Genomic DNA, 57,671 nt, shown 5'->3' on the forward strand with positions numbered 1-57,671 from the left:
GCTTATTGAATAAAGCGAGAATTTTGATAAACATGAGATTGGTTTAAAAAAGATTAATCCTAAAACATATTTTTTAGAGATATAAAAAAGGCTCAAGCACTTTCGTGATTAAGCCTTTTTAACTATTACAAAGTTTTAAGAGAGAAACTCGACTTTACCTGTCTTAACATCGTAAATCGCCCCTACAATGCCAATCTCATTACGCTCAATCATGCCACGTAATACATCACTATTTTTGACAATATAAGCAATGTTATTGCGTACATTCATACGCGTTACATCTTCTACAAAATTAGTTGTCAATTGATAGTCACTCATCTGCGCTTTCACGCCTTCAATAGCAGCTACAATTGGCTTAATAATATGTTGAATATGAGGCATCTCTTTGGATTGAGAAATATCTATGCCTTGCTGATGGATATGACAGGCTGATGTAATTGCACCACAGTCAGTATGTCCTAACACCACAATCAGTTTTGAACCTTTTTCTTGGCAAGCAAACTCTAACGAACCTAGAACTTTTTGCCCCGCAATATTACCTGCAATACGCAAACTAAATAAATCACCCACACCTACATCAAACAACATCTCAACAGGCGCACGAGAATCCATACAACCTAATACAGCAGCAATCGGATGTTGCCCTTCTTGTGAAGTGACTTGAATTTGACGCCCAATGTTATGATGCAAACGCTCATGATTTGCAAAGCGACTATTGCCCTCTTTCAGTTTTTCTAATACAGCCTCAGGTGTAAGTTGGGCTTGTAAATCCTTAGTACTCACATCAATATCAAGCTCTTCATCCTCTAGTTCAGGATAATGTGCTTTAAAGCCAACCAGCTTCACATTAATTTGATGTTTTTTTGCGGTTTCTTGCTGAAATTCTTCAATTACTGCATATAAGTCAGGGTCAATATAATAAGTTTGGGAAGCATCAATCACTACCGTTTCACCATCTTTGATTTTTGCCAAAGCAGACACCAAAGCAGCGCGGTTTAAAAAACTCACATTTTGCGATAATTCAATACGGTTGATCGTACCATGTACATGTTTTTCATGGACAGTGCGTACACCACGATGCAAATTGTTATATAAAATGAACAGTGCGCTTAGCGTTAAACCGATTAAAATACCAATCAATAAATCTGTGGCAATAATGGCAATCACTGTCACAATAAATGGTAAAAATTGCTTCCAACCTTTTTTATAAAAATGTACAAATAAAGTTGGTTTTGCAAGCTTATAACCTGTTAAAAGCAAAATTGCAGCTAAAGCAGATAACGGTACATAATTAATCAGTGGCGTTAAAAACAACACCGCAATAATGAGTAAAATACCATGAAAAATTGCAGAAAATTTTGTTTTTGCACCGCTTGTTGCATTAACTGAGCTACGTACAATAACAGAAGTCAATGGCATACCACCCACTAAGCCCGATACCGTATTTCCCACACCTTGAGCAACAAGCTCACGGTTAGGTGGCGAAGTACGTTTTTGCGGATCCATTTTATCTGCAGCTTCTAGGTTGAGTAAGGTCTCTAGCGATGCCACAATCGCAACCGTTACTGCACCAATATAAATTTGGCTATTACTTAAAAAACTAAAATCTGGGAAAAAGAAGATCTTCTCGTTTCCGCCTAAAATTTGAGGTAACTGAATTAAATTTTGTGTGGTCACTGCAAAATTAGAATTCATTTTAACTAAAATAAAATTAAACACACCTGCTAATACCACAGCTAACAATGCTGAAGGAATAGGCAAAGTTTTGGGTTTAAATTTGTCCCACCCTAAAATAATCACAATACTCAACACGCCAATAATAGCAGCACCTTGGTCTAACCCTGACCATAAAGCCATTGGGTCATGCCATGTGTTTGCAATTGTTGACGTATCCGTACCAAATAATCGCGGTGTTTGACCAATAATTAAAATTAAACCAATCGCTGCAAGTAGACCTAAAATTACATTATTAGGTACAAAATTGGCAAATGAACCAAGTTTCAATGTACCAAAAATAACTTGCAAAATACCTGCTAAAACAACAGATACCAAGAATGCTTGGTAATTGCCATTAAGTAATTCAAGTTGGGCGATAATTATTGCGGTTAGACCTGCTGCTGGTCCAGAAACACTGATATGTGAGCCACTTAAAGCACCCACAATAATGCCACCAATCACTCCAGAGATAATACCTGCAAGTAATGGTGCACCTGACGCTAAGGCAATTCCCAAACAAAGTGGTAATGCCACTAAAAATACAACTAATCCCGACATAAAGTCGTCAGTTGCAAAGTTTTCCCTAAAATTTTGAAAAACCATCACTTTTAATCACTTTTTTTACTGAGCGATTAAATGTTATATAATAAAAATTCTCATTTGCTTATTGTTTTTTTGTATTAATAAAAATACTCTTAAATGCTAAAATTTCTTCTTTAGCCTAGCTAAAAAAAACCCATCATTTATTAAGAAATATGGGTCCATAAATTAAGGTTGTTTTAGATACGGCCAAGCGGCTCTTAGATAAATAATCATTGACCAAAGTGTTAAAAACACAGCCATATACAATAAAATATATGCCAAAATATTAAGCGGTTGCCAATTAAGTAAGAAAACACTAATCGCAATCATCTGAAATGCCGTTTTGTACTTACCGACAGTAGATACTGCCACGTTAGTTCTTGCACCTAACTCTGCCATCCATTCACGCAAAGCAGATACTGTAATTTCACGAGAAATAATGACAATTCCTGCAAATGCCATTGTAATGGTGGGCTTCCATTGCACTAACACAACAAGCGCTGCAGCGACCATCAATTTATCTGCCACTGGGTCTAAGAAACGCCCAAATGCAGAAGTTTGGTTAAGCGCACGCGCCAAAAAGCCATCAAACCAATCTGTTACTGCTGCTAAAATAAAAATTGCCGTTAAAAGTGCATGACGAAACGTAATATCAGCTTGTACATCCGTCACCCCCAACGCAGGTGGCCAATAAGCAATGATCAAAAACACAGGGATAAGGATGATCCGTGCAATCGTTAAGATGTTGGGAATATTCAGGATTCGCCCTGTGGTCATATACATCCACCAATAAAGAATTTGTAACACTTTTTTATTGGGTTCACTTTATACGAAATCCTACACAGTGTCGACCATTGCTACTCATGTAATACTTTATAAATTGTACGTGCCATTGTATCGCCAATACCACTGACATAAGTCAATTCTTTTTCTGAGGCTTTAAGTACACCTTGAATGCCCCCAAAATGTGTCAGTAAGTCACGACGGCGTTTTGCACCTAATCCCGGAATGACTTCTAATACAGAGCCTGCACGGCGTTTGTCTCGTTTTGCACGATGTTTTGTAATTGCAAATCGATGTGCTTCATCACGTACTTGCTGAATTAAATGCAACGCTTTGTGGTCTTCGGGTAATTGAATTTTTGTGCCATCCGTAAAATGAAGTGTTTCTAGCCCGGGCTTTCTGCCCTCACCTTTCGAAACACCAATCATAAATGGATCTAAGCCTAACGTTTGCATCACCTCCATTGCCATATGAAGCTGTCCTTTACCCCCATCAATCAACAGTAAATCAGGGAGCATGGCTTTTTTATAACGGCGAGTAAGTGCTTGTCGCATAGCTGCATAATCATCACCTGCTTGAATATCTTCAATCGAAAACTGACGATAATCACGTTTGCGCGCACCCCCTTGGTCAAACACCACACAAGAGGCTATCGTCGCCTCCCCCATGGTATGACTAATGTCAAAACATTCAATACGGTCTATACTACGCCCTGTTACTTCTGCTAGCTGATGAAAACGTTCATTCAGTTCTAAATGGTTACTTAATTGTCCTTTAATGGCATGTTCTACATTCATTTGAGCCAATTGCAACCATTCAGCACGTACCTCTCGTACGTTATGTTTAATTTGAATTTTCTTTTCAAACGCTTGTGTAAAAGCAGTTTCTAACTGTTTTTGGTTAGGTAAATCAATATTAATAATCAGTTCTTGTGGGATTTCATCCGCCACTTGGAAGTAAAAGTTTGCCATAAAATCACTGAGCATCTGCCCAAGATCATCACCTAACATATCAGGGAAATAGCTTTTACCTCCCAACATGCGCCCGTTACGTACATGCATAATCTGCACACACGTCACACCTGCTAAATACGAAATGGCTAAAATATCCGCTTCACCTTTAACTTTATAGACCGCTTGTTGTGCGGCAACATCACGCAATAACCCAAGTCGGTCTCTAAAAAATACTGCTTTTTCAAACTCTAAGTTTTCTGCCGCCGTTTCCATTTTTCCAATGAGTTCTTGATTAAGTGCTTTGGTATCACCTTGTAAAAAACGAATTGAACTTTCGACATCATTTTTATAATCTTCGGGCGAAATTAAACCCACACAAGGTGCCGTACAACGCTTAATTTGATACTGCAAACATGGACGTTTACGCTGCGAGAAATAACTATTTTCACATTGGCGTACATTAAAAAGCTTTTGTAAAGTAAGTAGCATATCTTTGGCACTGTAAGCACTTGGATAAGGTCCAAAAAACTTACCTGCTTGATGTCTGCCTTTACCACGCCCACTGGCAATACGTGGATAAGGCTTATCTGCCGATACAAAAATGTAAACGTAAGATTTATCATCACGCAACATAATGTTATACGGCGGACGATGGAGCTTAATTAAATTTTGTTCAAGTAATAAGGCTTCTGTTTCTGAGCGTACGATCAACGTTTCAATATCATAAATACGCGCAACCAATGCCTGTGTTTTAGGATGCTCAATGGTTTTTACAAAGTAACTCGACACACGGTTTTTTAAGTTTTTTGCTTTGCCCACATATAACAACTCACCCTCTTTTCCAAGCATTTTATAAACACCGGGCAGTTGGGTCATATTTGCCAATATTTTTTCGATATGCGGACGCGCGTTTGGGTTCACAGTGTGCCTTTGCTTTGTTGTTGTACGTATTAAATGACGCTCAAACTTCAATTTTCAAGTGCACTAAAAAATTGGAGATACAAGCAGTTACATTCTTTTTTATTTAAAATATCGTAAAATTAAATTTTTGCAGATTAAAAGGGGTTAAGCATGGTTTATTCGGGCAATGCCATCACGGTTCAAATGCTATCAGATGGAATTGCAGAATTTCGCTTTAATCTGCAAACGGACTATCTCCAAGATTTTGAAGGCGCTTTGAATGCCATTAAAGCCACACCTCATATTCAAGGCATTTGGCTATCTGTTCCATCGCTATTTGGTCTTAATTTTGATTGTAATGCATCACATGCACAACAGCTTATCACCTCTTTTGCTCAGCTTCCTATTCCTAAAGTTGCCACATTAGAACATCAAGCCATTGGTGGTGGTGCTGAGATTTTACTTGCCTGTGATTATCGTATTTTAACACCGCATGCCAAAATTGCTTTTCCCGACCTCACTTATGGTATGACGCCTTTTTTGGGCGGTACAGTGCGCTTGCCACATCTTGTTGGTCTACAAACAGCGATAGATTGGTTCATCTCTTCAAAGATTATTGATGCCAATACTGCCTTTAAAAACCATTTTTCTGACAGTATTGTCACATCAGCCCAACTTAAAAATGCTGCGCTCCATACTTTAAAACTTGCGATTACAGGCAGACTGAATGGGCAATCTCAACGCCAACAATACTCAAATGCCCAAAAGATATTGCAATTTCATCAAGCCAAACAAAGTACACTTGAGCAATTTCCGTTACAGCATTATCCAAGCTATAAATATTTAATTGATCATCTTAAACATAGCTTTGATTTATCTGCTTATGATGCTTTAAAACAAGAACTTGCCATATATGAACAGGTCAAAGACTTACCACAAACACAGGCAACACTGCATCATTGGCATAATTTGCAACAACTAAAAAAAGAAGAAAAACAAAATAAACGTTATGAACATCCTATTCAAAAAGTGGCATTATTTGGTGAAATTACGTTTGCACCATCCATTGTCCAACAAGGTATGACTTGCTATATCCAAGACATCAATGCCTTACAAAATGCTTATCAAGCCACACCTGTTCAAAATTGGAATTTTTTACAACCAAAAACCACAGATTTAAAACAAGTGGATATTATTTTTGAATGTTCTAATACCGATATCAAACAGCGTAAATATCAACTTGAAAATATTGAACACGACTGCCATCGCAACACAATATTGGTGGTACAACTTAAAGATTACAGCCTAGAAAAGGTAAGCATACACCTACAACATAAACATAATTTAGTTGGGTTACACGCACTTGATGACAATACGATTGAGCTGGTAAGGACCTCACAAACCTCCGATATTTGTATTGCAACTGTGAGTGCATTCTTACAGCGCCTTGGCAAAAAAGTCTTTGTAGTAAAAGATGCTCAAGGCTTTTTTATACGCCGTGTTGCTAAAGCCTATTTAGATGCCTATAGCCATTTGCTTCAACAAGGCATTACGACAGAACAAATTTATCAGCAGTTAAATCAATTTGGTTGGGATACTACTCCTGAGCAATGGGCAACACGTTTTGAGCTGTATACCACTATTACGCCATATCAATTACATACACATATTAAGCAAAACGATATAAATGACATGATGATGGTTTCGCTTTGCAATGAAGCCATCCGTTGCCTTGAAAAAGGCATTGTACAAAGCCATGCACAGCTTGATGTGATGACCATTGAAATTTTAGGATTTCCAATCTTTAAAGGCGGGGTTTATCATTATATCCAATCTATTGGTATTGCAGAATATTTAGCACTTTGCGACAAGTACAGTGACTTAGGTGAGCAATATAAAGCACCTGCTTCTTTGCTTGAGCAACAACAGGAGGTTGTTTAAATGAAGCGTTTAAATCCGCGTGATATTGTGATTGTAGATGCTGTACGAACTGCCATCACCAAAGCAAATAATGGATTTTTCCAACATTTAAGTACAACCGACTTAGCAACTGCCGTCATTAACCACTTAATAAAACGGGATGAAATAGCATCTTTAGATGGGGTGATTTTCAATTCGGCACATTCCGAATTAGCACGTAAAGCCATTTTACAAGTAGGTCTTGCACCACAAACCCTAGGGCAAACAACAGGTTTACAGGCATTACAATCTGCCATTTTGCAAATTGCCACACAACAAGGTCAGAGCTTTATTGTGGGTGATGTGAGCCAAGCACAGACGCTTAACTATCAATCGGCTGATTTGTTAGCACGTATGCATCAGATTAGCCGTCTTGAACAAGATGAGTTTAGTGTGCAATCTCATCAACGTGCATGGCAAGCCACACAAAGCGGGTTATTTTCTTCGCATATTGTGCCTGTAACGGGACATCTACCTAATGGCTTTTTACACGTTGCAGAGCAAGACGAACTTATTCAAGCCAATGCAAGTTTAGAAGCATTTTCAAAAAGTGCTGTTTTGCATTATGGAACAGCAACACATACCAATACTGCATCATCTGCAGTAGGTGCATCTGCCATGTTAGTGATGTCTGCCGAGCATGCCAAGACACTTAATCTAAAACCTAGAGCCGTCATTAGAGCCATTGCATGTACGGCGCATGACCCTGCACTTGCAGGCTATGCGATGGTGACAAGCACACAAAAAGCCTTACAACTTGCCAATCTAAAAATAAAACAGATTCAGCAGTTTGATTTTTTTGAAAGTAGTGCCAGTGATGTGCTATCCACATTAAACGTTTTAAGTTTAAAACCTGACCAAGTCAATTTATATGGCGGTGCATTGGCACTTGGGCATACACAAGCACCAACTCAATCCTTAAATACATTAATCAGTACACTTGAACAACAAAATAATAATATGGGTTTAATGGCTATGGCAACACCATTAGGAGAAGGCTTAAGCGTTATTATTGAACGAGTGTAGGCATCTACCCCTGCCTTTTGTTACATTAGCACTTATCGAGTGAATGAAAAAATAGAGAATTTTATGCGTGTTGATATTTGGTCAGATGTGGTATGTCCTTTTTGCTATATTGCAAAAAAACGCCTAGAACGTGTGGCGAAAGAAGCCAATGTAGAACTTGAAGTTTACTGGCATAGTTTTCAGTTAGACCCTGAGGCACCTGCTTCACATACCATGTCTAACACCGAGCGTTTGGCACAAAAGTATGGACGTAGTGTAGAAGAAACTGAAGCCCTACAGCAACAAATTGCAGATATGGCACGTCAAGAAGGTATTGACTTTCAATGGCAAAAAGCGAACTCAGGTAATACGCTGAATGCTCATCGTATTATTCATTTAGCCCAAAGTAAAAACTTAGGCGAGCAAGCAAAAGAAGCATTTTTCCATGCTGCATTAACCGAAGGCTTACCTGTAGGCGAACGTGAAACAGTTGAAGAAATTGCATCTCGTATTGGCTTAGATCATGGCGAAGTAGAAGACTTACTCAATTCTAATGAATTTAAAGAGTTTGTTGAATATGATGAAAAAGTGGCACGCGAACAGCTTGAAGTAAAAGGAGTACCATTTTTTGTCTTTGAGCAAAAGGTGGCACTTGCTGGGGCACAGCCTGATCATGTACTTTTAGATGTAATAAAAAAGGTACAAGATAAACAGCAACAAGCTACTGAATAAGACAAATAGACAATAGAACGCATTGTTCTATTGTCTTCAATGAGTATTAAATGTATGCAACAAATTGAAGACTTTTTACAAGAAAAAATTTCTTTTCGCGACCTAGATGTTGATCAGCTTGTGGAACTTACCTTACAGCACCAAAATCCACATAGTCACGAATATACCTTGTTAGAACTCACTTTGAATCAACTTTTGTCTAAATATCTCGAAGTTGCCAAAACCTATGTTGAAAAACTATGAACTTAAATGACAAAGCACGTCTTATTCAAGACATACAACGTACACTTAAAACCATAGATAACAAAACATTACCACTCATTGAGCAAGCAAAAGCCGCACATCATTTAAAAAATATACTTACAGATTGTAAAAAAGATATTGCGCAGCAAGAATACATCAACCAAAGTGTAGAGCAAGACTTTCAAAAAGACGTTGTACAATGCTTACATCTCTCAAAATTTAAAAAAACCTATCGAGGTGTTTTTCATGAGCGCTCTTTTTTATTACAAGGGCTTAATGAAGATGCTGAGCAGGGTTGGGCAATTTTGTATGATCAAACCCTAAAACAATGGCAAATTTGGGTTATTCCACAAGCATTAAAAGGCGCAATACATTGTAGTTGGAAAAGCTCATTGGTCGATGCCTATCGCTGGTTACTGCAACAGCAACAATTGTTAAATTGTCTAATAAACGATGTCGAGTATAGTCAAAAAACATTACAACAAGAATCCTACACCGTTATTCATTTATTTGACCAAGAAGGGTTACTTACCCATCTGCATATACAACCAACCCTGTACCGTATTGACTTTATGGAGACTAATCCTCAACAACCTTACGTAGAATGGTTTACGCAAACTAAAAACTTATCGCAAATCCAAAACTGTCATGTATATATTGCAGAGAAACTCAGCCAAAACTTTGAGTTCTTAGGTTATATGGTTTTAATTGGTACACCAGACCGTGAAAAAATGGTTGATTTAGTTTCAAGCTATTGCAAAAAATTTGCTGTTAAAATAAATTCGGTTAAAACACTCACACTTGATAGACTTTTATCATGTATTCATCAATTAGACCGCCTATTTGAATGTTACAAGACAGCACGCCCTATTATTCCTAGTCGTTATAATGTTGAGTTTATTCCTAAAGCCCTACTTTCTAAACTTAACTTAGTCACAATCCAAGAAGCACCTGCAACCAAACAAACACCTGTTATTTTACTTAAAGAACAACAATCTTATCGAATTATGCATGGGAAAAATCGCTTACAACTTGCAACTCAAGAAGATTTTTTACCCTATAAACTTTTTACTCGTCAACAAGGTATGTCTTGGCAAAAATTTCAAGATATTCTTCATACACTTCCTGAACCAGTTTCAGCAGATACCCTGCAAAAGGTATTGAGTCAACAATAATGAAATACGGTTTTTTTCTTCTTTTGATTCCTTGCACACTCTATGCTCATGAACCAACAGCTGATGAGCTCATGGCTGTATTTGGTCCTGATTCTCTTGAAAATCGTATGCTGGTAGCGGAACAAAAAACTAAGAAACCAAAACAGTTGGGCTTTAAGCATTCGAATAAGAAAAAAACGAAAGTGGTAAAAGAACCTCTGTGGCTACAACAAATTTTCAATAGTATATTTGGGATTTTTCCATTTCAAAGTGATGTAAATTTGGGGTCAAATTCAAATAGCGATGTGTATGTAGAATTCAATGCACAAAAGCTATGGAAGATTACACCTGATTTTAATATGGGTGCAGAACAGGTTTTTAGGTATGGTGCTGAAAGTAAGACCTATTCAGAAACACATTTTAACTTTACGCAACAACAGTCATCTAAAGCATTTGCTTCTAATAATTTTTCTATTGTCAAAACCTACGAAACCCAAATTACATGGGATGATAAACTTTACCGCCAACAAGAATTTGAAAATAATAACCGCCTAAGCTATGGTGTCTATTCAAGTGGCACATATGATAAAGAAAAAAAAGATATAGAAATTGATAACTGGGGACCTTATTTTGCATGGCGTTTGCCTATTTGGCGTGATTGGGTCTATTTAGAAAATGAATTGTCTTATTACAAAGATGCAACTGCCGTAGAAGGCTACTCATTTAATGTTGGTATTAAATTAGAGGCAACCTTCTAAAAAAAGTGCCTCTATTGAGGCACTTTTTAGTTTATTTCAACAATAAACTATTAATACGTTTGACGTATTCAGCTGGGTCTTCAGGTAGACCACCTTCAGCAATCACCGCTTGATCAAAAATAACATTTGCTAAGTCGTCAAACTGTGCAGAACCTTCTAATTTTTTCACTAAAGGATGCTCAGGGTTAATCTCAAGCGTTGGCTTCACATCAGGTACAGCTTGCCCTGCTTGTTTAAGCATACGTACCAATTGTGGTGAAAGTTCACCTTCACTTGTCACTAAACATGCAGGAGAATCAACTAAACGTGACGTTAAGCGTACTTCTTTGGTTTTGTCTTTAAGTGCATCGGTCAGTTTATCTACCACAGGTTTAAACTGCGCTTGTGCTTCTTCAAGTGCCTTTTTCTCTTCGGCATCTTGTAAGTCACCTAAATCTACCGCACCTTTAGCAATACTTTGCATTGGTGTACCGTCAAACTCATGCACAAAATTCATTGCCCACTCATCTACACGGTCAGCCATTAGTAAAACTTCAATACCTTTTTTCTTAAATAGCTCAAGCTGTGGCGAGTTTTTAGCTGCCGTTAAGCTGTCAGCCGTTACATAGTAAATTGCTTTTTGCCCGTCTTTCATACGTGCTTTATAGTCTACTAAAGACGTACTCACTTCATCATTGGTTGATGTTGCAAAACGTAAGATTTTTAAGATACGTTCACGGTTTGCCGTATCTTCGCCTAATCCTTCTTTTAGAACAGAACCAAACTCAGCATAGAACTGCTTAAATTTCTCTTGGTCTTTTTCATCTTCCGATTTTGCTAAACCATCAAGCATTGTGAGTACACGGCGTGCATTACCTTCACGGATCAGTTTCACATCACGGCTTTCTTGTAATAGCTCACGGCTCACATTAAGCGGTAGGTCTGCGCTATCCACCACACCTTGTACAAAACGTAAGTAGTTTGGAATCAGGTTATCCGCATCATCCATAATAAAGACACGTTTTACGTATAGCTTGATGCCTGCTTTTGCTTCACGTGTAAATAAATCTTGAGATGCTTTACTTGGAATATAGAGGAGTTGTGTATATTCCGTATTCCCTTCTACACGATTGTGCGACCATGTAATCGGTGCTTCAAAGTCATGTGTTAAGTTTTTATAAAACTCAACGTACTGCTCTTCTGTAATGTCATTTTTACTGCGTGTCCATAACGCACTTGCAGAGTTAATGGCTTCCCACTCGTCAGTTTTAACCATCTGACCGCCTTTAGGTTCTTCACCCTCAGCCACTTCCTCTTCTTGCCACACTTCTTTTTGCATTTCAATTGGCAAGCTAATGTGGTCAGAATATTTATTAATAATCTGTTTTGCTTTATAAGACTCTAAATAATCTAACGCATCATCACGTAAATGTAGAATGATATCTGTACCGCGAGGTGCTTTATCAATTTGCTGAACTTCAAACTCGCCTGTACCACCACTAATCCAACGTACACCCTCAGTTTCAGGTAAACCTGCACGGCGTGACTCTACTGTAATCTTATCAGCTACAATAAAACCTGAATAAAAACCTACACCAAACTGACCAATCAATTGAGCATCAGATTTCTGATCGCCCGTCAGTTTAGACATAAAGTCTTTAGTACCTGATTTTGCAATGGTACCTAAATTATCAATGGCTTCTTGTTGATTTAAGCCAATACCATTATCCGAAATAATAATTTTTTTATTTTCTTTATCTAGCGTTACACGTACATGCAAATCAGGGTCATTTTCGTATAAATCAGGTTGATTAATGCCTTCAAAACGTAATTTATCACACGCATCTGACGCATTTGAGATCAATTCACGTAAAAAGATTTCAGGGTTTGAATAAAGTGAATGCGTTACTAAATGCAGTAGCTGTGCAACTTCTGTCTGAAACGTATAATTTTTTGAAGCATTTTGCTCACTCATGAATCACTCCTTCAACATTTATTGTATTCAATGCTTTAAAAATGGAGTGACTCTACTCATTTTCAAGTTTAATTTTAATGTTTTTTACTCAAAAAGGTCCTTGAGTAAGCACACGGTTATTAATAATACTGTCTAAGTGCTGTTGGCGTATAGAATAAGCATTGGCAATACACTGCCCATCTGCCCCGCAGGTATTCCGTTTTTTTAGCCATTGGTACTGTGCGCTTTTTTCATCATCACGCCCTCCCATAGGTACAGCATGCAATACAATATTATAAATAGTCACCAACTTTACATCGGCATCATTGAGGCTTCTTGTATTACAAATCGTCTTTTCTGTTGAAGTTTTTGCTTGAGTACATGGAAAGCTTGCTGCATGCCCTAAGCTCATTGTACCAAATAATAATAATCCCAATAATTTTTTCATGCTCAATCCTCCTTGGAGTTCTATTTATTAGCATAGATTTTTTAGACATAAAGTTGCGTTTATTTTTGTATAAAAAAACCTCACCACAAGGTGAGGTTAATTACTCTAAACTCAATTAGAAACGGTATGCAAAACCAGCAGTGTAAACCCATGGATTAATTTTTAATGTGCCAATTTTCTGACCATCTAATTTTAAGTCAGATTCTACGCGTGCATAACGGGTATCAACAAATACAGACCAGTTTTTTGCATCAGCAGGAGCAAATGTAAAACCAACTTGTCCAGCTGCACCGTATGCCGTTTCTGCTTTTAATTTTTTACCTTCAATTGCACCCGCAGTATGTTCTTGGAAAGGAATCGCAACAGTTAAACCTGCACCAATGTACGGTGTAAACCCTGTAGAGTTTTTAAAGTTATATTTAGCTGTTAATGTTGGTGGCAAATGCTTAAAGTCAGCAATTTTTTGGTTCTGACCATTAACTTTAGCAGTTACATCATGTTTAAACGGAGTAGCTAATAATAATTCAGCAGATAAACCTGTGTCGTTAAAGAAATATTCGATAGAAGGTGTAAAGCTATATCCATTGTCTACTTTAGCATCAGTGACTGTACCATTTGCCAATGTATTGTGGTTTTCTGTTGGTGCAAGTACGCTACCGCCTACTTTAACTTGCCAGTTACTTGCAAAAGATGCAGAAGATGCAGCTAATAACGCTAATACCAATGTTTTTTTCAACATTTTGTTTACCCCTGTAATTATTAAGCGAATATTAAAATTTGATTTTAATTTGTGCAAGATTTATTTTTACTTATTTTGTTCATAATATTAATAAGATACTGATTATTTTAAATATTTATTTATTAATCCGATTAAATAAATCAAGTTTAATTTTCACCCAATTAATAGTTTTTATTTGATTAAAATTCCAACTAAAAAGGTTGGTTATATTATTTTAAAAATTAAAGTTTGAGCAAAAAATAAACAAAGAAAAATAATTAGGTAATATTTTGTGACCTGTTCTAGGAGCTTCTATACAATATATGCTAAGGATTGGAGTAAATAATGTCACAGACCTCGTCTTTAAAGCGTGGACTCAATACACGCCACATACGATTTTTAGCCTTGGGCTCAGCAATTGGCACAGGGCTTTTTTATGGTTCAGCTTCTGCAATTAAACTTGCAGGTCCCTCCGTACTTTTAGCATATATGATTGCAGGTTTAGCCATCTATATTGTGATGCGTGCTTTGGGCGAAATGGCTGTTCATCATCCCGTTTCAGACTCTTTTAGCCATTATGCTTCTGAATATATTACACCTTTTGCAGGTTTCACAGCAGGTTGGACTTATGTGTTTGAGATGGTCATTGTGGCTATTGCAGACGTCACTGCTTTTGGTATTTATATGGGATTTTGGTTTCCCAATGTAGCGCGTTGGATCTGGATTTTATCACTCATTTTTTTCTTAGGTGCCATTAACCTCATTCACGTTAAAGTTTATGGTGAACTTGAGTTTTGGCTCTCTATTATCAAAGTCAGTGCTATTGTTGCCATGATTTTAGGTGGCTTAGGCATTATTTTTTATGGTTTTCATGTACCTCATGCAGAATTTACACCAGGTATTGCTAACCTTTGGCAACATGGTGGTTTTATGCCAAATGGTATTGCAGGCTTTATTGCTTGTTTTTCTGTGGTTGTGTTTGCATTTGGTGGTATCGAAATTATTGGCATTACCGCAGGCGAAACTGAAGACCCTAAAAAAGCCATTCCAAGCGCCATCAATGCTGTCCCTATCCGTATTATTTTATTTTATGTGCTTACCATCTTTGTGTTGATGTCTATTTATCCTTGGAATGAGATTGGTAGTCAGGGTAGCCCATTTGTTCAAATTTTTGAAAGTTTAGGTATTAAATCTGCCGCAGCTGTATTAAATATTGTCGTTATTACGGCTGCTATTTCTGCAATCAATGGTGATGTTTTTGGTGCAGGACGTATGATGTACGGCATGTCTAAAAAAGGACAAGCACCTGCTGTTTTTGGTAAAACATCAAAACGTGGTGTGCCATGGATGACAGTAATTGTGATGGCAGGTGTATTGTTAATTGGTGTTGTACTAAATTACTTAATCCCTGAAAATGTGTTTGAAATCATTGCATCAATTGCAACATTTGCTACAGTTTATGTGTGGCTGATGATTTTACTTTCACATTTAGGTATGCGTAAAAAACTCAGTAAAGAAGAGATTAAAGCCCTTGATTTTCCAATGATTGGCTTTCCAATTGCCCCAATTTTAGCAACCTTATTTATGGTATTTGTGATTGGTATGATTGGCTATTTCCCTGATACACGCCCTGCTTTGTATGTGGGTGCAGTTTGGCTTATTCTCCTTGGAATTGCCTATAAATTTTGGATCAAACCTAAAGCCTAATCTTTAAGCCCCGTTTATACGGGGCTTTTTTATAACAATTATTTTGTTGATACTTTTTCTTTACCACTCAACAAAGCTTTAGATGGTATTTATTTTGAATTAACAATGCATCTTTCTCTATACGTCATTCATTTAATATACGAACCCAAGTATGATCTTATCTATAATTCAGGTTATACTCATCAAAACACAAAATAATAGGCAAACAATGTCAGAACAGAATGAGAATAAACTTGTAGTTTATATTGCCCTATTAGGCAACCTTGTGATTGCCATTGCAAAATTTGTTGCCGCTTTTATTACTTCAAGCTCTGCCATGCTCAGCGAAGCCGTACACTCCGTAGTAGATACAGTAAACGAAATTTTATTACTCTACGGTTTAAAAAAATCAAAACAAGCTCCTGATGCTTCACATCCTTTTGGTTATGGTCGTGAGCTTTACTTTTGGGCATTTATTGTGTCATTGCTTGTTTTTTCTTTAGGCTCGTTAGTGTCTTTATACGAAGGAATTTCGCATATTTTACATCCCGAACCCCTGCAATCTGCCACCATCAATTATATTATTTTAGGCATATCTTTTATTTGTGAAGGTATTTCTTGGTTTGCTGCGCTCAAAGGCTTTAAAAAATATAAAAAAAATATGGGTTATTTTGAAGCTTTTAGAAAAAGTAAAGATCCGACTACCTTTACCGTTTTATTTGAAGATAGTGCTGCATTACTCGGTCTTGTTGTAGCATTTTTAGGAGTATACTTTTCACATACGTTAGCACTCCCTATATTAGATGGTATTGCATCAGTCATTATTGCTGTCATTTTAGCAGTAGCTGCTTTTTTAATGGCACGAGAAACCAAAGGTTTGCTGATGGGAGAAGTTGCCGATCCTGCGCTTAGACAAAGTATTATCAATATTGCTCAATATGATGAAGCGGTATTATCTGCTAATGGTGTACTTACCCAACAAATGGGCGCACAGCAAGTAATTGCATCGCTCAGTTTAGAATTTAAAGATGGACTAACCTCAGACGAAATTGAGACAGTTGTTAATCGCATTGAAGCAACAATAAAAAAACAGCATTCTGAGATTATTGCATTGTTTGTAAAACCGCAAAGCCAAGAAGTATGGCAACAGCGCATGCACTCAAAGTTTTAACTCAAAAAAGGTTAAATCGAGCCATTGGTTAAATTTAAATCCAACTTGTTTAAATGTACCCACCTCTTTAAAGCCAAGTTTTTGATGAAGTTTAACCGATCCTAAATTTTGCGCTTCTATACCTGCCACCATGATATGTTTGTTTAACTTTTTGGCTTCTAATATTAAAGCTTCCAAAAGCTTTAATCCTAAGCCTTTTTTATGATGCTGTGGATGCACATAAACTGAGTGTTCAACCGTAAATTTATAGCCATCGAAATCACGCCAATTACCAAACGTAGCATAACCCATTACCTGTTCATCATCACAAATCACTAAAACAGGATAACCAAGCTGTTGCTTTGCCAATAGCCATTGTTCACGGTTTTTGACAGTTACTTCTTCGTCATTCCAGATAGCAGTCGTATGTACCACCGCATGGTTATAAATTTCTGTGATTGTTGGAATATCTTGTAGAGTCGCTTGGCGGATTTGCATATTTAATACCCATTAAATAAATAAAACAATAAGCTAAGTTATAACACTATATCTTTAAAGGAGTTGGAATATGGATATTATTAGAAGTAAAAATTTTACAGGGAAAAAAGCGTGGGATGGGTTAGATATTGCCACAATTGAAGGAGCTAGTGTACGTTTACATTGGACGGATCAACCTTATATTTGGCATATCAATGATGGTTCGGAAGTTTTTGTCGTTATTGATGGTTGTGTAAAAATGTATTACAAAGAAAATAACGCGGTTAAAAATACAATACTGTATGAGGGTGATATATTTTATGCCAATACTGGTATAGAACATGTGGCTCACCCCAAAGGAGTTGCTAGAATCTTAGTTATTGAAAAAGCAGACTCTATATAAAAAAAGGCACCCGAAGGTGCCTTTTTTCTAAACATTAAACTTAAAGTTCTTCGTTTAATGCTTGGCTGAATGCTTGATCAACATCACTAAAGTCATTCGCTAGTTCAAATTCAGCAGCTTCTGCTTCTTGACGACGACGCTCTAAATGATGCGCTAAACCAGTACCTGCAGGAATCAGACGACCAACAACTACGTTTTCTTTAAGACCACGTAAATCATCTTCTTTACCTGTTACAGCAGCTTCAGTTAACACACGCGTTGTTTCTTGGAAAGACGCCGCAGAGATAAATGAGTCTGTAGAAAGCGATGCTTTCGTAATACCCATTAATTGACGATCAAATTTCGCAGGGAATTTGTTTTGCGCCAATACTGCTTGGTTTTCTTGAACAACACGGATGTAGTCGATTTGCTCACCTTTGATGAAGCTTGTATCACCACCATCCAACACATCAACTTTACGAAGCATTTGACGTACGATTACTTCAATATGCTTATCGTTGATTTTTACACCTTGGAGACGGTAAACGTCTTGTACTTCATTTACGATGTAGTTAGTTAATGCAACTTCACCTTTTAAGCGCAAGATGTCATGTGGGTTTTGAGGACCATCAGAAACGACCTCACCACGGTTTACATGCTCGCCCTCAAACACGTTGATTTGACGCCATTTTGGAATCAATTCTTCGTAAATTTCAGAACCATCATCTGGTGTAATCACTAAACGGTTTTTACCTTTAGTCTCTTTACCAAAGCTCACAACACCTGAAATTTCTGCAAGGATTGCGTGTTCTTTTGGCTTACGTGCTTCGAACAAATCGGCAACACGTGGTAGACCACCGGTAATATCACGCGTACGTGACGTTTCTTGTGGTACACGACCAATTACATCACCCACACCAATTGTTTCGCCATCACGAACAGTCACAATTGTGTTTTGTGGTAAGAAGTAGAATTGCTCTTCGCCTTCTGGTGTATCTAATACAATCGCAGGACGCATATCTTTACCAGATGCCGGACGAGCCGTTACAGGTAAGATTTCAACCGTTGTCATACCAGTTGCATCATCTGTTTTAGATGTTGCTGTTGCACCGTCCACAATTTGTGAGAAACGTGCTTTACCAGATACTTCTGTAACAAGTGGATGTGTATGCGGATCCCAAGTGGCAACAATACCGCCAGCCTCTACAGCTTCACCATCTTTAAGTAAGATGCTTGCACCATATGGAAGTTTATAACGCTCGCGCTCACGACCTAGCTCATCTGCAATACCGACTTCACCTGAACGTGAAACTGATACCAAGTGACCTTTGTTGTGCTGTACTGTTTTCACGTTGTGGAAACGTACTGTACCTTTGTTACGTACTTGTACACTGTTTGCAGCAGATGTACGGCTTGCAGCACCACCTACGTGGAATGTACGCATCGTTAACTGTGTACCTGGCTCACCAATTGATTGAGCAGCCATTACACCCACAGATTCACCTGGATTTACCAAGTGACCACGTGCAAGGTCACGACCATAACACTTCGCACAAACACCAAATGCAGATTCACAGTTTACAACTGAACGAACCTTCACTTCATCCACACCAGCTTCTTCTAGATACGCTGCAATCTTCTCGTCGATTAAAGTGCCTTTTGCAAGAACGACTTCATCGTCTGCTGCACGTTTCACGTCTTCAGCCGTTACACGACCCAATACGCGATCACGTAATGCTTCGATTACATCGCCACCTTGAATGAGAGGTGTCATTACAAGACCGCCTGTAGTACCACAGTCTGGTTCTGTAATTACTAAATCTTGTGCAACGTCTACTAAACGACGTGTCAAGTAACCCGAGTTCGCTGTCTTCAATGCTGTATCGGCAAGACCTTTACGTGCACCGTGTGTTGAAATAAAGTACTGAAGTACTGTTAGACCTTCACGGAAGTTCGCTTTAATTGGCGTTTCAATAATCGAGCCATCTGGTTTTGCCATCAAGCCACGCATACCTGCAAGCTGACGAATCTGTGCAGCACTACCACGCGCACCAGAGTCAGACATCATGTAGATACTGTTGAACGATTTCTGCTTTTCAACTTCACCTTGTTTATTTACCACATCGGTAAATGACAAGTTATCCATCATCGCTTTAGCAACTTGGTCGTTTGTACGCGCCCAAATATCGACAACTTTGTTATAACGCTCACCAGCTGTGACAAAGCCTTGCTCAAACTGATCTTCAATTTCACGAACTTCAGCTTCAGCTTTATCAATAATGCTTTGTTTTGCAGGTGGAATGACCATGTCTTCCATACCAACAGACACACCTGAGCGTGTTGCTTGACGGAAACCAAGGTACATTAATTGATCTGCAAAAATAACAGAGTCTTTTAAACCAAGCTTACGGTAGCAAGTGTTAATTAACTTAGAGATGTTCTTTTTAGTCATCTCAATGTTAACCATCTCAAAGCTTAAACCTTGAGGTACAACTTCCCAAAGTAGGCAACGACCTGGCGTTGTATCAACGATAATTGTTTGCTGTTCACGCTCACCATTTTCGTTAATAACCGTTTGATGTACACGTACTTTTACGCGTGCATGCATTGCCACTTGACCTGTTGCTAACGCACGGTTTACTTCGTGAGTATCAGCAAACATCATGCCTTCGCCTTTTGCATTTACCGCATCACGCGTGATGTAATAAAGACCTAAGACAACGTCCTGAGAAGGAACGATAATCGGCTCACCATTTGCAGGTGATAAGATGTTGTTCGTCGACATCATTAATGCACGTGCTTCTAGCTGTGCTTCTAATGTCAATGGAACGTGTACCGCCATTTGGTCACCATCGAAGTCGGCGTTAAACGCAGCACATACGAGTGGGTGTAAACGGATTGCTTTACCTTCAATTAGCGTCGGTTCAAATGCTTGTAAACCTAAACGGTGAAGTGTTGGCGCACGGTTCAACATTACAGGATGTTGACGAATTACGTTTGCAAGTACGTCCCAAACCTCTGGTGTTTCACGTTCAACCATTTTCTTCGCAGCTTTAATGGTTGTTGCTTGACCTGATGCTTGTAGTTTCGCAAAAATAAATGGTTTGAATAATTCAAGTGCCATTTTCTTTGGAAGACCACATTGGTGAAGACGTAAAGTAGGACCTACTGTAATTACAGAACGACCTGAATAGTCAACACGCTTACCAAGTAAGTTTTGACGGAAACGACCTTGCTTACCTTTGATCATATCTGCCAAAGACTTAAGCGGACGTTTGTTAGAACCTGTAATTGCACGACCACGACGACCGTTATCAAGCAATGCATCAACAGATTCTTGTAACATACGTTTTTCGTTACGTACGATAATATCTGGTGCTGCAAGGTCTAAAAGACGCTTCAAACGGTTGTTACGGTTAATCACACGACGATACAAATCGTTTAAGTCAGATGTCGCGAAACGACCACCTTCAAGTGGTACAAGCGGACGTAAATCTGGTGGAAGTACAGGAAGTACGTTCATCACCATCCATTCTGGCTTGTTGTTTGAATCGTTAAAAGCTTCCATTAACTTCAAACGTTTAGATGCTTTTTTAAGCTTCGTTTCTGAAGTTGTTTGTGGAATTTCTTCACGTAAACGTGCAATTTCCGCTTCAAGATCGATATCTTTTAATAAATCTTGTACTGCTTCTGCACCCATTTTTGCAGAGAATTCATCACCGTGCTCTTCAAGTGCGGTAAAGTATTCTTCATCGTTAAGAAGTTGGTACTTCTCAAGCGGTGTCATGCCTGGGTCTGTTACCACGTAAGATTCAAAATACAATACACGCTCGATATCACGTAATGTCATATCAAGAAGTAAACCAATACGGCTTGGTAATGATTTTAAAAACCAAATATGTGCAACAGGAGATGCAAGGTCGATATGACCCATACGGTCACGACGAACTTTTGCAGTTGTTACTTCAACGCCACATTTTTCACAAATGACGCCTTTATACTTCATACGCTTGTATTTACCACACAAGCATTCGTAATCTTTTACTGGACCAAAGATTTTGGCACAGAATAAACCATCACGTTCTGGTTTGAACGTACGATAGTTAATTGTCTCAGGCTTTTTAACTTCACCATGAGACCATGACTTAATCATTTCTGGTGACGCAAGACCAATACGGATACGATCAAACTCTAATGGAGCATGACCTTCAGAGTCCGTTTTTTTGCGCATGATATCGAGCAAGTCTTTCAATTCTTTTCTCCGTGAGCCGAGGAGCATTACTCACTCGGCAGGGTCACAAATATTGTTTTGTCTGAAAATTAGCGAGCTGAACGCTTAGTCACCATTTTTCAGTTCAATGTTGATACCTAAAGAACGGATCTCTTTGGTCAATACGTTGAACGATTCAGGCATACCCGGATCCATGTAGTGATTGTTATCTACAATGTTCTTATAGATACGCGTACGACCTTCTACATCATCCGATTTAACGGTTAGCATTTCTTGAAGCGTATATGCTGCACCGTATGCCTCTAACGCCCAAACTTCCATCTCACCAAAACGCTGACCACCAAACTGTGCTTTACCACCAAGCGGTTGTTGCGTTACTAATGAGTAAGAACCTGTAGAACGTGCATGCATTTTGTCATCAACCAAGTGGTTAAGTTTAAGCATGTACATGTAACCTACTGTTACAGGGCGATCGAATTGTTCACCTGTACGTCCGTCAAACAATGTTTGCTGACCAGTACGTGGCACTTGAGATAATTCTAACAATTCTTTGATTTGCTCTTCTTCAGCACCATCAAATACAGGTGTTGCAAGCGGTACACCTTTTTTCAGGTTACCTGCAAGTACAAGAACTTCATCATCAGTTAAACTGTTGAGATCTTCTTGCTCACCACCTACTTTGTTGTAGATCTTATCTAAGAATTCGCGCAATTCTGCAATTGTACGTTGCTGTTGGAGCATCTTATCAATTTGCTCACCCAAGCCTTTTGCCGCTAAACCTAAATGGGTTTCTAGAATCTGCCCCACGTTCATACGTGAAGGTACACCTAGCGGGTTAAGCACAACATCAACAGGTACACCGTTTGCATCATGTGGCATGTCTTCTACTGGCAAGATGTTAGATACAACACCTTTGTTACCATGACGACCCGCCATCTTATCACCCGGTTGGATGCGACGTTTTACAGCCAAGTAAACTTTAACAACTTTAAGAACACCTGTTGTTAATTCGTCACCTGTTGCAAGTTTGCGTTTCTTCTCAGCAAATTTCTCATCAATCTCTAAGCCTTTCTCTTTCAAGTACACTTGAATTTGAGTTAAACGCTCAGCGATTGCTTCGTCTACTGGTTGAATTTCTAAAAGATCAACCATCTCTAAACGAGACAATACATCTTCAGTTAGCTTGTCACCACGTTTTGTTGTACCACCACCATTTGATGGTTGGTCTTTCAATAAACGTAAGATACGCTCGCGTGCAGCTTCTTCGAAGATTTTGTATTCTTCTTTTAAGTCTTTACGGTAAGCATCAAGCTGTGCTTTTTCAATTGCAAGCGCACGCTCATCTTTTTCTAAACCATCACGTGTAAAGACTTGAACGTCAATTACAGTACCTTTAGTACCCGATGGCACGCGTAAAGATGAATCTTTTACGTCTGCTGCTTTTTCACCAAAGATTGCACGAAGTAGCTTTTCTTCAGGTGTTAATTGCGTTTCACCTTTTGGCGTTACTTTACCAACAAGGATATCGCCTGCTGTTACTTCTGCACCGATGTAAACAATACCTGCTTCATCAAGTTTAGAAAGTGCAGCTTCGCCCACGTTTGGAATATCGGCTGTAATTTCTTCAGCACCCAATTTCGTATCACGTGCCACACAAGATAATTCTTGAATGTGGATTGACGTTAAGCGGTCTTCTTGTAGAACTCGTTCAGATAAAAGAATCGAATCCTCATAGTTGTAACCATTCCACGTCATGAACGCAACGCGCATGTTTTGACCAAGTGCAAGCTCACCGCCATCTGTTGATGGACCATCAGCAAGAACATCACCAGCACCAACTTTATCACCCATGTTTACCAATACTTTTTGGTTAATACATGTGTTTTGGTTAGAACGTGTGTACTTAATGAGGTTGTAGATATCTACACCAGCTTCACCCGCAACCATTTCTTCTTCGTTTACACGAATTACAACACGTGAAGCATCAACGTACTCAATCACACCACCACGATTTGCAATTACACAAACACCAGAGTCGCGTGCTACGTTTGCTTCCATGCCTGTACCTACTAACGGTTTGTCCGCAAGTAATGTTGGTACAGCCTGACGTTGCATGTTTGAACCCATCAATGCACGGTTGGCATCATCGTGTTCAAGGAATGGAATAAGTGATGCTGCAACAGATACAACCTGTTGAGCTGATACATCCATGTGCGTTACACGCTCAGGAGGCATACGTACTGTTTCACCTTGATGACGTACAGTAACCATTTCATCAAGTAAATTACCGCCAGCATCTACTGCTGCATCGGCTTGTGCAATAACAGTACCCACTTCTTCAATAGCAGATAGGTATTCTGTTTCTTCAGTTACACGACCTTCAACAACTTTACGGTATGGCGTTTCTAAGAAACCAAAGTGGTTTGCTTTTGCATATACAGATAAAGAGTTGATCAGACCAATGTTTGGACCTTCAGGTGTTTCAATCGGGCAAACACGACCATAGTGTGTATGGTGTACGTCACGTACCTCAAAGCCTGCACGTTCACGGGTTAAACCACCTGGACCAAGAGCCGATACACGACGCTTATGCGTAATCTCAGACAATGGGTTATTTTGATCCATGAACTGAGATAATTGGCTTGAACCAAAGAATTCTTTGATTGCAGCAGCAACAGGTTTTGCGTTGATTAAATCTTGCGGAGATAGGTTATCTGTCTCAGCTTGGCTTAAACGCTCTTTAACTGCACGCTCTACACGCACTAAACCTACACGGAATTGGTTTTCTGTCATTTCACCAACAGAACGTACACGACGGTTACCTAAATGGTCAATATCGTCTACTTCACCTTTACCATTACGGATTTCAACTAACGTGCGCATTACATCAATAATGTCATCGTTAGATAAAATACCTTCAATTGCACGTGATTTTTGATCTGTACCAACTTCGTATGGACGTCCTAAACGACGGTTAAACTTCATACGACCAACAGGCGATAGATCATAACGCTCTGAAGCAAAGAACAGATTTGAGAATAAGTTTTCAGCTGCTTCTTTTGTTGGTGGCTCGCCCGGACGCATTACTTTGTAGATTTCTACAAGTGCTTCATCACGGTCGCGTGTTACGTCTGCACGTAAAGAATCAGCAATATAAGAACCACGGTCGATGTCATTTGTGAATAGGATATTAAATTGCTTAATACCACCTTCAGCTAACTTCACCATAATTTCGTGGCTAAGCAATGTATTTGCTGGAATTACTTCGCCATCACGTAATGTAATATCTTCAGCTGTAATACGCTCATATAAATATTCATCTGGTACAGCAAGTTTATCTAACCCAACTGATTCCATTTGACGAACGTGACGTGCGTTAATACGCTTGCCTTGTTCAACAATTACTTTACCATTTGCATCTACAATATCAAATTGTGCCATTTCACCACGTAGGCGATCTGGAACAAGTTCAATTTGATAGCTACCCATATCTACATATACAGGTACTTTTTCGTAGAACAAGTTCAGAATTTGTTCATCTGTATAGTTCAACGCACGTAAAATTACTGTTGCAAGTAATTTACGACGACGGTCGATACGTACATAAACTAAATCTTTTGCATCAAATTCAAAATCTAACCATGAACCACGGTAAGGAATAATTCGTGCAGAATACAATGTTTTGTTTGCGTGTGTTTTGCCTTTATCGCTGTCGAAGAACACACCCGGAGAACGATGTAATTGAGATACGATTACACGCTCAGTACCATTAATAACAAACGTACCGTTTTCGGTCATGAGTGGCATTTCACCCATGTAAACTTCTTGTTCACGTACGTCTTTAATTGATTTTGTTTCGCGATCTTTAATGATCAGACGAATCTTTACGCGCATTGGTGCAGCATAAGTTGAACCACGAAGAATACATTCGCGGACATCAAACTCAGGCTTACCAAGGCTATACTCAACAAATTCTAAAGCAGCATTGCCAGAATAACTTTCGATAGGGAAAACTGAACGAAATGCGGCTTGGAGACCGAGATCTTCGCGATTTTTTGGCGCCTTACCATCTTGCAAAAATGTTCTGTACGAGTCGACTTGAATCGACAATAAGTACGGAACATCCATTACTTGGGGCAATTTACCAAAATTCTTACGGATCCGTTTTTTTTCGGTATATGAGTATGCCATCTGGAGTCCTCGGAAAGTACATACTAAATCCGCCTGCAGTTCGGATTTAGAAGGAATTACGCAGGCCGATATGGCCACCACTACTTACAAATGCTGCAAATGAGAGTGGTAATAAAACGCTTAACAATATTTTTTAGAGGGCAAAAATATTGTTAAGCGTTTGATTTGATGCGCTTTTTTTTAAAAAATTCTACTTTTGCTGTATTTGCACAAAAATCGAGCCGATTATTATAACGCAAAAAGGCTGATGCCCCAAGAGCCACCAGCCAATTTTTGGAACCAATTTTAAAAATTGGCTCCATAAGTAAATTACTTAAGAGTAACTGTAGCACCAGCTTCTTCAAGACTCTTCTTAAGTTCTTCACCTTCTTCTTTGCTCACGCCTTCTTTAAGAATTTGTGGAGCACCTTCAACTAAATCTTTAGCTTCTTTAAGACCAAGGCCTGTTGCGCCACGAACTGCTTTAATTACAGCTACTTTGTTTGCGCCAAAGCTAGTCAATTCAACATTGAATTCAGATTGCTCTTCTTCTGCAGCAGCAGCGCCACCAGCAGCAGCTACAGCAACAGCCGCAGCAGATACGTTGAATTTCTCTTCAAAAGCAGAAATTAATTCAACAAGTTCAAGAACAGTTTTTTCTGAAACTGCGTTTAGGATTTCTTCGTTAGTTAAAGCCATGAGAATAACTCCAAATGGATATTAAATGGTGTGGAAAATGGATTATGCTGCTTCTTGCTCGTTTTTCTCTTTGAGCGCTGTAATAAGACGACCCAATTTCGAAATAGGAGCTTGAAGAACATTTGCAAGCATAGTAAGCGCTTTTTCTTGGTTTGGAAGATTTGCAATAACGCTAATCTCTTCACCTTGATAAACTTTACCGTCAAACGCAGCTGCTTTTAATTCAAACGCTTTGTTTGTTTTCGCAAATTCTTCGAACAAGCGTGCTGCTGCACCCATGTCGTCTTCAGAAGTTGAAAAAGCAAGAATTGTTGGGCCAACAAGGTTGTCGCTCAAGATATCAAATTGAGTACCTTCAAGCGCACGTTTTGCTAGAGTGTTACGTACGATACGCGTACTTACACCTAACTTACGAGCTTCAACACGTAATTGTGTTAATTGCTCAACGTTTAAACCTTGGTAGTCAGCAACAACAGCAGAGAAAGCATTGCTTGCAGTTTCGTTAACTTGAGCAACGATTTCTTTTTTGTTCTCTAATAGTAGAGCCACTGTAGAACCTCCTAAGGTGATTTATGTATTCAAAGCGAATACACTCCCAATTCGTAAGCCCAAAGGACTTACACGCGGAGGAGGAAAAAATCACACCACCGCGTCTACGCAGGCTAGTTTATTAAGAGAAAGTTTCCCTTCTCGCCTGAGGTCTTTGACGCTAATAGGCTTCAACCTATCAATTCAAAGTCCACTCCAAAGTAGATAAATATCTAATCTTTGGAGATTTAAGAATTCTTTACTAAGATCAAACTTAGTTAGAAACGCTTGCTACATCAATTGCAAGACCTGGGCCCATAGTTGAGCTTAAAGTGATCTTTTTGATGTATACACCTTTAGAAGTTGCAGGTTTCGCTTTTTTCAAATCAGCTACTAATGCTTCAACGTTTTGGCGGATTGCAGTTGCTTCAAAACCTACTTGACCAATTGCAGCGTGGATAATACCCGCTTTGTCTACACGGTAACGTGCTTGACCAGACTTAGCATTTTTAACTGCGCCTGCAACGTCAGGAGTTACTGTACCTACTTTAGGGTTTGGCATTAAACCACGTGGTCCTAAAATTGTACCTAACTTACCTACAACGCGCATTGCATCAGGAGCTGCAATTACAACATCAAAGTCAAGATTACCCTTTTGGATGCTTTCAGCAAGGTCATCAAAACCAACAATATCTGCACCAGCAGCAGTTGCAGCTTCAGCAGCAGCACCTTGAGCAAATACAGCAACACGTACAGTCTTACCAGTACCTGCAGGTAAAGTTGTTGCACCACGTACTACTTGATCAGATTTACGTGGATCTACACCTAAGTTTACAGAAACATCTAATGATTCTTTGAACTTCACTGCAGGTAAACCGTTAAGCAATTCTACCGCTTCTTCTAAAGTATAAACTTTATTTGCTTCTACAGCAGTAGCAATGGCTTTTTGACGTTTAGTTAACTTTGCCATGTCTTATAGCTCCACTTCCAAGCCCATAGAACGTGCAGAACCAGCAATGGTACGAACACGTGCGTCTAAATCAGCACCAGTTAAATCTGGTTCTTTAGTAGTCGCGATTTCTTCTAGTTGAGCACGAGTTAACTTACCAACTTTAGTTTTGTTTGGTACAGATGAACCCTTTTGGATACCAGCAGCTTTCTTAAGAAGAATAGATGCAGGTGGAGTTTTCATGATAAATGTGAACGATTTATCGTTGTACACAGTAATCACAACAGGAATTGGAAGACCTGGTTCAACTTTTTGTGTTGCAGCATTGAATTCTTTACAGAATGCCATGATGTTAACACCACGTTGACCTAATGCAGGACCAATTGGTGGAGATGGATTTGCTTTACCAGCTGGAACTTGCAGCTTGATATAGCCGTCAATCTTCTTAGCCATTTTAAAATTCCTCTGGGTACAAACGCCGCTAGGCTCCCCAACTTATGAACAACTTACTCAAAATGAGTAATGAAAAATCAATTAAATTGTTTTTTCAACTTGACGGAACTCAAGTTCTACTTGAGTTGGTCGATTAAATACGTTAATTGTCAGCGTTAAACGCGACTTGTCATAAATAACCTCTTCCACAACCCCTTTAAAGTCTGTGAATGGGCCATCAATAACCAATAATTCTTCGCCTGGTTCAAACATCGTTTTAGGACGAGGTGCCTCACCAGTATTGCGTACACGAGCTAGAATTGCATCTGCTTCTTTTTGTGTAATTGGCGCAGGTTTTTCAGGTGTTCCACCAATAAAACCAAGAACCTTTGGACACTCTTTCACAATATGCCAAGTGTCATCATTCATTTCCATTTCAACTAATACATAGCCTGGAAAGAATTTACGTTCTGATTTGCGCTTCTTACCATCCTTCATTTCGACTACTTCTTCAGTAGGAACAAGGACTTCACCAAAGCTTTCGGCTACAGCACTACGCTGGATTCGCTCTTTAAGTGAACGCATCACCTGTTTTTCATAGCCTGAATAGGCATGAATAATATACCAACGTTTCATAGCTCTTTATCCGATCATTAACTTTACTAACCAGCCCATAGCGTAGTCAAAACACCACAAGACGATAGAGGCAATAAAAACCACTAACACAACTTGCCATGAAGTTGTTACAGTTTCTTGCTTGGTTGGCCAAGTTACTCGGCGTAGTTCTACGCGTGCATCCTTTAGCAAACGAACAAAACCTTTGCCTTGATGGGTGGCGTATAATAAACCTAAAGCCACGATGATACAAGCTAAAATTACCCCGACTTGCACCCAAACATTACTTGCAGGTGCCCAATATCCAGGAAGATATTGTGTAGTTAGGGATGCGCCTATTATTAATGCAATCGCAATTACCCATAGAACAATATCTAAAGGAGAACTAGAACGAACAACTTCAGCGGAATTACTTCTTTGAGGGATTGGCGCGTCGCTTAATGCGTCACGCGATTTATCATTCGACATGGTTTTACTCGTCGTAGAATTCGCGACTTATTATAAGACAATTTAGCAAGCATCTAGCTTTAATTTTTAAAATGGCAGGCCAGGAGGGACTCGAACCCCCAACATTCGGTTTTGGAGACCGACGCTCTACCAATTGAACTACTAGCCTACAAAGTAAATCGAGAACCTAGGCTCTCGATTTAATTTTATTATTATGCAGTTACTTTAGCAACAACACCAGCACCTACAGTACGACCACCTTCACGGATCGCGAAGCGTAAGCCTGCGTCCATTGCGATTGGGTGGATCAATTCTACTGACATTTCAACGTTGTCACCTGGCATAACCATTTCAACGCCGTCTTGTAATTGGATCGCACCAGTTACGTCAGTTGTACGGAAGTAGAACTGTGGACGGTAACCATTTAAGAATGGAGTATGACGGCCACCTTCGTCTTTAGAAAGTACGTATACTTCTGCATCAAACTTAGTGTGTGGCTTGATCGTACCTGGTTTAGCTAATACTTGACCACGTTGTACGTCTTCACGCTTAGTACCACGTAAAAGTACACCACAGTTCTCGCCTGCACGACCTTCGTCAAGCAATTTACGGAACATTTCAACGCCAGTTACAGTTGTCTTCGTAGTATCTTTGATACCAACGATTTCAATTTCTTCACCAACTTTTACGATACCCGCTTCTACACGACCTGTTACTACAGTACCACGACCAGAAATAGAGAATACGTCCTCGATTGGCATCAAGAATGCTTTGTCGATTGCGCGCTCTGGCTCAGGAATATAAGAATCTAAGGCTTCTACAAGTGCAATTACAGCTGACTCGCCATATTGACCTTGGTCAGCGTTAAGTGCAGCTAAAGCTGAACCACGGATTACTGGAGTGTCATCACCAGGGAAATCGTAAGCAGATAGAAGTTCACGAACTTCCATTTCTACTAATTCAAGTAATTCTTCGTCATCTACAAGGTCGCATTTGTTTAAGAATACAACGATATAAGGTACACCTACCTGACGAGAAAGAAGGATGTGCTCACGTGTTTGTGGCATTGGGCCGTCAGTTGCAGCACATACTAAAATCGCGCCATCCATTTGAGCCGCACCAGTGATCATGTTTTTAACATAATCGGCGTGACCTGGACAGTCTACGTGCGCGTAGTGACGAGTTGGAGAATCGTATTCTACGTGTGATGTATTAATTGTAATACCACGTGCTTTTTCTTCAGGTGCAGAGTCGATTGCTGCGTAATCTTTCGCTTCACCGCCGTAAGTTTTTGCACAAATTGTTGCAATAGCAGCAGTTAAAGTTGTTTTACCATGGTCAACGTGACCGATTGTACCCACGTTTACGTGTGGTTTATTACGTTCAAACTTGGCTTTAGCCATGATGATCTTCCTCGTTTACGTCGAACCAAAAACTGATTGATTCAGCACATCGACATATCGCCTAAAAAAATTAGACACCCAATACTTTAAAAGCAGACTAATAAGCCTGCTTTCTTTAAACTTTGTAGAATAATCTACTAAACTGTATATTTGGAGCTCTTATCCAGATTTGAACTGGAGACCTCTCCCTTACCAAGGGAGTGCTCTACCACTGAGCTATAAGAGCGATACAACTTCGATGGAGCGGGAGACGAGGGTCGAACTCGCGACATGCAGCTTGGAAGGCTGCCGCTCTACCAACTGAGCTACTCCCGCATGTTGGTATACACCACTTCAGTCGAAGTAAGGTTGGTGGTGAGAGAAGGATTCGAACCTTCGAAACTTTCGTAGCGGAGTTACAGTCCGCCCCCTTTGACCGCTCGGGAATCTCACCATATCACACTTATTTTCAGTGTTGTTCTGTACTTTAACGCTTGACCACTTTAAGATGGTGCCGACACTCGGATTCGAACTGAGGACCTACTGATTACAAGTCAGTTGCTCTACCAACTGAGCTATGTCGGCGTTTTCTTAATGTTTCGTACGTTTCGTATCGGAACGGTGTGCAGTTTAGCAAATTATTAAATTGATGCAAGTGCTTTTTAAAAAAAAAATGAAAAAAACTTATAAAATCAGTCCAGTTGATGATAATTCAACCGCTTTGATCACTGCACGCGCTTTTATTTGCGTTTCATTCCATTCTGCATCAGGATTTGAGTCTGCAACTAAACCTGCACCTGCTTGTACATACACCTGATTTTCTTTAATAACACATGTACGAATGGCAATTGACATGTCCATATCACCATGCCAGCTTAAATACCCCACTGCACCGCCAAAAACACCACGTTTAACAGGTTCTACTTCGTCAATAATTTCCATTGCACGAATTTTAGGGGCACCTGAAAGTGTACCTGCGGGAAATGTTGCTTTAAATACATCTAAGGCATCAACATTATCTTGTACTTCACCTTGTACATTAGAAACAATATGCATAACGTGTGAGTAACGTTCAATGACCATTTTATCTGTCACTTGAACTTTACCAATTTTAGAAACACGCCCAACATCGTTGCGTCCCAAATCAATGAGCATAAGATGTTCAGCGATTTCTTTTTCGTCTGCTAACAGTTCTTGTTCTAAGGCTAAGTCTTCTTGCTTTGTTTTACCTCGTGGACGGGTACCTGCGAGCGGACGTACAGTAGCTATACCATTTTCTAAGCGCGATAAGATTTCTGGTGACGAGCCGACAATATGAAATGGTTTTTGATCTTCTAATGTATGCCCTTGAACTAAAAAAAGGTAAGGTGATGGGTTTAAGTGTCTAAGTGCACGATATACTTGTAATGCTTCGCCATCAAAATAAGACACCATACGATGTCCAGGGACAACCTGCATGACATCGCCCGCTCGAATATATTCTTTGACTGTTTCTACAGAGGCTTTGTAAGCATCTTCCCCTGTAATAGAGGTGAATTTGGGTGCTGTATGTGGTTTTGCATGCAAGCGAATTGGATTTTCTAAGTATTTTTCAATTTGATCGAGTTTTGCTTGGGCATCTTCATAGCTTTCATTATGGTTGATATCAGCATGCACAATAATAAAGAGTGTACCTTTTAAGTTATCAAATACTATCACAGTTTTAGAAAGCATCATCCAAATGTCAGGTAATCCAACAGGATCTTGATTAGGAATATTCTTAAGTTTTGGTTCTATATACCGTACAGCATCGTAACCAAAGTAACCTACTAAGCCACCTGTAAATTTAGGAAGCTCTGGTAATTCTTGTTGTGTTGGTACTTTAAATTGTGATTGAAAGTGGCGAATAAACGTAAATGGGTCGGCACATTGTTGCGTGGTGATATGTCCCTCAGGTGTTTGAATTTTTAACTCACCTTCATTACAAGAAAAAATTGTAGACTCACCCAAACCAATAATAGAGTAGCGTGCCCACTTTTCCCCACCTTCTACCGACTCAAACAAGTAAGCAGGTAAGTTTTTTTCTAGGCGTGCATATACAGAAAGTGGTGTGTCAGTGTCTGCAAGGCGACGGCGATAAACAGGAATAGTATTAAAGCCTTGCGCTTTAAGTTGCTCATATTTTTGTGATGTCATCATGTTGAAATGCTCAAGTTAATTTAAAGATCAATTTGGTTTAATCGAAAGGTCTTATGAGCAACGCCATCGAAAAAGCATTTCAACCATCATTTTTAATTCCTTAATAGTATATTTAGGTTGGCAACCACCCGTGTTGGCTGACTGTTTTGAATATCTTTGCCATGATTATAACCATAGCTTACTGCGATACAATCAATTCCTGCGGCTTTTGCAGCTTGAATATCATGCTGTGAGTCACCTATCATCAGTGTTTGGTGTGCTGGTATATTAAACTGTTGCATCGCATAGTGTAATGGTAATGGATCTGGTTTTCTTCGTTGTAGGCTATCACCGCCTAAGATCAATTTAAAATATTGTTCTATATTCAGATGGTTGAGCAAGATCGTCGCTAAATGATGTGGTTTATTGGTAATACACGCTAAGATATGTTTTTGTTGATCACATGTTTTTAAAAACTCGACTACACCTTTATATAACTGACTATACTGGCAAACATTTTGTTTGTAATATGCTAAATAGCGTGTCATTAATTCTTGTTCTTGATTGATATCAGACGCAACGTGTTTCAATACATCAATGCACAGTTGTTGTGTTCCTTTGCCAATCCAATTTTGAATTTGAGCATACGTCACTTGTGATAGATTCATATCCTGAAGTGCTAAATTCATGGCATAAGCAATATCATGTGCTGTATCGATTAATGTTCCATCTAAGTCACATAAAATCAGTTTTTTATTTTGAATATCCATATTCAACCTTTTATAAAAAAGGCATGCGTTGCATGCCTTAATAATGACGCATGTGATTATCTAAAAAAGAAAAACCAGACCATTGCAGCAATTAACAGAATAATAATGACTGTTATCAGCCCAACAGATGCATTTTTCTGTTGTTCAACTTCTTTAGCGATATCACTATTTTGTGGTTGAGCAATTGTTTTTGGTTGTGGCTGTACTTCTAAATCTACATGCTCAGGAATGGGTGCAGGTTTTGGAATATCCACATGTTGTGGTACACCATCTTTCGAAATTGGTGTTTCTTTAGCACGTTCTTCTAGCGTTGGCATTCCTTTATCTATCACTTGCTCTGCTTCTTTAATTTCTTGAGCGGTTGGCTCATTTTGTTGTGCAGGCGCAACAAGAGAAAAACGTAAATTTGCAAATTGAATTACATCGTTATTTTTTAGACGTGTAGGTTCTTCTATTCTTAAATCATTTACAAATGTGCCATTTGATGACTTTAGATCTTCTAACCATAACGTATCATCTTTAATGTGGAAAGCAGCATGACGACGTGAGATTTCGGAAGATTGCAATACAATATCGCAGTCTTGATGACGTCCTACCAACATATCACGATCTATTGTGATATTTTGACCATTGAGTTCATTTGAAATGGCTTGCAGTGTCCAGTTCATCATAATTTTCTCATTTTCGCTTTTCATAACATCATAGCATGTTTGTTGAAAGCCATACTTTTTGGTATGGCTGTTATGTACTAAATTAGAAAGTCTTCTAATTTTGCACCCTTTTTAAGTTCTGCAACTAACCAGCGCGGTTGTTTACCACGTCCTGTCCATGTGTCTTGCGGATGATTATGGTTACGAAAACGAGGCTCAACTTTTTTACGTGATGTCGTTTTATGTTTTTGCGCGCCTTGCTCAATCAGTTGTTCAACTGTTAAATCTAGCTTGGCAGCAATTTCAACCACTTGTTGGTACGCATTTTGAATTTCGTTTTCTTTTTTTGAAGCAATCAAACTTTCTGCTTCTTGCTGTAAACGCTTTAATTCATCAACACTTAATTCACTAATATCTTGCATGAGAGAAACTCCAAAAAATTATTATAAAAATTACGCAAAATATATTAATCAATAATTTTAAGGGTGTATATAATTAATATATCTTGCTTATATTGTATTATATTAAATTCTGAGTTTAGCATAATTTATAAATTTGAAAAATTCTTTATATTATCTATTTTCTTCATATACCAAGCACCATTATAAACAGCAATAAAATAAAAGAAGTAAGCGATGATAGCGACAATAAATGACATATAGGGTTCAGGTAGTAAATTTATTCCACCAAAATTTCCTATATAAGATAATAAAATCAGTAAAAGTATATAAGCAATAAAATATAATCCACCTATAATTTCTTCTGTTTTATTTTTATTAATAATATGAAGAACACCATAACCAATTAAACCCAAAATAATGCCTGCAAATGCGAGTTGGATTTTGCTCCATTTTGTCCAATAAATTAAAAGTGTTGCTAATACAAAAGCGATAGGTGCAATAAATTGCATACCAGGTAGACCCTGTTCTTTAGTGACACCTACTTTTCTAAATACCATGACGGTGACACAAGCTGAAGCATATTTAAAGACACTGATTGCGCCTACAATCGCAATAATCGCTGTCCAACTTTTAAGTGGAAATAAGAATAATAGACCGACTACAAAATTTAAGATAAGTGCACGTGTAGGCACACCAAAACGTGGATGGATAACACCAAAATAACGTGGTACAAAACCACTTTTTGCCATACCAAAAACATGGCGTGATGTGCCTGCTGTATAGGTCAAAGCTGAACCAGTTGGCGATACCATCGCGTCTGCTGTAATGATCCAAGACAACCACACGACATTAATCAAAATTGCTAAGTTTGCAAAAGGTGAATCAAAATGAATATTGCTCCATCCGTGTGCAAGTAGCTCAGGTTGAATTGCACCAATAAAGACCGTTTGTAGTGCTACATATAACAATGCTGCAAGAATGAGAGAGGTAATTAATGCTAAAGGAATATTACGCTTTGGATTACTGACCTCACCTCCCATCATGACCACATTTCCAAAGCCGGTATAGGCAAAGAAAATACCACTGGTTAAAATAGCACTTAGACTTGCGCCAAAGCCATTAGGTGCAAAACCTTGACTAGTAAAGTTTTCACTATGAAATCCTGATACTAAAAAAACAAGAATAGTGAGTAAAGGTACAAGAAATTTAAGAACAGTAATAACCGTATTGGTAACTGCAAATAACTTGACGCCAAAATAGTTAAATACGACAAAAAAGACCATTAATGCACTGGCAGATAAAATACCTTGAGAAGTCAGTTGTTGCGTTTGCGTATTATAAAGATGCGGATAAAATTGATTGGCATATTGAATAACGCCTGCCGACTCAACAGGTGCCGTAGCACAATAACCTAACCAAATAGAATAACTGGTTACTGTAGCGAGCATTTTGCCATGAGAATATAAAGGATAACGTCCAAGCCCACCTGTTTCAGGCTTTACACGCCCAAGCTCGGCATAAATAAGCGCAATAAATATAATAACAACAGCACCAATCATCCAAGAAAGGATAGCAGCAGGTCCTGCAAGTTGCGCTGTCACATAGGGTCCAAAAAGCCAACTAGAACCAATAATGCCACCTAAAGACAGTGCTGTTAAAGACCAAAACCCGATTTTCTTTTTTAGATATTGCTCTTGTTGCATACATAATCTCCATTTTGAAATTAGATATGCAATGTTTATGCCTTAATTAATCTTAAATAAATCATATATTACGATTATTATTAAGATAAATTCAGTTTTAGAAAATTCGTATCACTCTCAAAAATAACATTTAACTCTTGAATTAAGCCTTCATCGTTTTTAATTTTGTCTTTAACTCTTAAATAACTCATTAAAATATGATTTGGATAAAGTATTAATAATTGATCTGCTTTTTCTTTTTGGTCTGTCGCTTGATATATATGCCATTTTGCAAAAGTAAAAATAGGTACTTCTGAATATTTACTTTCCCACAGCTCAATTGTTTTTTCGATTTTGATATAATCAGGACATGAACATAATATTTGCTGTTCAAACCACATATAAAATACTTCTGAATTAAAACGTTCTTGCAATAACAGCTCAACTAACTGTTCATGTTCAACCGCCATTTCAGGTAAGCGTGCGAGTATTTTAAGCCACAATACTTTATTTTCATAAATGCTTAGAAAAATATAATCATCTCGCATTAATAAATAACGCTGTTTTAAATTTTCTAAATCTTCAAAAGTGGCTTGGTCAAATGTTGCTAAAACTTGTGTCAGCCATTGCATTTTATCCGTTTCATTTAAGTGCCCAAAACGTGTCGATGTCAAATATAACCATGGAAAAACAATCGCAAATCGTCCCCATAATGTCGTGAGTTTATGCTGATATCCTTGTTGAATATCCATCAACCACGGTGACAATTCATGCTGATTTAAAAATTCTAAATGGGTAAGCGCTTCCAATCCTTGCTGATTTGCCAAATAAAGCTCAATACGTTGTAATTCAGCTAATTCAAACGCATTAGGTGGTGCCTCTTTTAATAAATTTAGTGCAACATCAAACTGCTGTTGTTTCCATAAAAATGAGGCATGTACGACATCTTTAAGTAACCCTGATTGATCAAAAATACCTCGCACCATGCCTTTTTTTTCTTGATCAGCTTCTAACAACCACAAAATTGCAAGTTTTTCATAAGGATGTAATGCCGAGAAGCTAAACACTTCAGTCTGAATACGTTTTTTGCGAGTTAAATACTTTTTGCATAATAGCCACAATATTTGACCAAGAAAACTGAGTAAACCAAGTAATCCACATATCACCCATATATTGGTTTGTAATTGCCAACCATGAAAAAATACATATACATAGCCTGCCCCATTGCCATAGCTCAGTAAACTTAGAACAGCAATGACCAATACACAAATAATGGCATAGGATATCAAGAGTTGTTTCATATTAAGCCTAATGTTGCTAACTGTGGCGCAGGAATCACAGGAAGTTGTTTCGCTTTATTCAATAGTTGAGAAATTTCAGTTTTATTAAGGCTCGGTGCTTGATTAAGTTGGTTCAGTAATTCACTTAACGTTTTTTGATAATCTACATACTGCCCTAATGCTAATTGCTGTTGTGCTAACACTGCTTTAAGCTGAATTTCCTTAATCACCAAGTTTTGATTCATTAACTGAGATTGTGCTTGCTGTACAGGCTGAATATCAAACCAACGTTGCCAAAAAGATGTGGTTTTAGGTTGATAGTGCTGATTAGTTTGCGTAAGTTGCTTCTGAATAGCATCATTCAAATTTTCAAATAGTTGATTAAGCTGAACCAGTTGTTGTGCTTGTTGATTATGATACTGCTCAATGCGTTGCTGATCTTTATCAAGTGCCTCGTATAAACTTTGTTGTAATGCAGGTGCAATTGAATATTGGCTCATCCGGTGGCGTAAAACTTGAATTTGTTCAATAGCATATAAATCTTGATGCTGTTGTACTGCAAAACGAATCAGTTGTAAATGTTGACGAATAAGTACAATAGGATCAATCGCACCCTGCGCAACTTCATGAACCACTATATTTTCTTTACTATTGGTTAAATGACTTTGTACTTGGCGTTGCAGTGCCACAAATTGGTCATTCAGATTATCTTTAGACTGCTCGACTTGTGTAATCTGTGTTTTTAATCTGTCTATCTGATCTGTCGATTGAATCAAATCATATTGAAGCTTTGCGCCCCAAAGTGCACCTAATATAACGATGACCACGACACGCTTCTTCATCATGCCTCCTTTACAGCCTCTTGTATGCTTTTTGGGGTTAAATTTTGAATTTGCCGAACCAATAATGCGGTATGCTGTACAAGCTGTGTTAAACGCTCACCTAAAGTTAAATAAATACATTGCTTTATTAAATAGGGATAGTGTTTACATAACAGAAGCCAATTATGCCAACTTGCTTCACTGCTAATACACACAAATATAGGCATATTATGTTGAATATATCTTAAGTTTTGTTTAAAAATTTGAGGACTGTGATCGGGTAGCTGACGGTAATATAAGCAAAAGTTAAGGATTGTTGTACCTTGAGCCTGTAGATGTTGCATCATAAATTGTCGTCCGCCTCGTCCACGCCAAAACGCAACACACCCTTTATTAATATTACGTAAAATAGGCAGTTGTAACATGCCCTCGGATGTTTCTAATTCTGGAATATACGCATTTATTCCCACTTTTTGTAAGACTTGCGCTGTGGTTTTACCAACTGCAATCCATTGAATATGTTCAAGCTGTTCTAACGATACACCGCTTTTTTTAAGACCATCTAAACCTAATTGAGCTGCTGTTGGACTCACCACCACCACCACTTGTGCTTGAGCCAGCTGCTGATATTGCTCAATATCAATTTTATTTGGTACAAGCTCTAACAATGGCAACTCAAGCACAGGAAAATCCAGTGCTTGAGTGAGATGGTATGCCCGTTCAGTCGGGCGTGTATTGATAAATAGCATTAGTCATGCAGTGCTTGAAGCAACTCTCCTGCACCTTGTTTTAATAAATCTTGTGCAAGTGCCTCACCCAACGCTTCTGCATGTGCCATATGTTCTTGATGAACTGCTTTAAGAAGCGTTTTCCCATCTACACTGCCTACACGCCCTTCAATGGTAATAATATCTTGATGAAGTGTGGCGTAGCCTGCTATTGGAACTTGGCATCCACCTTCTAAAAATGCATTAAATGCACGTTCGGCACGTACACAACTTTCAGTTTCATTGTGACGTAGCGGTTCAATCAATTGACGTACGACATCATCATCTGTACGACACTCTAAACCTAATGCACCCTGTCCAACTGCAGGCAAACTCATGCTTGGTGGTAGAGTATGACGAATTCGGCTTGCAAGTTCTAAACGCTTCAGACCTGCACTTGCTAAAATAATCGCATCGTATAAACCACTATCTAGTTTTGATAAACGTGTACCCACATTGCCACGTAAATCATGAATGACTAAATCTGGACGAGCATACAAAATTTGGCACTTACGGCGTAAACTTGAAGTACCTACAATTGCACCTTGAGGCAAATCATCAAAAGAAGCATAAGTATTAGATACAAAAGCATCTAATGGATCTTCACGCTCGCAAATAACGGCTAACTCTAACCCTTGAGGAAGTTGCATAGGCACATCTTTCATTGAGTGGACTGCAAGGTCTGCACGCCCATCAAATAAGGCATTTTCTAATTCTTTTACAAATAGACCTTTACCACCAATTTTAGCCAACGGTGTATCTAAAATTTTATCACCTTGCGTCACAAATTTAACCAACTCTACATTTAAGTTTGGGTGTAGTTGCTGTAAACGCGCTTTAATATGTTCTGCTTGCCATAACGCCAAAGGACTTTGACGAGTTGCTATTTTTAATGTCTTCATAGTGTTCTTACAACATGCTCTTTAACGACTAAACTTACGCGGTTGAAATAAAAAAGCAAGTTTAGTTTCTTATAAGGACTGTAGTCGCTCACGCAACTGTGCTAAATGACGGCGACTAACCACCAAACGCTCATCGGTTTGACGAATACGCACCTGCTGTTGCCCCGCAACCGACTCTAAACCCCCTAAATATTTAACTGAAATAAGTGCATTACGGTGCACACGAATAAATAAATCGGAAAATTCTTGCTCTAAATCTTTTAGCGTTTCATCAATTAAAATTTTACCTTGCGCGTGGCGAATTGTGACATATTTTTGATCTGCTAAAAAATAATGAATGTCCTCAATGGGAATTAGCTCCATACCTCTATGAGATTTTGCCGTAATATGTTGTCGCTGTTTTTTATGCTGTTGCTCTTTTAGGCTGTTCACTTGAACTTGGTTAAAGGTAGTTAACGCTTCTAACTGTTGTTTTAATGCAGATTTGGCAATTGGTTTTAATAAATAACCATTGGCTTGAATTTGAAACGCAGTAAGTGCATGTGTATTGTCTGCGGTACAAAAAATCACTGCAGGTTTAACAGGTAACTTGGATAACTCACGCGCACATTGTAAGCCGTCCATTTGTGGCATTTGAATATCAAGTAAAATCACATCAGGTTTATAGTGTTTTGCTAACTCGACTACCTCTGCACCGTGGCTTGCTGTTGCAATGACCTCATGTCCTAAATCTTGCACCAACCTTGATAGACGAATGACCGCTAACGGCTCGTCATCACAAATCAAAATCTTCATTGTTATTCCTTGGCTTTATGCTTTAAATATTTATAACTTAAAACCGTTGTAAAGACATGATCACTTGCAGAACTTTGTAACGATGCATGACGACCATAATATGCTTTTAAACGTTGTTTTATGTTTTCTAACGCAATGCCATGACCTTGTCTGACTGACCCCATATCTTCTTGATAAGGATTAGTAATCACTATATTTACACGCGTGTCTAAAATTTCAACCAAAATACTGACTTCGCATAAACCACTAATCCGCTCCACCCCATGAAAAATACTATTTTCTAATAAGGGTTGTAAGCTCAAAAGAGGAATTTGGATGGCATCTAAATATTTTGGATTAGGCAAACGCCATGTCACATTTAAACGATCGGCTAACCGTATTTTCTCAATAGCAATATATTGTTTACAAATCCGAATTTCTTCTGCCAAGGTGACCAAACGTAATTGCTGAAAACTCACTCGAAATAGTTGCGATAAATTAATCAATGCATCTTCTGCTTTTTCAGGATCTATGGTGATTAGACTGACCACACTATTTAAACTATTAAATAAAAAATGCGGTTGAATACGTGCCTGCATGGCTTGAATTCTAGATTCTAACTCACTATTTTGCTGACGTTGCCATTGGTCACGAATATACAAATAACGTAAACAAAATGCCCCTAATAAAATGCCATAAGTTAAATGTAGGGTTAGACCATCAAATAAACGCGCTGCTGTATAATTACTTAAATTAAAAGTATGACAACAAAATGTTGCCTCTACTACATTAAGAGAGAATGTCGTCACAATCACAATCAGTTGTAAAAGTAAAAAACTGATCATCAAGCCTTTGATTTGTGAAATACGGTTAAAAAAAGCTTGAAAATAATTCACGATCACTGCAAAAGCAATCACAACCCAGTTGATATATATAATGTATTGCAATACATTAAATGACCAAATACTTTGTAAAGATTGCGATTTTGCAACCACCAGCACAAGCGCAAGTACGCAACTGGCAACAAAAAGTTCCACAATATATTGCCAATGCCCCATATTGGTAAACACATACGCTGAGGTTTTTTGTCCTTGCCGATACGTCGCATTTGCTTCAATTTGCTGTCTTGCAAAATTTTTAGAACGCACTAACCTTTTTTTTAATCGATTGAGCTGCCATGACCACATCTTCTAAAACCCCCACCACATCACAAAAGAACAACCAAACCTCTGGCATGTGGGGTGGTCGTTTCTCTGAGGCAACTGATGCCTTTGTTGCAGAATTTACCGCATCTGTACAATTTGACCAACGTTTTTATAAACAAGATATCCAAGGTTCGATTGCCCATGCCACCATGTTGGCTAAAGTAGGTGTACTTACCCAAGCAGAACGTGATGATATCATTCAAGGTTTAACTGATATTCAAAAAGAAATTGAAGCAGGTCAATTTAATTGGCGTGTTGACTTAGAAGATGTTCATATGAACATTGAAGCACAACTCACTCAGCGTATTGGCATTACAGGTAAAAAATTACACACAGGACGTAGCCGTAACGACCAAGTAGCCACTGACATTCGTCTTTATCTACGTGATGAAATTGATGCAACGCTTGCAACGCTTAAACGCCTTCAGCTTGGACTTTTAGAGTTGGCATCTAAAAATACGGATACTATTATGCCAGGCTTTACCCACCTACAAACGGCGCAACCTGTCACTTTTGGTCATCATCTTTTAGCTTGGTTTGAAATGCTTGTACGTGATTCAGAGCGTTTAATTGATTGCCGTAAACGTGTTAACCGTCTACCACTTGGTGCAGCAGCACTAGCAGGCACAACTTACCCAATCGAACGTGCTTATACCGCAGAACTATTAGGTTTTGATGGCGTATGTGAAAACTCACTGGATGCTGTATCAGACCGTGACTTTGCCATTGAATTTAACGCTGCTGCCTCTTTAATTATGATGCATTTATCGCGTATGTCTGAAGAGCTTATTTTGTGGACATCAGCACAGTTCAAATTTGTTCAAATTCCTGACCGTTTTTGTACAGGCTCATCAATCATGCCACAAAAGAAAAACCCAGATGTACCCGAGCTTGTACGTGGTAAATCAGGGCGTGTATTTGGTGATTTAATCAGTTTGCTTACGCTCATGAAAGGTCAGCCATTGGCATATAACAAAGATAACCAAGAAGACAAAGAGCCATTATTTGATGCGATTGATACCGTACGTGGTAGCTTAATGGCATTTGCCGACATGGTTCCTGCACTTGTACCAAACATTGAAGAAATGCGCGAAGCAGCATTACGTGGCTTCTCAACAGCAACAGACCTTGCCGACTATTTAGTGAAAAAAGGTGTGGCGTTTCGTGATGCACACGAAATTGTAGGTAAAGCCGTTGCTTTAGGTGTTCAAGAGAAAAAAGACTTATCTGAGTTAACCCTTGAACAATTACAACAATTTTCTGACCTGATTACTGCCGATGTGTTTGATAAAGCGTTAACATTAGAAGCATCTGTAAGTGCACGTGACCATATTGGTGGCACAGCACCTGCACAAGTTCAAGCTGCTATTGAACGTGCGCACACACGTTTGGCACAAATCTACGCATAGGATACAACCATGACACGACAAGTAATTTGCCGTAAGTACCAAACAGAAATGGAAGGTTTAGACTTTGCTCCATTTCCAGGTGCTAAAGGACAAGAATACTTTGATACGGTTTCTAAACAAGCATGGCAAGAATGGTTAAAACACCAAACGACGCTCATTAATGAGAAACGCTTAAATGTATTTGAGCCTGATGCTAAAAAGTTTTTAGAAGAACAACGTGAAAAGTTTTTCAGTAATGATGCTTCTGTTGAACATGCAGAAGGTTGGAAGCCTGAGTAACACAAAAAGACCTTGTACACACAAGGTCTTTTACTTTATGAAGAGATAGATACATTCTTTTACAGATGGTATGTATAACAACACCATCTTTTACAAGAGTGCCCAAGACATCGTTGCTAAATTTTCATACTATGAATTTATAGCAAAGCAACTCGCTATCTCTTTTCTCCCAAACCTCCCCCAAGGTTTGGGTTTTTTTTACTCATGTACTTTTTGTTCAATTTCATCCACACTGGTATGACGCACATCTAAGCCTTTAGCAATATAAATCACCTGCTCAGAAATATTACGTGCATGATCGCCAATACGTTCTAATGCTCGTAACACCCAAAGTACATTCATCACGCGTGAAATAGAACGTGGATCCTCAATCATATACGTCATTAGTGTTCTTGTAGCAGACTGATACTCACGATCAATATCCGCATCTGCGCGCAATACAAGTAATGCTTGTTCTGCGTCCACTCGTGCAAATGCATCTAATGCATCATGAATCATGACTCGCACCTGATTTCCAATATGCCGTGTTTCCATAAAGCCATGCGTAGACTGCCCCGCTTCACATAAATCTTGTGCAATACGAGCAATTTTTGCTGCCTCATCGCCAATACGCTCTAAATCTGTATTGGCTTTACTCATGGCAATCACCATACGCAAATCAATCGCAGCAGGGTGACGGCGCGCCAAAATAAGCGTTAAACTTTCATCAATTTCACGCTCAAGCTGATTGACGGTATTTTCTTTTTCGCCCACTTCTTTTGCAAGTTTTGAATTGGCATCTAACAATGCATGAATAGCATGTGTCACTTGATGTTCGACCAAGCCCCCCATGCCCATAAACTTTGCATTCGCTTCTTGTAATTCTTCATTAAATTGTGACGAAATATGATGAGCGAGCATTGGATTTTTTAAGCTCAAGAGATGCTCCAAGTCATAAATAAAGAGGCGTATTTAAGCACAAGCAACATGACGCTTTTATGACAAATTGCGACAAGTCACTTTAACATTTCTTGACATATTCACCACGCTGTAGGCAATTACACACAGTTTGGTAAATTCTTTAACGAAAACAAGTCATTCCTTTACAGCAATTAAATTAAAAATTTGCATAATAAGTACTATTCACTCACTTTAATTTAAGGTTGAATCTATGCCCCAAACACGTGTGTTCTTTTGTTTTGCACTCATTCTTTGTTTAAGTGCATGTCAAAAAAAGCCTCAACACACGTTTGATGAGCAACCACGTCAAGCGAAAACATCTGTGATGTCTTTTTCGTGTGATCAAATTTCACAAAACATTCAATCTATTAATAACCGTAGTACAGTGCAAGCCCTGCAAGAAGTAAATTTTCGACTAAAACAATGTTTACCTCAACTCACTATGAGTGAACGTACCACATTACTTTACGCATCAACTGCAATGTATCAACGCTTCTTAGCGGCCGACCGTACACCCAAACAGCAAATGGTCTTTGAGCAATACGCACAAAACACCAATATGTACCCTACTTTGCAACAAGAGCATATCAATGAGTTCTCACCGCGTGATCGTTACTTGATTGAACATCAAGGACAGGCATTTTATGAATTATATGATGCCAATGGACGTACAATGTATCGCCGTCAACCACAGTATCTCAAAGAAGTTTTTGCACCTTATTTACCCCCTGCCGAACAAATTTTTATTAATCATTTGGCAGAGCAAAATCAACAGCCGATTTTTGCAAAACAAACCTTTAATTTAACGTGGTCAGAAATTGCCAATCGCGCACAATTTTGGGAGCGTTACGCCCATCAATACCCAAATAGCTTATTTGTAGAAGATGCTCAACGTCTTAAGTTTGCCTATATCCACTTTTTGTTCCACGGTTTACCCAGCATGCCTGTGTCTAACCTTTACGAAGGCGAAGACAATATTAACCCTGAAGCCCTCATGGAAATTAAAATGCTAAGTGAAGAACCGCACTCACAAATTGCCAAAAAAGCACAAAAGTTTTTACAGTTTTTGCATATTTCAGAGCATGAGCGTGACCAACGTATTCCTGTAGAACTTAGCGCTACAGAACAACGTGCGGATAGTAAAGAAATTATTATGGAAAGTAAGCAGTTAGATCAATTTATTGGACTTAATGATCCTTTAGCGGTTGATAGTACCCATATTAATCGGGACTGTTTTAGTGATGCTATTTGTATTACCCATGTGGGAAATGTGGCAAATAAGCTACCAAGTAAACAACAATTTTAAAAACGTGATAAGCTGTGCCTAGCTTGACGGAGCGCGAGAAGTGACTCGCTGAGATCACCTTAATCAAGGTGAGTACCGTTGAACCTGATCAGGTTAAGACCTGCGTAGGAATCAAGCCACAGCCTAAAATCTCGCCTTTTTGCGCCCGCTTTTTGGTCGTGCTTGATTCGTTGATACACCCTAAAAGGATTACTTCGATGAGTCAAACCCCCTCTACTTGCCAGCATGAGCAAGAATCTCAAGACCTTACTCGTATATTGCCAGCCTCTAAAAAAGTTTATATTCAAGGGACACGCCCTGATATCCAAGTGCCGATGCGTGAAATTGCACTTGCAGATACCCCTGAAGGTTTGGGCGGCGAAAAAAATGAACCGATCATGGTTTATGACACTTCAGGTGCCTACACCGATCCAAACGTGAGTATTGATCTAAATCAAGGTTTACCTTCTGTACGCCAAACATGGATTGAAGAACGTCAAGATACTGAACAACTTGCAGGCTTAAGCTCTGAATTTGGACGTACACGTTTACGTGATATTCGTACCGAGAATATTCGTTTTGCACATATTCAAAATCCACGCCGTGCAAAATTAGGCAAAAATGTCACACAAATGCACTACGCCAAACAAGGCATTATTACCCCTGAAATGGAATTCATTGCCATTCGTGAAAATCAGCGTCAGCGTGAAAACGTAGATATGCGCCAACATGCAGGACAAAACTTTGGGGCACAAAACCTAAAAGAAATTACACCTGAATTTGTTCGCCAAGAAGTTGCCGCAGGTCGTGCCATCATTCCATCTAACATTAACCACCCAGAAAGCGAGCCTATGATTATTGGGCGTAATTTCTTGGTTAAAATTAATGCCAATATTGGTAACTCTGCTTTAGGTTCTTCAATTAATGAAGAAGTATCAAAAATGACATGGGCAACCCGTTGGGGTGCAGATACCATCATGGACTTATCAACAGGGCAAAACATTCACGAAACCCGTGAATGGATTATTCGTAACTCGCCTGTTCCTGTCGGTACTGTACCCATGTACCAAGCCTTAGAAAAAGTAAACGGTGTGGCAGAAGACCTAACATGGGAAATTTTTAAAGATACGCTGATTGAACAAGCAGAACAGGGCGTGGATTATTTTACCATTCATGCAGGGGTACGTTTTGCTTATGTACCGCTTACAGCGAACCGCTTAACCGGCATTGTTTCGCGGGGTGGTTCAATCATTGCACAGTGGTGTTTGGCACATCAACAAGAAAACTTTTTATATACCCATTTTGATGACATCTGCGAAATTATGAAAGCCTACGATATTGCCTTTAGTTTAGGTGATGGCTTGCGTCCAGGTTGTATTCAAGATGCCAACGATGAAGCACAATTTAATGAGTTACGCACTTTAGGCGAGCTTACGCATCGTGCATGGAAACATGACGTACAGGTGATGATTGAAGGTCCCGGTCATGTGCCAATGCATATGATCAAAGAGAATATGGACTTACAACTTGAAGTATGTGACGAAGCACCATTTTATACCTTAGGTCCTCTAACCACTGATATTGCGCCGGGTTATGATCATATTACTTCCGCCATTGGTGCTGCCATGATTGGTTGGTACGGCACAGCAATGCTTTGTTATGTAACCCCTAAAGAACACTTAGGTTTACCCAATAAAAAAGACGTAAAAGACGGCATTATTACTTATAAAATCGCGGCACACGCTGCCGATTTAGCCAAAGGACATCCGGGTGCTCAAGCACGTGATAATGCACTATCTAAAGCACGTTTTGAATTCCGTTGGGAAGATCAATTTAACTTAAGTTTAGACCCAGACACCGCACGCAGTATGCACGATGAAACGATGCCAAAAGAAGCTCACAAATCTGCACATTTCTGTTCTATGTGTGGCCCTAAGTTTTGTTCAATGAAAATTACACAAAACGTACGTGAATATGCAGCGAAAGATGCCCTAGAAAATAGTTAATTAGATTATATATGAATAATTTATAGCGTTGTTTTATTCGGATTGTCTAACATTCCATCTAAAACAATGACAAATTAGTCACATTTTAGTCAAAATTAAAGATTTATTAATCTAAAAATCTTGGTTAGCATGAAATGAGTTTTGTGCTAATTCCAATCTAGTCCAATGAAAAAACACACCTACTATCAGCATTCAGATGTTGAAGTGATTCAAAAAGAAACGGTTTACCATGGTTTTTTAAGTATCGAAAAAATCAGTTTAAAACATCGTCTATTTAATCAAACACATTATTCTCCTGTTCTACAACGTGAACTTATTGCCCGTAAAGATGCCGCAGGCGTTTTAATTTATAACCATCACCAACAGCAATTTGCACTGATTGAACAATTTCGTGTGGGCGCTATTTTTGATGATCAAACGCCATGGCAACTTGAAATTGTTGCAGGCATTATTGATGAAGGTGAAGACCCGCAAACCTGCATTACCCGAGAAAGTATAGAAGAAGCAGGTTGCCATCTTTTCGAGATTGAACATTTATTTACGTTCTATCCATCGGCAGGGGCATGTACAGAGCGTTTCTTCTTATATTCAGCACAAGCCGAATTACCAAGTGATGGCAATATCTATGGGCTAAAAACAGAAGGAGAAGATATTAAACTCCACATTTTTAACTATGCCGATTTAGATTCACTTTTAAAGCACCCACAAATTCGTAATGCGCCTGTGATTATGGCATTACAGTGGCTTGCTCAAAAAATAAAAAATTAGGAATAACATGGCTTTTCAAACCGTTGTTCAAATTAGCGATACGCATTTAATGCAATCTCCCCATGCTCAATTTGTAGGTATGAACCCAGAAGATACTTTTCTTGGTTTAATGCAGCATATCCAAGCCACTCATAGTCCTATCGATTGCTTAGTTCATACAGGTGACTTAGCGCAAGAGGCACACCCACACACCTATACTCGTTATCTTGAGTATATGGCATCACTCAAAATCCCGTTTTATCAAACGCCGGGTAATCATGATGATTTGAACTGTTTTCCCTTACAAAACTACGAGCGTGTGAGTGTTATTGATTTAAAGCCGTGGAGTATTATTTTAATTAATAGTGCGGTTAAAGGTAGAACAGACGGTTGTATTGCTGAAACTGATCTTCAAATGCTAATTTACTTCTTAGAACAACACCAAGATCGGCATATTATTGTTGCTTGTCATCATCACCCTATTGAAATGCAATCGCATTGGATTGATCAACATAAACTAAAAAACACACCTGACTTTGCTAATGTTTTAAAGCAATATCCTAATATTAAGGCAGTGATTCATGGGCATGTACATCAAGAAGCACATCAAAAATTAGGACATATTGATATTTTTTCCGTTCCGTCTACCTGTGTACAATTTAAACCCAAAAGTTATAATTTTGCATTAGATGCTATGGCACCGGGATATCGTATTTTAAAACTATATGATAATGGAGAGTTTTTTACCCAAGTTTATCGTGTTCCTGCTTTGATACCGAATACCGATCCATCATTATCAGGCTATTAAATTTTTGTTGCTTTTAAACGTTCAAAAAAGTAGGCTCTCATCTTTGAAACAAAGACTATCTAATTTTAAAAAAAGTCTTTATGATGACGAGCCCTTGAGGATGGTGAACTTTAAAGAGTTGCTGATCTCAAGGTCGTAATAACAAAAACTTGCATATTACTGTAGCGATTAACGACGTCGCTTTTGACGGATATGATGAGGAATGCCCGATATGGCGAATGACACTTTAAACCAACTCGATGAACAGGGCGAAGCGCCAAAACGCGGACGCAAGCCAAAAGCAAAAGTTGCTCAAAACACTTCAACTGCAAGCTTATTTGGTATTGCACCATACGAGCCAAAGAAAAATGAAGAATACATGTCTGAGGCGCAATTAGAGCATTTCAGAAAAATTCTATTGGCATGGAAATCTGAGTTAATGACGGAAGTTGACCGTACACTCAATAACATGCACGAAGAGTCTTCTGCATTACCTGACGTGAACGACCGTGCAACGCAAGAAGAAGAGTTTGCAATTGAGTTACGTACACGCGATCGTGAACGTCGTCTTATTCGTAAAATTGAGCAATCAATTGAAGCGATTAAAAATGATGATTATGGTTTTTGTGAAACATGCGGTATTGAAATTGGTTTACGTCGCTTAGAAGCACGCCCAACAGCAACACTGTGTATTGATTGCAAAACACTTGCAGAAATTAAAGAGAAACAAAACAAGGGTTAAGTTATGCGTCTTACGCATCAACCTCCTTATGTGGGTCGGTTTGCCCCCTCGCCAACCGGTCCTCTTCACTTTGGCTCACTTATTACCGCCCTTGCAAGTTATTGTGAAGCAAAATCACAGCAAGGACTTTGGCATGTACGTATTGAAGATACAGATATCCCCCGTATTTACCCCGGTAGTGAAGCCCATATTTTACAATGTTTAGATGCCTTTGAATTTGAGATAGATGGCAATATTTTATTTCAAAAAGAACGTTTAGATATTTACGAAGATGTCTTGCATCAACTTAAACAACAACATGCTATTTATGCCTGCCAATGTACCCGCAAAATGTTGGGTTCAAATGCTATTTATGCAGGTACTTGTCGTTCACTTAACTTAGATTTTGCTCATCAAGCCATTCGTGTAAAAGTAGATGATCAGCCCATTTATTTTGATGATGCACTCCAAGGCACACATTGTTCGGTCTTAACGCAAGACTTAGGCGATTTTGTTTTAAAACGCCGTGATGGCATTATTAATTATCAATTGGCCGTGGTCGTGGATGATTATTTACAAGGTATTACCCATGTAGTACGTGGTGCAGACTTGTTAGATAATACGCAAAGACAAATATGGCTTGGGCAAGTTTTAGGCTATCCAAAGCTCAATTATATGCATTTACCGCTTGCCATGAATGCCAATGGACAAAAGCTCTCTAAACAAAATATGGCTCAAGCGCTTGATCCAAAACAAGCACCTCTTTTGTTGCAACAAGCGAATAAAGCACTACATCAACACCCTTTAGAGTTGGATACGCCTGCTCGTATGCTAAAACAAGCCATTCAACAATGGGATCACTCTCGTATTCCACATCAAATGACACTGACAGATCAGGTTTATCTTTAAAATATACTTCAAGTTTTTTGGGTGAGAATGGATTGTTTAACATCAACACCAAAATGTATTGATGATTTCTTTGCTCATCATGGATATGATCTGCAATGGTATAATATTTAGACGAAGTAGCTATTTGTATAGTATAACGACCATGACGCAACTTATAAATTTAATAATATATGCCACAGCAAATTGTTATTTTTGACATGGACGGCACACTACTTTCTGCCGACAGCACCAAGATATGGCTTACTCAACAGCTTAAAAGTAACCCTATACGTTTTATATTTGCTTTAGTTATCTTACCGATTGCCATGCTACTTATGCAAATAAAACGCTTTAAAGGATTTGGCGCATCTTTATTTGTTTGGGTTGCCACATTTGGTTTAAGTGAACATCAACTTAAAACGAATTTTTCAAATTTTGCACATCATTTAAAAGGCTTACATTGGTTTGCAGATGCGCTTACTACGCTTAATGAACATCTAGCACAAAACAGGCGTGTAATTGTGGTCACTGCTGCACCCGAGTGGCTTGCTCAGGCTTTAATCTCTTCACTTCATTTAAATATTGAAGTTTTAGGTACACCTTTAAAACCTGTATTTAGTGGATGGGTTGGTGGTCAGCATTGTAGCCATGAACAAAAAGTAACTCGGTTAAAGGAAATTGGTATTACAGCGCCATGGTTTGCAACCTATAGCGATCATATTAAAGATGACTATCCTATTTTAAGTCACTGTGAAAATTCTTATTTAATTAATTCTAATGCTCAGCATTCTAAATTTAAACATTTAACATGGCATTAAAAAACCACGCCTGAGCGTGGTTTTTTTTAGAAGCTTGAAAGCTCTTGATTTGGATTTTCCTGCTTGGTGGTGGCATCAATTTTAAAGACCAATGCAATCATAGCAGCACACATCATCAGCGATGTGCCACCATAACTAATGAAAGGTAAAGTTAAACCTTTTGTAGGTAACATTCCCATATTCATGCCTGCATTCACTAAAATTTGCATCAAGAAAATCATGCTAATACCGTATGCCAAATAACCTGCACGTAAGTAATTATTTTTTAATGCACGATGTCCAATCTTGATACAGCATGCCAACATCATGAACTCTAAGAATAAAACAGTGGTAATACCAAAAAAGCCAAACTCTTCACCTAAAATTGCCAACATAAAGTCGGTATGTGCTTCAGGTAGATAAGACATTTTTTGCATACTATGCCCAAGTCCAACACCAAACCATTCACCACGTCCAAATGCCATGAGTGCGTTAGACAACTGATAACCTGAGCCCAAAGGATCTGCCCAAGGATTACTAAAGGAAGTTAGACGTTCATAGCGATAAGGTGCTGCGACAATAAGTCCAACCAATAATACGGCAAGTACGCCCCCTAACATCATAAACTGACGCAGTGGTGCACCTGCTAAAAAGAACACACCCACCATCATAGTCACAATGACCGTCGTTGCCCCTAAATCGGGTTCTAATAAAATCAAAAGTACGGTAAATGCCATAATCACGCCTAAGCGGATTAAACCTGTCCAACTATTACGAACTTCATGCGCACGACGTACGACATAATCTGCAGTAAAAATTGCCATCATCACTTTTGCTATTTCTGTTGGCTGTAAAGTAAAGAAACCTAAACGAATCCAACGCGAAGAACCATTGACTTCAGAACCAATAATTAAAGCTAAAAACAACAAACCAATGGTGACAATCCAAAATAAAAAAGTATTTTTAAACCAATAATCTAATGAAAAACGAGAGGTGACAAACGCCACAATCAGGGCAATCACAATCGAAATGGCATGACGCTCTAAAAAGTAAAATGGGTCATTTTGATTGGCGGCAGCATAAGGCATTGAGGCAGATGCCACCATCACCGACCCCATGATCAATAATGTAAATACACAAAATAAAAGTACATTACGGGCAGTAATTTCTTTTGGTAGTTTTAACGAAATTTGCTCTATTTTGCCCAATGCGGTTTGCATAAAACCTGACATTTGCGATTCCTTTTTACTTTTCATGAGCCAATGACTGCACACATGCCACAAAGGCTTGTCCACGTTCATTGTAATTTTTAAACATATCTAAACTTGCACATGCAGGTGAAAGTAAGACCACATCATGAGTTTGCGCAGTTTGATAACAATGGTGCACAGCGCGTGATAAATCTGATGCAAAGGTGAGGTGCGTATATCCTTGTAATGCATCTGCAATCTTAGGTGCATCAACACCAATTAAAACCACCTCACGTACGTATTGCTGTACCGCAGTTTGTAAAAGTGTAAAGTCTTGCCCTTTACCCTGCCCTCCTAAAATCAGCACAAGTTTACCCTGTTGCGGTGCGATCGCTTGTCCTAAACCTTCAACAGCAGCAAGCGTGGCACCAATGTTAGTGCCCTTTGAATCATTGTAGTAACGCACATCATTAAGCGTTGTGACATACTCACAACGATGCTCCAATCCTTTAAATGTTTTTAATACCTCAAGCATTGCAGGTAAAGGCAAACCAATCGCCTCACCTAATGCCAAACATGCTAACGCATTGGCAATATTATGTGTGCCTTGCATATACATATCGGTACTGTTGAGAAGTTTTTCACAACCTCGTGCCAACCAAAGTGCGCCTTGTGCATCTTTTAAAACACCGTATTGATTTAAATCTGGGGCATTTAACCCAAAACTCTGCATCGGTATTGCATCAGGTACTAAAGGACGAGTTAAACTATCATCTCGGTTAAAAACAACTTTTTTAACATCCTGAAAAATACGATGCTTTGCGGTGTGATAGCCCAACATATCTCCGTGACGATCTAAATGATCCTCACTCATGTTCAGTACCACTGCCACATCTGCACCTAAATTTGTTGTTGTTTCGAGTTGAAAACTAGATAGTTCTAAAATAATTAATTCAGGTTCATCTTTAAGTAAATCTAAGGCAGGACGTCCTAAATTGCCCCCAACAGCCACTTTTTTACCTGCGTGCTTTGCCATTTCACCAAGCAACGTGGTTACAGTACTTTTAGCATTTGAACCTGTAATGGCAACAATAGGAACATGGGTTGTACGGCGTAATACTTGAATATCGCTAATCACAGGAATACCTTGTGAGATCGCCTCTTGAATTTGTGGAAGCTGAGGTGCAAGCCCTGGACTTAAAATAATTTCTTCTGCTTGTAATAGTAAATTAGAATCGAGTGCGCCAAAAGAGGTATGCACATGGGCAGGAATTTTGTCATGTCCGGGTGGGGTTATACGAGAATCTGTTACAGCGACTTGATAGCCTTGTTCTACAAAGTGGTTCACAACCGAAACACCCGAGATTCCAAGACCTGCCACCACCTTTAAACCACCGCGGTGTATTAACATGCTTGCCTCTTTCATTTATGCTTTTTTAACCGCTAAATGGTAGCATTTTGCTTTTTAGATTGCTTTTGCTAGATTGGCTTTTTTGTAATGAATTTTGCGGAATTAAATTATATTTAAGTAAATTATACTTTTATAAAATTTAATATTTACACTAAAAATTCTATATTTTTTATTAATTAGATAAATGAAAAAAGTAAAAGACTTTTTAAATTGGCTAAATACACTTTCTTTTGGAGTCAAAATATAAAGAACAATCTATGATTCATAGATATCAAAAATATGTAATTTTCTTATAAGTACTCATCGAAAAAATTTTTATGATAGATTTCTGATTTAATGTGGCTCTTAGATAAACAATATCAAATGCTTATTGACCAATATAATCGTACTTTATCTTCAATTTTTATTTCAACTCAAGTTCTAAGCCATTTAAAAAATAAATTAAATTACTCTTTAAAACTTCGTCATGATGTGAAATTTCAAAGAAAATATAGTCCGCTTCTTCAAAGAATCTAATATCGTACTTCCAATCTAAATTTTGGGGACTTTTCAAACAAATAGCCTTTTCACTTTCGTGGAATCCATTATAACTACTGAGTAATTTTAGCTTTTGAAAAATGAAATTCTTATTTTTCGGATACCATTCTTGTGGATAAAAAAAAATAGATAGTTCGGTAGACATTGAGTTCCTTAAATTTTTAGTATTTTCTAAAAAATTGGTATCTCATAAGTGATAGTTATCAGATAATTTTTTAAACTACAAAAGTACATGGTTCCTTATAAAAAAAATTATAGATTAAGAAAGTTGAAATATAAAAAACCACCTTTCGGTGGTTTACTTCCATTTTACTGCTTGTACAGGCTCTGGCTTGGGTGTAGGCGCATCGGAAGAAGAACATCCACAACCGCCACCACACCCACCTACAGGCATTGGCTGAAGTTTTGCTGCTAAACGATTAAACCCTAAACGTAAACAATACTGTGCTAAATAGCCACGTACTTTAAACGCTGTTTTTGGAAATACGCTTTTAAAAACATACAACGCACTCCAAAGCACAATAGCCGTTACAATCAACAATTCAACCATTTTAGCCTCCTTATAAGCCAAAATAACGCGATGCAATCTGGTAAGTTAAGCAAGACATTAAATATGCCAAGCCAAACAGATATGCCAACATACCTGCAACTGTTTTCCAAGAGCCTGTTTCACGGCGTGCAGTAGCAAGGGTAGATAAACAATGAGGTGCATAAATAAACCACACCAATAACGACAATCCTGTTGCAATTGTCCAACCAGAATTTGGTGAACTAATTAAATGTGTTAAACCTTGCGCCATTGCCTCATCATCTGCACCTGATAACGCATAAACCGTTGCCAATGCAGAAATTAGAACCTCACGCGCTGCCATTGCAGGAATTAAGACAATACAGATCTCCCAATTAAACCCAATTGGTGCAAACAACGGTTGCATTAAATGTCCGAGCTGTCCTGCAAAGCTATAATCTATGGCAGGTAACGTAGCATTTGCAGGCGGTTGCGGAAAAGTAGATAAAAACCAAAGCAATACAGACAGTGCCACAATAATGCCACCGACACGCTTTAAGAAAATTTTACCACGGTCTAATAAGCCAATCGCAATACTCTTTGGATTTGGAATACGGTAGCTTGGTAACTCCATAATAAGCGCATGTTGTGATTTATCTTTTTGTAAAAGCTTCACCACAAATGCAACCACTAAAGCACTTAAAATACCTGCAAAATACAAGATAAACAGCACAACACCTTGTAAATTTAAAAAGCCAAGAACTGTTTTACTTGGAATAAATGCAGCAATTAATAACGTATAAACAGGTAAACGTGCCGAACACGTCATTAAAGGAGCAACTAAAATTGTAATTAAACGATCTCGTGGGTCGTTAATACTACGCGTTGCCATAATGCCGGGGACAGCACATGCAAAACTTGATAGTAATGGAATAAATGCACGCCCACTCAACCCTGCCTTATACATCAATTTATCGAGTAAAAATGCTGCGCGTGGTAAATAACCACTTTCTTCTAACACCAAAATAAAAAAGAATAAAAATAGAATTTGAGGTAAATAAACAATTACACTGCCTGTGCCTGTAATAATGCCATCTACAATTAAACTTTTAAGTGTTGGTTGAGTAATATACGGCGCAATTTGTGCACCAAACCATGCAAATGCACTTGCTATGGCATCCATAAATGGCGCTGCCCATGCAAATACGGCTTGGAAAATGACAAACATAAATACAACAAGGCTGATCAAACCAAACACAGGATGCAAAAAGATTCGATCTAAAAATTCAGTTCGCTGATCATCATGGTTAATAAAAACCACTGCATCTTCTAAAATCATGGCAACTTTTTGATGATGATCACCAATAAGTCCATTCATTTCAGTTTGTTGCATACTAAAATTTTGTTGCTCAAGTGCCTCAATTAAATTTGCAACACCAGAAGCGTGTGTTCCTACAGTCTCAACCACAGGTACGCCCAAACGTTCAGTCAGTTTTTGAACATTCACTTGAATGCCACGGCGACGTGCTTCGTCAACCATGTTTAATACGACTAAAACAGGGCGTCCAAGTTCTAAAATTTCAAGCACTAGACGTAAATGTAATTTTAAATTAGTGGCATCTACCACACACAAAAATGCATCTTGTTCTTTTTCTAAATCAATTTTCCCTAAGCACACATCACGCGTGACTGCTTCATCGGGACTTGTGGCATCTAAACTATAAGC

Annotated in this window: 51 protein-coding genes, 5 tRNA genes and 1 riboswitch (1 of these 57 cut by a window edge); of the genes, 18 read left to right on the plus strand and 38 right to left on the minus strand. The window is 38.6% G+C overall.

The features are described from left to right. Window positions 1–135: 135 nt before the first annotated feature. From PCI70_RS02750 to uvrC, 3 genes are all read right to left on the minus strand, one after another. Complete coding sequence (locus PCI70_RS02750) at window positions 136–2,319, minus strand: solute carrier family 23 protein (protein WP_269913826.1); 2,184 nt, start codon at window positions 2,317–2,319, stop codon at window positions 136–138. Between the two features lie 165 nt (window positions 2,320–2,484). Beyond that, window positions 2,485–3,075 carry a CDP-diacylglycerol--glycerol-3-phosphate 3-phosphatidyltransferase gene (pgsA, locus tag PCI70_RS02755; protein ID WP_269913827.1) on the minus strand — a complete coding sequence of 197 codons (591 nt, stop codon included), beginning with the start codon at window positions 3,073–3,075 and terminating at the stop codon, window positions 2,485–2,487. An 80-nt stretch (window positions 3,076–3,155) separates the two neighbouring features. Further along, the gene (gene uvrC / locus PCI70_RS02760; RefSeq protein ID WP_269913828.1) at window positions 3,156–4,955 is read right to left on the minus strand and encodes an excinuclease ABC subunit UvrC; all 1,800 of its coding nucleotides are present in this window, start codon (window positions 4,953–4,955) and stop codon (window positions 3,156–3,158) included. Between the two features lie 150 nt (window positions 4,956–5,105). Between uvrC and PCI70_RS02765 the strand changes: the two genes are divergently transcribed. From PCI70_RS02765 to PCI70_RS02790, 6 genes are all read left to right on the plus strand, one after another. Further along, window positions 5,106–6,875 carry an enoyl-CoA hydratase-related protein gene (locus PCI70_RS02765; RefSeq protein ID WP_269913829.1) on the plus strand — a complete coding sequence of 590 codons (1,770 nt, stop codon included), beginning with the start codon at window positions 5,106–5,108 and terminating at the stop codon, window positions 6,873–6,875. Then, the gene (gene fadA / locus PCI70_RS02770; protein ID WP_269913830.1) at window positions 6,876–7,919 is read left to right on the plus strand and encodes an acetyl-CoA C-acyltransferase; all 1,044 of its coding nucleotides are present in this window, start codon (window positions 6,876–6,878) and stop codon (window positions 7,917–7,919) included. Between the two features lie 63 nt (window positions 7,920–7,982). Next, window positions 7,983–8,630 carry a DsbA family oxidoreductase gene (locus tag PCI70_RS02775; RefSeq protein WP_269913831.1) on the plus strand — a complete coding sequence of 216 codons (648 nt, stop codon included), beginning with the start codon at window positions 7,983–7,985 and terminating at the stop codon, window positions 8,628–8,630. Between the two features lie 54 nt (window positions 8,631–8,684). Then, window positions 8,685–8,873 (plus strand): hypothetical protein, encoded by a 189-nt coding sequence (locus PCI70_RS02780; RefSeq protein WP_269913832.1) that lies wholly within the window; start codon window positions 8,685–8,687, stop codon window positions 8,871–8,873. Beyond that, a complete protein-coding gene (locus PCI70_RS02785; protein WP_269913833.1) occupies window positions 8,870–10,048 on the plus strand; it encodes a hypothetical protein in 1,179 nt (392 codons plus the stop codon). Before PCI70_RS02780 ends, PCI70_RS02785 begins: the two co-directional genes overlap by 4 nt. Then, window positions 10,048–10,785, plus strand: coding sequence for a hypothetical protein (locus PCI70_RS02790; protein ID WP_269913834.1), 738 nt, complete (start codon window positions 10,048–10,050; stop codon window positions 10,783–10,785). Before PCI70_RS02785 ends, PCI70_RS02790 begins: the two co-directional genes overlap by 1 nt. Before the next feature lie 31 nt (window positions 10,786–10,816). On the opposite strand, the gene htpG is transcribed toward PCI70_RS02790, so the two are convergent. From htpG to PCI70_RS02805, 3 genes are all read right to left on the minus strand, one after another. Then, window positions 10,817–12,739 (minus strand): molecular chaperone HtpG, encoded by a 1,923-nt coding sequence (gene htpG / locus PCI70_RS02795; RefSeq protein WP_269913835.1) that lies wholly within the window; start codon window positions 12,737–12,739, stop codon window positions 10,817–10,819. Between the two features lie 88 nt (window positions 12,740–12,827). Beyond that, entirely contained in the window at window positions 12,828–13,166 is a 339-nt protein-coding gene (locus PCI70_RS02800; protein ID WP_269913836.1) for a lysozyme inhibitor LprI family protein, read from the minus strand. 115 nt (window positions 13,167–13,281) lie between these two features. Continuing rightward, on the minus strand, window positions 13,282–13,905 hold the full coding sequence (locus PCI70_RS02805; protein WP_269913837.1) for an OmpW/AlkL family protein: 624 nt from the start codon (window positions 13,903–13,905) through the stop codon (window positions 13,282–13,284). A gap of 324 nt (window positions 13,906–14,229) precedes the next feature. Between PCI70_RS02805 and PCI70_RS02810 the strand changes: the two genes are divergently transcribed. Further along, window positions 14,230–15,591, plus strand: coding sequence for an amino acid permease (locus PCI70_RS02810; RefSeq protein ID WP_269913838.1), 1,362 nt, complete (start codon window positions 14,230–14,232; stop codon window positions 15,589–15,591). Between the two features lie 208 nt (window positions 15,592–15,799). Continuing rightward, window positions 15,800–16,741, plus strand: a complete 942-nt coding sequence (locus tag PCI70_RS02815) for a cation diffusion facilitator family transporter (protein ID WP_269913839.1) — start codon at window positions 15,800–15,802, stop codon at window positions 16,739–16,741. On the opposite strand, the gene PCI70_RS02820 is transcribed toward PCI70_RS02815, so the two are convergent. After that, entirely contained in the window at window positions 16,730–17,218 is a 489-nt protein-coding gene (locus tag PCI70_RS02820; RefSeq protein ID WP_269913840.1) for a GNAT family N-acetyltransferase, read from the minus strand. The genes PCI70_RS02815 and PCI70_RS02820 overlap by 12 nt on opposite strands. A gap of 70 nt (window positions 17,219–17,288) precedes the next feature. On the opposite strand from PCI70_RS02820, the gene PCI70_RS02825 reads away from it, so the two are divergent. Continuing rightward, window positions 17,289–17,600, plus strand: a complete 312-nt coding sequence (locus tag PCI70_RS02825) for a hypothetical protein (protein ID WP_269913841.1) — start codon at window positions 17,289–17,291, stop codon at window positions 17,598–17,600. Window positions 17,601–17,640: 40 nt separating this feature from the next. Here the strand turns inward: PCI70_RS02825 and rpoC are convergent, their stop codons facing one another. The 25 genes from rpoC to PCI70_RS02950 form a co-directional block, all read right to left on the minus strand. Next, window positions 17,641–21,831: a DNA-directed RNA polymerase subunit beta' gene (gene rpoC, locus PCI70_RS02830; RefSeq protein WP_269913842.1), complete on the minus strand. Its 4,191-nt coding sequence runs from the start codon at window positions 21,829–21,831 to the stop codon at window positions 17,641–17,643. Window positions 21,832–21,915: 84 nt separating this feature from the next. Further along, window positions 21,916–26,001: a DNA-directed RNA polymerase subunit beta gene (rpoB, locus tag PCI70_RS02835; RefSeq protein ID WP_269913843.1), complete on the minus strand. Its 4,086-nt coding sequence runs from the start codon at window positions 25,999–26,001 to the stop codon at window positions 21,916–21,918. Window positions 26,002–26,310: 309 nt separating this feature from the next. Further along, window positions 26,311–26,679 (minus strand): 50S ribosomal protein L7/L12, encoded by a 369-nt coding sequence (gene rplL, locus PCI70_RS02840; protein ID WP_269913844.1) that lies wholly within the window; start codon window positions 26,677–26,679, stop codon window positions 26,311–26,313. 42 nt (window positions 26,680–26,721) lie between these two features. Then, window positions 26,722–27,228, minus strand: coding sequence for a 50S ribosomal protein L10 (rplJ, locus tag PCI70_RS02845; RefSeq protein ID WP_269913845.1), 507 nt, complete (start codon window positions 27,226–27,228; stop codon window positions 26,722–26,724). Window positions 27,229–27,481: 253 nt separating this feature from the next. Continuing rightward, a complete protein-coding gene (gene rplA, locus PCI70_RS02850; RefSeq protein WP_269913846.1) occupies window positions 27,482–28,177 on the minus strand; it encodes a 50S ribosomal protein L1 in 696 nt (231 codons plus the stop codon). Between the two features lie 3 nt (window positions 28,178–28,180). Then, complete coding sequence (gene rplK, locus PCI70_RS02855) at window positions 28,181–28,609, minus strand: 50S ribosomal protein L11 (RefSeq protein ID WP_001074682.1); 429 nt, start codon at window positions 28,607–28,609, stop codon at window positions 28,181–28,183. A gap of 81 nt (window positions 28,610–28,690) precedes the next feature. Continuing rightward, on the minus strand, window positions 28,691–29,224 hold the full coding sequence (nusG, locus tag PCI70_RS02860; protein WP_269913847.1) for a transcription termination/antitermination protein NusG: 534 nt from the start codon (window positions 29,222–29,224) through the stop codon (window positions 28,691–28,693). A 6-nt stretch (window positions 29,225–29,230) separates the two neighbouring features. Beyond that, window positions 29,231–29,671: a preprotein translocase subunit SecE gene (gene secE, locus PCI70_RS02865; RefSeq protein WP_269913848.1), complete on the minus strand. Its 441-nt coding sequence runs from the start codon at window positions 29,669–29,671 to the stop codon at window positions 29,231–29,233. Window positions 29,672–29,743: 72 nt separating this feature from the next. Beyond that, window positions 29,744–29,819, minus strand: a tRNA-Trp gene (locus tag PCI70_RS02870). 43 nt (window positions 29,820–29,862) lie between these two features. Further along, complete coding sequence (tuf, locus tag PCI70_RS02875) at window positions 29,863–31,053, minus strand: elongation factor Tu (protein ID WP_269913849.1); 1,191 nt, start codon at window positions 31,051–31,053, stop codon at window positions 29,863–29,865. 151 nt (window positions 31,054–31,204) lie between these two features. Beyond that, window positions 31,205–31,279: transfer RNA gene (locus PCI70_RS02880), tRNA-Thr, on the minus strand. A gap of 13 nt (window positions 31,280–31,292) precedes the next feature. After that, window positions 31,293–31,368, minus strand: a tRNA-Gly gene (locus tag PCI70_RS02885). A 34-nt stretch (window positions 31,369–31,402) separates the two neighbouring features. Then, window positions 31,403–31,486 (minus strand) — tRNA-Tyr (locus PCI70_RS02890). Window positions 31,487–31,541: 55 nt separating this feature from the next. Further along, window positions 31,542–31,617 (minus strand) — tRNA-Thr (locus PCI70_RS02895). A gap of 99 nt (window positions 31,618–31,716) precedes the next feature. Next, complete coding sequence (gene trpE / locus PCI70_RS02900; RefSeq protein ID WP_269913850.1) at window positions 31,717–33,210, minus strand: anthranilate synthase component I; 1,494 nt, start codon at window positions 33,208–33,210, stop codon at window positions 31,717–31,719. A 92-nt stretch (window positions 33,211–33,302) separates the two neighbouring features. Then, window positions 33,303–33,959, minus strand: coding sequence for a phosphoglycolate phosphatase (locus tag PCI70_RS02905; RefSeq protein ID WP_269913851.1), 657 nt, complete (start codon window positions 33,957–33,959; stop codon window positions 33,303–33,305). A 56-nt stretch (window positions 33,960–34,015) separates the two neighbouring features. Then, complete coding sequence (locus PCI70_RS02910) at window positions 34,016–34,627, minus strand: FHA domain-containing protein (protein WP_269913995.1); 612 nt, start codon at window positions 34,625–34,627, stop codon at window positions 34,016–34,018. An 80-nt stretch (window positions 34,628–34,707) separates the two neighbouring features. Further along, window positions 34,708–35,031: an H-NS histone family protein gene (locus tag PCI70_RS02915; protein ID WP_269913852.1), complete on the minus strand. Its 324-nt coding sequence runs from the start codon at window positions 35,029–35,031 to the stop codon at window positions 34,708–34,710. A gap of 125 nt (window positions 35,032–35,156) precedes the next feature. Continuing rightward, a complete protein-coding gene (locus tag PCI70_RS02920; protein WP_269913853.1) occupies window positions 35,157–36,713 on the minus strand; it encodes an APC family permease in 1,557 nt (518 codons plus the stop codon). Window positions 36,714–36,793: 80 nt separating this feature from the next. After that, a complete protein-coding gene (locus tag PCI70_RS02925; RefSeq protein ID WP_269913854.1) occupies window positions 36,794–37,993 on the minus strand; it encodes a heme biosynthesis protein HemY in 1,200 nt (399 codons plus the stop codon). After that, a complete protein-coding gene (locus PCI70_RS02930) occupies window positions 37,990–38,817 on the minus strand; it encodes a hypothetical protein (RefSeq protein ID WP_269913855.1) in 828 nt (275 codons plus the stop codon). Before PCI70_RS02930 ends, PCI70_RS02925 begins: the two co-directional genes overlap by 4 nt. Continuing rightward, window positions 38,814–39,542, minus strand: a complete 729-nt coding sequence (locus PCI70_RS02935) for a uroporphyrinogen-III synthase (protein ID WP_269913856.1) — start codon at window positions 39,540–39,542, stop codon at window positions 38,814–38,816. Before PCI70_RS02935 ends, PCI70_RS02930 begins: the two co-directional genes overlap by 4 nt. Further along, window positions 39,542–40,462 carry a hydroxymethylbilane synthase gene (hemC, locus tag PCI70_RS02940; protein ID WP_269913857.1) on the minus strand — a complete coding sequence of 307 codons (921 nt, stop codon included), beginning with the start codon at window positions 40,460–40,462 and terminating at the stop codon, window positions 39,542–39,544. Before hemC ends, PCI70_RS02935 begins: the two co-directional genes overlap by 1 nt. Window positions 40,463–40,531: 69 nt before the next feature. Next, window positions 40,532–41,257, minus strand: coding sequence for a LytR/AlgR family response regulator transcription factor (locus PCI70_RS02945; protein WP_269913858.1), 726 nt, complete (start codon window positions 41,255–41,257; stop codon window positions 40,532–40,534). 2 nt (window positions 41,258–41,259) lie between these two features. Then, on the minus strand, window positions 41,260–42,423 hold the full coding sequence (locus PCI70_RS02950; protein ID WP_269913859.1) for a sensor histidine kinase: 1,164 nt from the start codon (window positions 42,421–42,423) through the stop codon (window positions 41,260–41,262). Between PCI70_RS02950 and argH the strand changes: the two genes are divergently transcribed. Together argH and PCI70_RS02960 are read left to right on the plus strand one after the other, a co-directional pair. Beyond that, the gene (argH, locus tag PCI70_RS02955; RefSeq protein ID WP_269913860.1) at window positions 42,414–43,850 is read left to right on the plus strand and encodes an argininosuccinate lyase; all 1,437 of its coding nucleotides are present in this window, start codon (window positions 42,414–42,416) and stop codon (window positions 43,848–43,850) included. The genes PCI70_RS02950 and argH overlap by 10 nt on opposite strands. A 9-nt stretch (window positions 43,851–43,859) precedes the next feature. Continuing rightward, window positions 43,860–44,129 (plus strand): oxidative damage protection protein, encoded by a 270-nt coding sequence (locus tag PCI70_RS02960; protein WP_269913861.1) that lies wholly within the window; start codon window positions 43,860–43,862, stop codon window positions 44,127–44,129. A gap of 198 nt (window positions 44,130–44,327) precedes the next feature. Here PCI70_RS02960 and phoU read toward each other — a convergent pair whose 3' ends face one another. Next, entirely contained in the window at window positions 44,328–45,047 is a 720-nt protein-coding gene (phoU, locus tag PCI70_RS02965) for a phosphate signaling complex protein PhoU (RefSeq protein WP_269913862.1), read from the minus strand. Between the two features lie 232 nt (window positions 45,048–45,279). Here phoU and PCI70_RS02970 point away from each other — a divergent pair, with 232 nt between their 5' ends. From PCI70_RS02970 to PCI70_RS03000, 7 genes are all read left to right on the plus strand, one after another. Beyond that, window positions 45,280–46,374, plus strand: coding sequence for a hypothetical protein (locus PCI70_RS02970; RefSeq protein WP_269913863.1), 1,095 nt, complete (start codon window positions 45,280–45,282; stop codon window positions 46,372–46,374). A 17-nt stretch (window positions 46,375–46,391) separates the two neighbouring features. After that, window positions 46,392–46,502, plus strand: a riboswitch (TPP riboswitch). Window positions 46,503–46,571: 69 nt separating this feature from the next. Then, entirely contained in the window at window positions 46,572–48,359 is a 1,788-nt protein-coding gene (gene thiC, locus PCI70_RS02975) for a phosphomethylpyrimidine synthase ThiC (protein ID WP_442865143.1), read from the plus strand. A 165-nt stretch (window positions 48,360–48,524) separates the two neighbouring features. Continuing rightward, window positions 48,525–49,127: an NUDIX domain-containing protein gene (locus PCI70_RS02980; RefSeq protein WP_269913864.1), complete on the plus strand. Its 603-nt coding sequence runs from the start codon at window positions 48,525–48,527 to the stop codon at window positions 49,125–49,127. A 7-nt stretch (window positions 49,128–49,134) separates the two neighbouring features. Next, window positions 49,135–49,914, plus strand: a complete 780-nt coding sequence (locus PCI70_RS02985; protein ID WP_269913865.1) for a metallophosphoesterase — start codon at window positions 49,135–49,137, stop codon at window positions 49,912–49,914. A gap of 211 nt (window positions 49,915–50,125) precedes the next feature. Then, a complete protein-coding gene (gene dksA / locus PCI70_RS02990) occupies window positions 50,126–50,635 on the plus strand; it encodes an RNA polymerase-binding protein DksA (RefSeq protein WP_269913866.1) in 510 nt (169 codons plus the stop codon). A 3-nt stretch (window positions 50,636–50,638) separates the two neighbouring features. After that, window positions 50,639–51,523, plus strand: a complete 885-nt coding sequence (gene gluQRS, locus PCI70_RS02995) for a tRNA glutamyl-Q(34) synthetase GluQRS (RefSeq protein WP_269913867.1) — start codon at window positions 50,639–50,641, stop codon at window positions 51,521–51,523. Window positions 51,524–51,693: 170 nt separating this feature from the next. Then, on the plus strand, window positions 51,694–52,320 hold the full coding sequence (locus PCI70_RS03000; protein ID WP_269913868.1) for a haloacid dehalogenase-like hydrolase: 627 nt from the start codon (window positions 51,694–51,696) through the stop codon (window positions 52,318–52,320). A gap of 26 nt (window positions 52,321–52,346) precedes the next feature. On the opposite strand, the gene ftsW is transcribed toward PCI70_RS03000, so the two are convergent. From ftsW to feoB, 5 genes are all read right to left on the minus strand, one after another. Beyond that, on the minus strand, window positions 52,347–53,531 hold the full coding sequence (ftsW, locus tag PCI70_RS03005; protein WP_269913869.1) for a putative lipid II flippase FtsW: 1,185 nt from the start codon (window positions 53,529–53,531) through the stop codon (window positions 52,347–52,349). A 13-nt stretch (window positions 53,532–53,544) separates the two neighbouring features. After that, window positions 53,545–54,900: a UDP-N-acetylmuramoyl-L-alanine--D-glutamate ligase gene (gene murD, locus PCI70_RS03010; protein WP_269913870.1), complete on the minus strand. Its 1,356-nt coding sequence runs from the start codon at window positions 54,898–54,900 to the stop codon at window positions 53,545–53,547. 403 nt (window positions 54,901–55,303) lie between these two features. After that, window positions 55,304–55,582 carry a hypothetical protein gene (locus PCI70_RS03015; RefSeq protein WP_269913871.1) on the minus strand — a complete coding sequence of 93 codons (279 nt, stop codon included), beginning with the start codon at window positions 55,580–55,582 and terminating at the stop codon, window positions 55,304–55,306. 153 nt (window positions 55,583–55,735) lie between these two features. Next, window positions 55,736–55,987, minus strand: a complete 252-nt coding sequence (locus PCI70_RS03020) for a DUF6587 family protein (RefSeq protein WP_269913872.1) — start codon at window positions 55,985–55,987, stop codon at window positions 55,736–55,738. 10 nt (window positions 55,988–55,997) lie between these two features. After that, window positions 55,998–57,671: the 3' portion of a ferrous iron transporter B gene (gene feoB, locus PCI70_RS03025; protein ID WP_269913873.1), read on the minus strand. The gene runs 183 nt beyond the window's last position; 1,674 of the gene's 1,857 nt are visible here — the last part of the coding sequence; its start codon lies off the right edge, out of view; it ends in the stop codon at window positions 55,998–56,000.

Source organism: Acinetobacter sp. HY1485 (genome assembly GCF_027568475.1).
In the GTDB taxonomy this organism is placed as follows: Bacteria; Pseudomonadota; Gammaproteobacteria; order Pseudomonadales; family Moraxellaceae; genus Acinetobacter.

What these genes read in the sequence shown, in the direction of transcription:
- PCI70_RS02750 (WP_269913826.1), bottom strand. Translation starts at nt 2,319, where the DNA reads ATGGTTTTTCAAAATTTTAGGGAAAACTTTGCAACTGACGACTTTATG.
- pgsA (WP_269913827.1), bottom strand. Translation starts at nt 3,075, where the DNA reads ATGACCACAGGGCGAATCCTGAATATTCCCAACATCTTAACGATTGCA.
- PCI70_RS02765 (WP_269913829.1), top strand. Translation starts at nt 5,106, where the DNA reads ATGGTTTATTCGGGCAATGCCATCACGGTTCAAATGCTATCAGATGGA.
- fadA (WP_269913830.1), top strand. Translation starts at nt 6,876, where the DNA reads ATGAAGCGTTTAAATCCGCGTGATATTGTGATTGTAGATGCTGTACGA.
- PCI70_RS02775 (WP_269913831.1), top strand. Translation starts at nt 7,983, where the DNA reads ATGCGTGTTGATATTTGGTCAGATGTGGTATGTCCTTTTTGCTATATT.
- PCI70_RS02780 (WP_269913832.1), top strand. Translation starts at nt 8,685, where the DNA reads ATGCAACAAATTGAAGACTTTTTACAAGAAAAAATTTCTTTTCGCGAC.
- PCI70_RS02785 (WP_269913833.1), top strand. Translation starts at nt 8,870, where the DNA reads ATGAACTTAAATGACAAAGCACGTCTTATTCAAGACATACAACGTACA.
- PCI70_RS02790 (WP_269913834.1), top strand. Translation starts at nt 10,048, where the DNA reads ATGAAATACGGTTTTTTTCTTCTTTTGATTCCTTGCACACTCTATGCT.
- htpG (WP_269913835.1), bottom strand. Translation starts at nt 12,739, where the DNA reads ATGAGTGAGCAAAATGCTTCAAAAAATTATACGTTTCAGACAGAAGTT.
- PCI70_RS02800 (WP_269913836.1), bottom strand. Translation starts at nt 13,166, where the DNA reads ATGAAAAAATTATTGGGATTATTATTATTTGGTACAATGAGCTTAGGG.
- PCI70_RS02805 (WP_269913837.1), bottom strand. Translation starts at nt 13,905, where the DNA reads ATGTTGAAAAAAACATTGGTATTAGCGTTATTAGCTGCATCTTCTGCA.
- PCI70_RS02810 (WP_269913838.1), top strand. Translation starts at nt 14,230, where the DNA reads ATGTCACAGACCTCGTCTTTAAAGCGTGGACTCAATACACGCCACATA.
- PCI70_RS02815 (WP_269913839.1), top strand. Translation starts at nt 15,800, where the DNA reads ATGTCAGAACAGAATGAGAATAAACTTGTAGTTTATATTGCCCTATTA.
- PCI70_RS02820 (WP_269913840.1), bottom strand. Translation starts at nt 17,218, where the DNA reads ATGCAAATCCGCCAAGCGACTCTACAAGATATTCCAACAATCACAGAA.
- PCI70_RS02825 (WP_269913841.1), top strand. Translation starts at nt 17,289, where the DNA reads ATGGATATTATTAGAAGTAAAAATTTTACAGGGAAAAAAGCGTGGGAT.
- rpoB (WP_269913843.1), bottom strand. Translation starts at nt 26,001, where the DNA reads ATGGCATACTCATATACCGAAAAAAAACGGATCCGTAAGAATTTTGGT.
- rplL (WP_269913844.1), bottom strand. Translation starts at nt 26,679, where the DNA reads ATGGCTTTAACTAACGAAGAAATCCTAAACGCAGTTTCAGAAAAAACT.
- rplA (WP_269913846.1), bottom strand. Translation starts at nt 28,177, where the DNA reads ATGGCAAAGTTAACTAAACGTCAAAAAGCCATTGCTACTGCTGTAGAA.
- rplK (WP_001074682.1), bottom strand. Translation starts at nt 28,609, where the DNA reads ATGGCTAAGAAGATTGACGGCTATATCAAGCTGCAAGTTCCAGCTGGT.
- nusG (WP_269913847.1), bottom strand. Translation starts at nt 29,224, where the DNA reads ATGAAACGTTGGTATATTATTCATGCCTATTCAGGCTATGAAAAACAG.
- secE (WP_269913848.1), bottom strand. Translation starts at nt 29,671, where the DNA reads ATGTCGAATGATAAATCGCGTGACGCATTAAGCGACGCGCCAATCCCT.
- tuf (WP_269913849.1), bottom strand. Translation starts at nt 31,053, where the DNA reads ATGGCTAAAGCCAAGTTTGAACGTAATAAACCACACGTAAACGTGGGT.
- trpE (WP_269913850.1), bottom strand. Translation starts at nt 33,210, where the DNA reads ATGATGACATCACAAAAATATGAGCAACTTAAAGCGCAAGGCTTTAAT.
- PCI70_RS02905 (WP_269913851.1), bottom strand. Translation starts at nt 33,959, where the DNA reads ATGGATATTCAAAATAAAAAACTGATTTTATGTGACTTAGATGGAACA.
- PCI70_RS02910 (WP_269913995.1), bottom strand. Translation starts at nt 34,627, where the DNA reads ATGAACTGGACACTGCAAGCCATTTCAAATGAACTCAATGGTCAAAAT.
- PCI70_RS02915 (WP_269913852.1), bottom strand. Translation starts at nt 35,031, where the DNA reads ATGCAAGATATTAGTGAATTAAGTGTTGATGAATTAAAGCGTTTACAG.
- PCI70_RS02920 (WP_269913853.1), bottom strand. Translation starts at nt 36,713, where the DNA reads ATGCAACAAGAGCAATATCTAAAAAAGAAAATCGGGTTTTGGTCTTTA.
- PCI70_RS02925 (WP_269913854.1), bottom strand. Translation starts at nt 37,993, where the DNA reads ATGAAACAACTCTTGATATCCTATGCCATTATTTGTGTATTGGTCATT.
- PCI70_RS02930 (WP_269913855.1), bottom strand. Translation starts at nt 38,817, where the DNA reads ATGATGAAGAAGCGTGTCGTGGTCATCGTTATATTAGGTGCACTTTGG.
- PCI70_RS02935 (WP_269913856.1), bottom strand. Translation starts at nt 39,542, where the DNA reads ATGCTATTTATCAATACACGCCCGACTGAACGGGCATACCATCTCACT.
- hemC (WP_269913857.1), bottom strand. Translation starts at nt 40,462, where the DNA reads ATGAAGACATTAAAAATAGCAACTCGTCAAAGTCCTTTGGCGTTATGG.
- PCI70_RS02945 (WP_269913858.1), bottom strand. Translation starts at nt 41,257, where the DNA reads ATGAAGATTTTGATTTGTGATGACGAGCCGTTAGCGGTCATTCGTCTA.
- argH (WP_269913860.1), top strand. Translation starts at nt 42,414, where the DNA reads ATGACCACATCTTCTAAAACCCCCACCACATCACAAAAGAACAACCAA.
- PCI70_RS02950 (WP_269913859.1), bottom strand. Translation starts at nt 42,423, where the DNA reads ATGTGGTCATGGCAGCTCAATCGATTAAAAAAAAGGTTAGTGCGTTCT.
- PCI70_RS02960 (WP_269913861.1), top strand. Translation starts at nt 43,860, where the DNA reads ATGACACGACAAGTAATTTGCCGTAAGTACCAAACAGAAATGGAAGGT.
- PCI70_RS02970 (WP_269913863.1), top strand. Translation starts at nt 45,280, where the DNA reads ATGCCCCAAACACGTGTGTTCTTTTGTTTTGCACTCATTCTTTGTTTA.
- thiC (WP_442865143.1), top strand. Translation starts at nt 46,572, where the DNA reads ATGAGTCAAACCCCCTCTACTTGCCAGCATGAGCAAGAATCTCAAGAC.
- PCI70_RS02980 (WP_269913864.1), top strand. Translation starts at nt 48,525, where the DNA reads ATGAAAAAACACACCTACTATCAGCATTCAGATGTTGAAGTGATTCAA.
- PCI70_RS02985 (WP_269913865.1), top strand. Translation starts at nt 49,135, where the DNA reads ATGGCTTTTCAAACCGTTGTTCAAATTAGCGATACGCATTTAATGCAA.
- dksA (WP_269913866.1), top strand. Translation starts at nt 50,126, where the DNA reads ATGGCGAATGACACTTTAAACCAACTCGATGAACAGGGCGAAGCGCCA.
- gluQRS (WP_269913867.1), top strand. Translation starts at nt 50,639, where the DNA reads ATGCGTCTTACGCATCAACCTCCTTATGTGGGTCGGTTTGCCCCCTCG.
- PCI70_RS03000 (WP_269913868.1), top strand. Translation starts at nt 51,694, where the DNA reads ATGCCACAGCAAATTGTTATTTTTGACATGGACGGCACACTACTTTCT.
- ftsW (WP_269913869.1), bottom strand. Translation starts at nt 53,531, where the DNA reads ATGTCAGGTTTTATGCAAACCGCATTGGGCAAAATAGAGCAAATTTCG.
- murD (WP_269913870.1), bottom strand. Translation starts at nt 54,900, where the DNA reads ATGTTAATACACCGCGGTGGTTTAAAGGTGGTGGCAGGTCTTGGAATC.
- PCI70_RS03015 (WP_269913871.1), bottom strand. Translation starts at nt 55,582, where the DNA reads ATGTCTACCGAACTATCTATTTTTTTTTATCCACAAGAATGGTATCCG.
- PCI70_RS03020 (WP_269913872.1), bottom strand. Translation starts at nt 55,987, where the DNA reads ATGGTTGAATTGTTGATTGTAACGGCTATTGTGCTTTGGAGTGCGTTG.